Here is a 57,671-nt window from a genome sequence, read left to right on the forward strand (position 1 = left end):
CTTGCCTATCTGACCGATGCCTTCACCAGGATCGTCAACGGCCATCCAAACAGCAACATCGATGAGCTGCTTCCGTGGGCTTATTGCCGTCACGACCTCAAAGCCGTGGCCTGAGAACGACGCTTACACTCCGTCGCGCGGCGATCAGGATGGATCGCCGGACTTCAACAAAACTTTTGCGCGCGACATTGTGCGCCGCAATCATCTCTCCGTCGCGACACTGACCCGCCATCCAGATTGCCGCGCCTTCCCATATCGACGCGCTACAGCTACTCGCTGTTCGCGATCAGTCAAATTAGGTCCTCACCCTCTTCAACCAATGGCACATGGGCCTAAGCGCATTCGATGTTCGCCTAGGGCAGAGGACCTGACCGCTTAGGTGATCAGTACTTCGACCAGATAAGGTCCGGGCGTCGCCAGTCCGCGCGCCACCTCGATATTGAAGTCATCCATCGTGGTCACCCGGGCCGCCGCCACACCCATACTTTTTGCCAATCCGGTAAAATCGATGTCGGGCCGGCTGAGATCGAGCATATCCAAAGCCTTGCGCCCGACATTTTGCGCGCCCACCTTGGCCAGTTCATCTCTGAGGCAAGCGTATGATCTGTTATTGAACAGCACCGTCGTAATGTTGAGGCCCTCACGCACCTGGGTCCACAGTGATTGAATGGCGTACATCGCGCTGCCATCCGCCTGCAGGTTGAGCACAGGTCTATTCGGGCAGGCAATCGCAGCGCCCGTGGCCATGGGCATGCCAAGTCCAATCGATCCGCCCATGTTCTGGAGCCAAGTATGGGGCCGCGAATTCCAGGTTGCAGCGAAAAAGCCACCGCCAGTCGAGATCGATTCATCGACCACGATCGCATTTTCGGGAATCAACGCGCCGAGTGACTGCGAGAGGCTGGGGCCCGTAATTGCCCCAATGGCTAACGACGGCGGCACCAGCTTCGCGGCCTGACTCGGAACTGATTGAGCATCCAATTCGTCCGCAAGTTTCTCGAGCGCATCCAACGCGTCTTCCTCACCACGCGCAAGCGTCAAAAAGTCGGTCTCCTCAGAAGCCATCAAGCTTGGCTTGTCGGGGTAGGCAAAGAAGGCCACCGGGATGCGGCTACCCACCAGGATAAGATGCTTAAGTCCCGCAAGTGCCGCACGCGCCTGGTCGACTGGGTACGGAAGGCGATCGACCGGAACGCGGCCAGCGCCACGCTCAATCCGGCCAACAAATGTTTGCGCCATGATTTTCGCACCGGTCTTGGCACATATGCGCCCTGCCAGATCAAGGCCGCGCTCCCGAAGCGCAAGTCCACCCAACAGGACCATCGCGGGCTCGCCGGAACGGAGTGCCTTGGCAACATCCTTGATGCGATCCTGCGAAACCCGTACTCTTTTGGGTGCTTCGGCCACAGCAGCGGGGCCACCGCCTTCATTCCAGGCGGTATCGGCCGGAAGAATGAGGGTTGCGACCTGACCGGGTGGGGTACGCGCCGCCGCGATGGCCGCGGCGCCATCGGCCGCAACACGCGTTGAATCGGGGGAGGTACGGACCCAGCCAGAAAATGGCTTCGCTGCCCCTTCAATATCTGACGTGAGCGGTGCATCATAGTTGAGATGGTATGTTGCGTGATCTCCCACGATATTGACGATTGGGCTGGACGCCTTGGTGGCGTTATGCAGATTGGCAAGGCCATTCGCCAAGCCTGGGCCAAGGTGTAAAAGAGTGGCGGCCGGCTTTTCGGCCATACGCGCATAACCGTCCGCAGCACCAGTAGCGATTCCCTCGAAGAGCACGAGCACGCAGCGCATACCATCGACGCGGTCGAGGGCCGCTACAAAATGCATCTCGGAGGTGCCTGGATTTGCAAAGCAGGTGTCCACGCCTGCGGCAACGAGCGTACGAACCAGACTTTCAGCGCCGTTCATTGGATAAGTTCCTCGTGTTACTTACATCGCACCGCCGCGAAGCACATCGTTAGATCGCGGGCAGAGCGATAAAAAAGAGACGGCTGCGAAAGCCCCGCGCTTACGCATCTGGATTGCGAGGCGGGCGCCAGATTGCAAACCAGGACCAAAGTTCGATACGACTAATCGGGCAAGTTAATCTGTCAGGATTGTTGCGTCGTTCGCAACCCAAGAGGCTACGCAGGGATCGCCCACCTCCATGGAATGGTCCGATACGTTCAGCACCTTCGATCGCAGTTGCAACCCCGTTTCGCTCCGGAATTCCAGGACCGTCGCATCACCAACGAACGTCATGCCGCTGATGCGTCCCTGAATTCCGCGGGATGGACCAGCGCTCGCATCCAGATGCAAATGTTCCGGGCGCACGCACAGAGTCGCATCCCTATCCGCATGCTGCCACGGCGGAGAGGGCAGGCTTTCACCCGCAGGACCGTGCACGATGCCGGACTTGAGCTTAACAGGGATGAGATTGACCTCACCAACGAAACCCGCCACGAACAAATCGGCCGGCCTACGATAAATGTCCTTCGGCGCCGAGACTTGGCGGATCCGCCCCTCGTGCATCACCGCGACACGGTCGGACATAGCAAGCGCCTCATCCTGGTCGTGCGTGACGTAGATCATCGTCTTGCCGACCTCTTTGTGTAACGTCTTGATCTCGTTCCTGAGATGCTCGCGCAGCTTCTTGTCCAGCGCGCCCAAGGGTTCGTCGAGCAGAAGAACGGGCGGATCGAAAACCAGTGCCCGCGCTATCGCCACTCGCTGCTGCTGACCGCCGGACATTTGGTGTGGGTAGCGGGAGGCCAACGTACCGAGATGCACCTGATCGAGGATGCGATGCACCCTAGTTTCGATCTCCGCCTTTGCCATACGCCGCATCCGAAGCGGATACGCAACGTTCTCCGCGACTGTCATGTGCGGAAAAAGTGCATAGTTCTGGAATATCACGCCAAGTTCTCGACGATGAGGCGGCAAACGCGTGATATCCTTGTCGCCCAACAGAACCCGACCGCTGTCCGGCATCTCGAAGCCGGCGATCATCATCAGGGTCGTTGTCTTTCCCGATCCGCTGGGCCCCAACAAGGAGATGAACTCTCCAGGTGATACGGAAAGACTGACATCGTCAACGGCCATCGCACTACCGTAACGCTTCTGCAAGTTATACAGCGTAATGCCTGCGGTTTTCACGTCAGTTCCGTTCGCGGTCGCTTTCATCAACATTTCAGCTCCCTAGGGAATTCGTCGTTGGTTTTCCTTGACCTTCCGACCCAGTCAGGGCGGTCAGGTATTTTTTTGCCGTCTCAGCAGGGTACCGACGACGATCACGATGGTCGCAAGCAGCATCTGCAGCGTGGCTACGGCAGCAATGGTGGGACTGATGTCCTGCCGAATTCCTTCCCACATGCGCATTGGCAAGGTCGTGATCTTTCCGATGCCAAGGAACAGCACGTAGACAACGTCGTCGAACGAGGCCAGGAATGCAAAGAAACTAGCAACGATGAGCGCTGGCAGGACCAGCGGCGCGACGATTGTGCGCATGGTGGCCCAAGGCCCGGCACCAAGGCTGCGGGCCGCACGTTCGTAGCTCGGGTTAAGGTCGCGCAGATTGGCAACCACAATCACCACCACGTAGGGAATGGCGTGGACCGCGTGACCGAGTGCCAGGCCGAACTCGGTGCCCTGCAGACCCCACCGCGCCAGCAAAAAATAGGTCGCGACGGCCACGATAACGGTCGGCATAATAATCGGTGACAGCAAGAGCGCGATCATAGTTCCACGACCTGGCATGGCGCCGCGCGACAGACCGAAGGCAAGCATGGCGCCCAGCGCAGTTGCCATCGCAACGGCCATCAACGCAATGCGGATGCTAGTGAAGGTCGCGCGCACCCACAGCGGATCGAAAAGAAAGGCTTCGTAGTTGCGCAGCGAGTAACCCGGCAAGGGAAAGACAAAGTAGGACGAGGCGCTGAACGACAAATACGCAACGATCAGTACCGGCACCAGGAGAAGTACAGCCAGAAAGCTTGCCAGAATCGGGACACCAAGACCTCTCATCGAAGGAAACCAGCGATCAAGAGCGTTTGTCGCGGAGCCGATCCGCATCAACATTTTGGCACCCATCTGGCGGCGAGTAACGCTTGAACCAAGCTTGCCGTCTGAGAATCCCAGCAGCTGCTCAATGGGGAAGAAGCGCGAGCCAATCCACAATAAGCTCAGGACGGCGAGCAGGAGGACCACGGAAAGCGCAGCGCCGAAATTCCAATTGAGCTGCTCCAGGATCTGCGAGCTGATCGCCATGGTGATCATGACGTCTGACAGCCCCCCCATCAACGCGGGTGTGATGTAGAAACCGAGACAATAGATGAAGACAAGCAGAACCCCCGCAATGAGGCCCGGCAGGCTCAGCGGTAGAAAGATGGTGAGGAAGGCGGCGAGCGGGCTCGCTCCATTCGCCCTCGCAGCGCGCATAAGTTTCGGGTCAATGCTAGACATGACCGTGTACATCGGCAGGATCATCATCGGCATGACAATGTGGGTCATGCCGAGGATCACACCAAATCGGTTGTAAAGCAGCGGGATGGGTTGGGATACCCAGCCGAGCTCCAGCAGGAACTGGTTAACGACGCCATTGCGCCCAAGAAGAACAATCCAGGCGAAGGTCCGTGCCAAAGTGCTGGTGAAATAGGGCAGCACGACCGCAATGAGCAAAAAGGTGCGCAATATCGTTCCGCCCGTCGTGAGCGCGTAGGCGATGGGATAGCTAAGCACGAAGGCGAGCGCAGTCACTGTCACGCTGATCTCCAGCGTGTTACGCATCACGGTCAGATAGACAGGGGTGTCGCCGATGCGCGCAAAATTCGCGAGAGTCCAATTTGGCATCCCGAACGCAAGCAACAGAAGCCCCGCGAGCGGCACGACAAAGAGCACCACGAGGAAGACGCTTCCAGGCAGCAATAGCCAGGCCCATGGCGTGGGCCACGGTAGCGAGGATTGCGCTCGACCTTTGATTGCCATTGAACTCATTGTGCCCGCCATGCCAGCCAGCGCTCCTGGAGATGGTCTACATTGGTCTTGCCGTCAGGGCGCTTGGCGGCGAGCCAAGCATCATCCTGAGCCACCAGCTGGGATGCATTGTCCTCAGTAATACTGAGAAGCGGAACGAGATCCGCCGGCAAATGCTGGAGCTGATTCACATTTGGGCCCGTAAGGTTTGTGCCCATCGTGAATGCCGCGGCACTTTGAGCCCGGTTCAGGTACGCAACCAGCTTTTGTGCATTTCCGCTGTTAGGACCACCTTTGAGCACGGTCCAATAGACATAGACCAGATTTCCACCGCTCCACACCATGCGAATAGGCGCTCCCTGGCGAATGGCCGACACCGCACGACCATCGTAGCAGCTCGTCATCACGAACTCCCGATTGATCAACGCTTGAACAGGCTCGCCTCCCGCCGTCCACCATTTCGCGACATTCGGCTTGATTTCCGAGAGCTTCTTAAGAGCCCTTTCGACCTTGTCATCGGTCAGTGGCCAACGATCCGAGTTTGGCACGCCGTCAGCCGCGAGTGCCAAGACCATATGCCTAGCGACACTGCTGAGGCCGCGCGGCCCGGGGAAAGCCTTGACGTTCCAAAAATCGGCCCAGTTTTGCGGCCCCCCCTTCGGGAAGGATCGTTCATCATAAGCGAGCAACGTCGTCGAACGGAATGCAACGACCGCGTCACTGAGGCGGGCGCTTTGCGGTGTGCCCTTGAGTGCTTCATCATCCCACAAACCGTAGTCAATGGACTGAAACAAACCAGCATCATGCATCGTGGGGTAGTTTTGCCCGTCAATCAACGCGACATCCCAATCGACGCGCCCGGCGCGGGTCATCGCCCTCACTTGAGGTTCGGCAATGTCAGCGGTCACGTCGACCACAGCAATGCCCGTCGCCTTTGTGAAGGGCTCATAAACGTACTTTCTCGCGGCCTGGGTGTACGATCCGCCGTAGCTGAAGACGACAACTTCCCCGCTGCCAGCAAGCTTTTCCTGCGCCCAGGCTGCAGTAGCCCTCGCAACGAACGGCAGGCTCAGTAAAGCCGCAGCCGACTCGAGAAATGAGCGCCGGCTCAGGCCACGATGTAAACCGACAATACGATCCTTCTTTATCATGGCACCTCCTCCCTTAGTTGACACACCCCTACATCGTTTGCTGAAACAATTTACACCGTCCAAGGCCATATTGACGCGCAAAAACGGCAAGGAGGCGACGAATCGCGGGGAAAAACCGCAACTAGCAGCTTACCTCTCTCTACGATTTCACCATCCAATTAGGAGGCTATCTTAGTACTGCACCAAGGACCCTACATGCACTCCACGTCCGTCTCTTAACCAAGACGTTCGCGATGCTGCTGGTAGGCGGCGACCGCGTTATCAGACGACGCCGGCACAGCCGCAAACCACGGTCACGCGATGATCCCCCCAAAAAACCGGCAAGCACGATCATCATGATGCCCAAGCTGCCCGGGCGTGCCATTGAGCGGTTCGGCAGCCCCCTCCTTCGCGACGTCAGCCCCTCTTCTTCCGGCTGCAACAAACCTGACGAAGATCAGCGAATTGGAGAGACAGCCGATTTCAGATCGGGAATACAAGAATTGGTTTAAATTGCCGATTCCTTCGTAAGCTCGTCCATCACTTGCTTCGTCGCGCGATAGGCGAGTTCGACGATCTCATCTATCTCATGTTCGGAAACGACGAGAGGTGGAGCGAAACCTAGAATGTCTCCATGCGGCATTGCTCGCGCGATAAGCCCCCTGTCGCGAGCCGCCTTGGAGATGCGGGCGCCCACCTTGAGCTGCGGGTCAAAGCGTCGTTTCGTCTGGCGATCAGCGACGAACTCTACGGCACCGAGTAAGCCTACGCCTCTTACTTCCCCGACAATCTCCAGCTGCGCAAACCGCTCCTTGAGCCGCGTCAAGAAATGCGCGCCCACGATTCTCGCCCGTTCGCCTAGTTGCTCCTTCTCCACGATATCGAGGACCGCGTTAGCTGCTGCGGCCGCGATCGGATGGCCTGAATAAGTATAGCCGTGGGAGAATGCACCAACACGATCCGCGGCTTCTTCCATGACTGCATAGACCCTCTCGCCAACGATTGCCGCCGAGAGTGGCATGTAACCGGAGGTCAGACCCTTGGCCACTGTTACAAGGTCGGGCTCCATTCCATAAAGAGTGCTGCCGAACTCAGCGCCGGTGCGACCGAATCCACAAATCACTTCATCTGCGATCAAAAGAACGTCGTAGCGTCGCAGCACCGCTTGAATTTCACGCCAGTAACCCTGGGGCGGCGGCGTGATTCCTCCTGTACCCAACACCGGCTCAGCAATAAAGGCGCCGATCGTTTCTGGCCCCTCACGCACGATCATTTCTTCTAGTTCAGCCGCACGTCGACGAGAGAAGGCCTCTTCCGTCTCACCTAGCTCGGCACCCCAGTAGTGGTGGGGCGCGCCTGTGTGCAAGATGCCCGGAAAGGGCAGGTCCATGTGATCATGGTAGAACGACATACCGGTCATCGAGCCGGAAACGACAGAGCAACCATGGTAGCCGCGTTCGCGGGAGATAATCTTCTTCTTCTTGGCCTGACCGCGCAAGTTGTTGTAATACCAGACAAGCTTAGCTTGGGTCTCGTTCGCGTCTGATCCGGATAGCCCGTAAAAGACTTTGCTTGGTTTACCAGGCGCCATTCGCACGAGGCGATCCGAGAGGATAGCCAGCTCGTCAGTCGTGTGGGCAGCATATGTATGGTAGTAGGCCAATTTGTAGGCCTGCCGCGCAATCGCCTCGGCCACCTCGGTCCGGCCGTACCCAATATTGACGCAGTAAAGCCCAGCAAAGCCATCGATGTAGCTATGTCCCTTGGCGTCTGCGATGCGAATACCCTTCCCGCCGGTGACGATTGTCGGATCACCAATTTTGCCGGTGGCAAAATCCTTAAGTTGGGTGAAGGGGTGCAGAACAGTCGCGCGATCTTTTTCGGCGATCGTCTTGTTATCGTTCATACCATTTCTCCTAATCCGCCAAGTCGCCGAAGCAGACGTATTTCAGTTCCATGTATTCCTGAATGCCATGTCGCGAACCTTCGCGACCGAGGCCGGATTGCTTCCAACCTCCAAACGGAATTGGCGGTCCAGTGAATGAGGCCGTATTGATGCCAACCATTCCGTACTCGATGTTCTCAGAAAGTCGTAGCGCTCGTCGCAAGCTGTCGGTGTAGACATAGGCGGCCAAGCCCATTTCACTGGAGTTGGCTCGGGCCAGAACTTCCTCCTCGGAGTCGAACGGAAGTACTGCGGCCACCGGGCCGAATGTCTCCTCGCTCGAAATGAGCATGTCGTCAGTGACATCGCTCAGCAATGTTGGACAGACGAAGTTCTGTCCGAACACGCGGTCTTGCTTCCCAGAAACAACCCGCGCCCCTTTTGCCACCGCGTCACTAATCTGAGCCTTGCACTTATCGGCCACGGACGACTTCGTCATCGGTCCGATATCAGTCGCAGAATCCAACCCATGACCAACTTTGAGCCCGGTGATTGCCGCCGCAAAATTTTCGACAAAGGCACTATAAATGCCTCTTTGTACATAGATGCGATTGGCCGCCAAGCAGTCCTGCCCTGACGTGGCGAACTTTGCGGCCATAGCACCCTTAACGGCCTTATCGAGATCGACATCGTCAAAGATAATGAAAGGGGCATGCCCTCCGAGCTCGAGAGAGACCTTTTTTACCGTCTGCGCCGCCCCCTCCAGTAGCAAACGACCAACTTCTGTAGACCCCGTGAACGAAAGGGCTCGCACCCTTTCATCCCGCAACAGCGGTTTTGAGAGTTCGATTGGATTGCCGACGAGCACTTGAAACACGCCGCCTGGAACTCCAGCCTCTTCAGCCAACCTCGCCAGGGCAAGTGCTGAGAGCGGCGTCTCGGGCGCAGGCTTCACGATGACCGGGCAGCCAGCCGCCATGGCGGCTCCGGCCTTTCGCGTAATCATGGCGACAGGAAAATTCCAAGGAGTGATTGCCGCCGCAACACCAACGGGCTGCATCCTTACCTGAAGCACGCTTCCAGGCTTATGGCTTGGGATCGTCTCACCATAGGCGCGCTCGCCCTCTGCGGCAAACCACTGGAGAAATCCCGCACCATATCCAATTTCGTACCTTGCTTCCGCGAGCGGCTTGCCCTGCTCGCAAGTTAGGAGGACGGCAAGCTCCTCCGCATGGGCGAGCATTAATGAGGCCCAAGTCCTGAGAATCGCACCCCGCTTCTCTGGCAGCAGCTCTCGCCATTGAGCAAAAGATCGTTGCGCTGCGTCGATCGCAAGATTTACATCTTCGGCGCCGCAACGAGCAACTTCGGCGATCACTTCGCCAGTTGCGGGATCGACGACAACGTCTCTTTGGTTACCCCCAATCCAGCGCCCATCGATCAGAGCCGCCCCCGCGACAAAATCTCGACGGCGCAGATTTTCGAGATGCCCCTTAGCTAGCCCGACTAGAGGCGGCCTTTTGGGTCGGGCAGCTTGGGAAACCATTTCGAAGTCCTTGGCGGTCATCTTGTTGAAATTCTGTTGGCAATCAGGATACTAATGTCAGAGAGAGATTTGCGTCGCTTTTAACCGTCGCCTGGACGGTTTCCTGCAGGACCTTGCCATTTTGGAGCGGAATTCACCTGGAGCCCGACTTATGCAATACGACCGAACAGACGCCCGCATCCTGGAGATTGTGCAGAAGAACAATCGCCTGACATCTGAGATCATCGGCGAACTTGCTGGGCTTTCTGCTACTGCGTGCCAACGACGTTTGAAGAGGCTCCGATGTGACGGCATCATCGAGGCTGACGTCTCGATTGTTTCGGCAAAGGCCGTGGGGAGGCCTATTCAGATGCTCGTGCTCGTAAGTCTCGAGCGTGAGCGCGCAGACATCATCGACAGGTTCAAGAAGGCGATTAAGTCGTCGGCTGAGGTCGTCAACGGATTCTACGTCACTGGGGACGCTGACTTCGTGCTTTATATTACGGCGCGGACAATGGAAGACTACGAGCAATTCACCCGACGTTTTTTCTACGAGAACCCTGACATCAAAGGGTTCAAGACAATGGTCGTCATGGATCGCGTAAAGGCTGGTTTTGCGATCCCGGTAGAGGCCCCTCACGAGGATTGAAGTTGCTGCCTTTGCACCGTTGTTCTGAGGCTTCGCGCTTTTTTTCATCGCTCATCCGGGCATAACGCGAGAAACGAGCACAAGTGTCCTTGTAATATCTGGTCATGCTGATTCTCTCTAAGGTAGAGGCGCATCGTTGCTCCAACAAACGGGATCGCAGCCGAGTGAACCGATGCCGCGGACGTTTGAGAGCAAACGCCAAAGCACGTTATGGCCGTGATGACCTGATCGAACATGACTGCGTCGCGGGAGCAATGCTAAAGCTGTCAGAGAACTCGGAACAATCTCCAATCAGAGCGCGACACATTATTCCTAGACCTGGATATTATGCTTGCGGGTTGCGACAGATGCAGCAAACTTAAAACGAAATGGGCGCGCAACACGAGTTCCGGATCTTTGAGGGCGGGCCAGAGCCGCTCGTCCAATCTGACTTCAGCGTTCCGCGATAAATACTGAGCTCGGGCAGGTTGCCGCACACGGTCTGTGAATCCAAAAATGACCACTCCTTCCGATCTCCAGACTTCCATCGCCGATGGAATTACCGCGCCCCTGCGCTACCCCACTTTCCGGCGGATTTGGCTGGCGAGCCTGCTGTCGAACCTCGGTATACTTATCCAAGGCGTCGGCGCGGCTTGGGCCATGACAGAGATGACGTCGTCAGCCGATAAAGTCGCGCTGGTGCAAACAGCCTTGTTGCTTCCTGTCATGTTGATCGCTATGCCGGCCGGCGCTATCGCCGACATGTATGATCGTCGGATTGTGACACTGGTTGCGCTCTCGATCGCGCTCTGCGGTGCGACAGCGCTGACTGCGCTCGATTGGTCGGGCCTTACCACACCGAATCTGCTGCTGGTGCTTTGCTTTGTGGTCGGCGGCGGCATGGCATTGATGGGACCAGCCTGGAGTTCCTCGGTTAGCGAGCAGGTTCCGGCGAAGATGCTGCCATCGGCGGTTGCCCTGAATGGCATTAGCTACAACATCGCGCGTAGCTTCGGGCCGGCGGTCGGAGGAATTGTTGTTGCGACAGCAGGCGCGGGAGCGGCCTTTGCAATCAACGCATTTCTCTATCTACCTCTGACAGTGGCGCTGTTTCTCTGGAAACGTGTCGCGGAGCCGGCGCGGCTGCCGCGGGAAAACCTGAGCCGCGCCATTGTCTCAGGCGTGCGCTACATCGCCAATTCGCCTTCGATCAAGATCGTGATAGCTCGCACCATGATAACCGGCCTCGTCGGAAGCGGACTCCAAGCGCTAATGCCGATCGTCGCTCGCGACCTGTTGCACGGGGGCGCTCAAACTTACGGCGTCATGCTAGGTGCGTTCGGGTTGGGCGCAGTGGTTGGGGCTCTTAACATTAGCGAGATGCGCAGGCGTATGAGCGGCGAGGCTGCGGTTCGTGCTTGCACACTGTCGATGAGCGGCGCGATCGCGGCGGTCGCGCTCAGTCAGAATGCGATATTGACAGCCGCCGCGCTGGTTTTGGCAGGCGCCGTATGGACGATAGTGTGGACGCTGTTCAACATTGGCGTGCAGCTCTCCGCCCCGCGCTGGGTTGCGGGCCGCTCGCTAGCGGCTTGGCAAGCTTCGTTCTGCGGGGGCCTTGCAATTGGCAGTTGGGGCTGGGGCCGTCTCACCGATGCTGTCGGCGTCCATATCACGCTGCTGATCTCGGCCGCACTGATGCTGCTTTTACCGCTTCTTGGGCGCTGGCTGTGCATGCCGCCTATCACCGAACGCGGAGAGGACGCCGAGATGCTTGCCGATCCCAAGGTGCGACTTCCATTAACCTACCGCAGTGGCCCACTGGTGGTTGAGCTCGAATATCGCGTGGCCTCGGAAAATGCGCGAGCCTTCCACAACGTCATGCAGGATGTGCAGCTCTACCGGCAACGCAACGGCGCCTATGGTTGGTCGATTGCCCGTGATATAGCCGACCCCGAGCTATGGACCGAGCGCTATCATTGCCCGACATGGCTCGATTATTTGCGCCAACGCAACCGCTGGACTCAGTCGGAGCGTGCGTTAGATGAGCAAGCGACAGCTTTCCACATTGGGCCGGAGCCCGTTCGTATCCGACGCATGCTGGAGCGCCCGTTTGGATCGGTACGGTGGAAGGATGATGTGCCCGATCGCGCCGCGAGTGCGCTATAGCTGCTGATTGGTGGCGCGGCGCAGGCACTAGCAGTCCCTTCCAACGCAGCCGCACTCAGGAGCCACGGGCGTGATGACGACCATTGCGCTTCGCTAACCCTTCGCCGTCACCAAGCTGGGTGGCGGACTTCCACCTCCAAGCTGCCCTTCTTCGGCTCACTCGGGCCGGGAAACGAGAACGGCACCAATGACGACGTCCACCGCAATACCTCCTCTTCAACGGAGTCTATCGTCGAGAACCTGGTACGAACTCGCCTTCGAACATTTCGTTCAGTTCGAGAACACTGGGAATCGAACTGTCGAGATCGTGACCTCAGCGCCCAAGCCTGCCGAAAACCGTGCAGCAGAGTGCCGACAACGGTTCCGCCGACCACTACGATGCGAGCGGATGGCACGACCGGCACGCCGCCATCAGCAGCTCCCCTCCGCTAACGGACCGCTTCAGCGCCGCCCCCGATGATTCGATCGCAAGACTTCCCACGACTTCGCTCATAGGGGAGAGGAAGGCCAACGTTCGTGTCGGTCACAGTTTAATAGGCAATTGCGGTGCAGCCAGATTTGATGAGATTGAGGCCGGTACGAGCGAGGAAGGATGCCCGGTTATACGTGACGACGATAAGCCATTGCGTCCGCTTCGTTGTTGCCTGGCCTCCCAATGCAACTGAGGACGCGAGCGTACTCGAACGGCGACGTCCAACCAAGCGAAAGACCAACGCTCAACGTGCACGGCGGGTCCATTTATATGAGCAAAGACTTATGCCTCGATCACGCCTGACGATTGCACATCAGCGCAATGACCCTCCTTGTCGCTGGAATGCGTAAATCGGATTCATCCCGCAATAGGCTAAGGTACCGGAGGCAGTGGCCATACACTGGTCATAGGTTGAGAACTCGCAATTGCCCGGATATCCCCAGCTACGTCCCTGGAGGCAATAAAGGTCCTGCCGAGCCGGCGGGATGTACGAACGGACCCGCGGAGCGGCGGTCGAGGGCGACCCAAAGCCGATGAGGATGGGAAGTGCGAGCACACCGATAAAGAGGAGGTTGCGCATGAGACGTCTAGCCTCCGTTATGTTTTGAGAGGATAGAAGATCTAAAATTGATGTTCTGATCCTGGTCAATGGTAAAAACGCTTCGAAGACAGTTTGGCCGATCGCCATCGAAGGAAACCCCAGTGAAAGGCGCCCCGAGTTAGAGCAGAATTTCTGCTATTTCCCAGAAAGGATTGGCATTTCCAAGCGCGACGGCCGCGTTTGCTGCAGAAAACTGTGGGGCAACACTCAATCCGAGATCGAGAACTCTCGCGCTCCGCATAGGTATCGGTTCGAACGGGCGCCAATCTACTGCGCGCTTATCAAGACCGAAGGGGGCGATCTCGGGCCGAGTTTGTGCCACCGAGCGCGCATCGCTTGAGGTGAGCGACTTAAGGAGCTTGGCAGGACCCAGGAAGATTCAGCGAGCTTGAGCTCGCCTGGGAACGTGATCGGCCTGATCCGGCGCAGCAGGGATAGCGAGCGACGCGTGATCCGCTTTCATTCTCCGGAGAGCCTGATCCACGCGCCGACAGCTGCCCTAATTTATCAATTCCTGAACTGCACCACTGATGTGAGACACGATATCAGGGACAGGAGCCGAGCGCCTGGGGCGGCTGGGCGGGGTGATGGGTTACGGCCGCGATGCTGCTGCGCAGCGACCCCGCATCGCGGTAAATTTGCTTCGAACTCGGCAGGCGGCCGGTAGGCCAGAGCCGAGCGCAGCCGTTGGCGATAGTACACGTCCTCGATGGAGGTGGCGATTGCATTTCTGGCATGCTGCGCATCGCGGTTAATCTGGCCGTTGACCTCTCCTGTTTGAGGGTCTTCATGAAGCTCTCCGCCTTGGCATTGTCATAGGGATTGCCGACCCGGCTCATGCTCGGGGCAATGTCGTGCCGCTGAAGTAGGTCCGCGTAGTCGCCGCAGTCGTGCTGGATACCGCGATCGGAGTGGTGGATCAGGCTGCCGGGCGTCGGCTGGCGCGCCGCCAGTGCCATCGAGAGCGCGGCGAAGGCCAGGTCCAGCCGACCACACGCCGGCTGAAGGCGTCGAGCATGATGGCGAGATAGGCGAACTCCTCCTGCAGCGGATGGAGGTGATGTCCGCCACCCAGAGCTGGTCGAGTCCATCAGGCACCATGCCGCGGGCCAGATTCGGCACCACGCGCCAGGGGTGGCGCGAGTCTGTCGTCACAAGCACGAACGGCCGCTGCCGCAAGCACAGCAGATTGTCCTCACGCATCAGGCGCAGCACGCGTTTGCCATTCACCGCAAAGCCCTCACGCCGCAGTTGCGCGGAGATCCGGCGATACCCGTAATGCCGATGCGTCAGCGCCAGCCGCTGGATTGCGTCTCGCACGCCGGTTTCTTCGGCACGCGGGGCGGACGCCGTCCCAATGCCGGCAATAGCCGGCCCGACTGACGCCAGCCTGCACGCACATCCGCTCGACCGTCAGCTCGCCTTGCCGCGGGGGGATCGTCATCGCCTGGATGACCGCGTAGACCCCGTCACGCCAGGCCTGGTGCTCGGCCGGCGTGCTTCCTTGACCCGCCGCAAGGCTTGCCGAACAAAATCCCGTTCAATCTGCTGCTGGACGATCTTGCGCCCGAGTTCGGCAATGCGCTCGGCGCACCAGGGTCGACAGCCGTAACATCGCGTGCCCGCTCCTTCACGCTTGGCGCAACGGCATCGCTTTTGGGGCGCCCGGTCGGCCGCGGCGCCTGCTCCCCGCCGGCGCGAAAAAGATCGCGCCATGCATAGAGGTCCTTACGCAGCACATTCAGCTCCTGGGAAAGAGCACTTATGCGCTCACCCACCAGAATGCGACGGACCGCCTCGAGCTTGAACTCTCGGCTGGAAACACGGGGATGATTTTGTTGGGCATGCGTTCTCCGTTAGAGAACTGTCCCTAGTTTCCCGTGTCTCACTTTTGGGGTGCACTCCATTGGCGGCGCGTAACTCGCACCCGCGATTTGGGACAACCACTCTTCGCTTCGAAGTACACCGTGCTTTAAGCTGACATCTGGCATGCCAGCTCTATTCGAACGTGCCGCGCTCAGAGGCTCCCTTGAGCTTGCCAAGGGCCAAACCATCGAGGCATGTGGCGAAGACGCCCGGAGGCGGTAAAGGTGTTGCTCGTAGGCGTTCGATTTTCTCGAGAGCAACGTGATCGAGCTGTGAGAGCGGGGGGGCGCCAACTGAGAGCCCTGACGCGCCAACGCAGTCGCAAGGCGTGAACGGGTCTCATCCATTACGTCGCGCCAGCGCTCGCCGTAGCCGCCAACGGCTCATCGCGATCACCTTCCCGTCACTTGTTGAAAACATACCCGAATCTGGATAGTCTCAGGTTATTCCTGCGCTGCGAGGCGTTTTCGCGGTGAAATTCACCTCAAGGTTGGGGTCCGGTTATGCAGTACGATCGGATAGATGCCCGCATCCTCGAGATCGTGCAAAAAAACAACCGAGTAACTTCCGAGGAGGTCGGCGAACTGGCCGGCCTTTCTGCCACCGCGTGTCAGCGCCGATTGAAGAGGCTTCGTTCTGAAGGCATCATCGAGGCCGACATCTCGATCGTTTCGCCGAAGGCGGTAGGCAGACGTATTCAAATGCTTGTGCTTGTGAGCCTGGAGCGCGAGCGCGCAGATATAATCGACAAATTCAAGAAGGCCGTTAAATCATCAGTTGAAGTCGTCAACGGCTTCTACGTCACGGGCGATGCGGACTTTGTCCTTTATGTTACCGCCCGCACCATGGAGGATTATGAGGAGTTCACCAGGAAATTTTTCTATGTGAACCCCGACATAAAGGGATTCAAGACGATGGTCGTGCTAGATCGGATAAAGGCGGGCTTTGCCGTACCGATCGAGTCTCCCTCCGAGGACTGATAGAGGATTCAGATTTTAGCAAAGCGAGCCGCCCCACGATCGTGGTTACTACCGCGATTACCCAGATAGACTTCCGCTTAATGTGAGGTCCGCTAGATCGCCGAGCCACATGTTTCTCTGCCGCTCATTGACGAGACGCTGACTAATCTCAATTGATCTGTAAATTCCCGAAGCGGACTCTGCCAAGGGGTACACGCGAATACACCGAGCGGTGTGCTCGATGTTCCCCGACAAACAGCACACAAGTTCAAACAATCTCGCGAGAAATGCTTCAAAGTCGCAGTTGCCGCGAGCTTGGCGAGATTTTCGCATAAAAACTGCGGGATACACCGGCTAACGCCGCCAACCCTCAGGCAAAAATGAGTAAGCGATGTTCGCTTGCACGAGTTGACGACGTTTCGTGCAGGATTGGGGTTGCCAGCGAGTTCATCCACTCACAGCACTCCTATTCAGCGCCCTTCTGGGCGTTTCCTCCCTGACTTGGCCGCGCGGTGTCTCGCGCGGCCTTTTTCCCCTACCGACGGAAGTCCGGGTTGCTCAGATTCGATAGCCGCCAGGAGTAACGGGATGACCCCGACCGCCGCCGCAAAAGCTAAGCAAGGTCCCTCGATGCTGCGCGACCGTCTGAAGGACCCGGCGCTCCTACGGGAGGCCTGCTACATTGACGGCGCCTGGGTTGGCCCGCCCAGCTTTTCGGTGAACAATCCGGCGACCGGCATGGAGCTCGCCAAGGTGCCGCAGCTCTCCACCGACGACTGCACGAGAGCCGTGGAAGCTGCTGAACGCGCGTTCCCCACATGGGCTAACCACACAGCCAAGCAACGCTCCAACATTCTGCGCAAATGGTACGAACTGATCGTCGCCAATCGCGAGGATCTCGCGCTAATCCTGACCTCGGAGCAGGGCAAGCCGCTCTCCGAGGCGCTTGGCGAGGTCGATATCGGTGGCGCCTATGTCGAGTTCTTTGCCGAAGAGGCGCGCCGCATCTATGGCGAAACGATTCCCTCGCCGCGCCCGGATGCGAGATTGCTTGCGATCAAACAGCCCATTGGCGTGTGCGGCGCCATCACGCCGTGGAATTTCCCGAACTCGATGATCACCCGCAAGGTCTCGCCGGCGCTCGCCGCAGGCTGCACGGTGGTGCTAAAGCCGGCCAGCGAAACGCCACTCTCGGCGCTGGCGCTTGTCGCGCTCGCTGAGAAGGCCGGCGTGCCCAAGGGTGTCTTCAACGTCATCACCGGAGATTCGCGGTCGATCGGCAAGGTCTTGTGCGAACACCCGGCCGTGCGCTTCTTCGGCTTCACCGGGTCGACCGAGGTCGGAAAAATTCTCTATCGCCAAGCCTCGGTCGGCGTGAAGAAGCTCGGCCTCGAACTCGGCGGAAACGCGCCTTTCGTGGTGTTTGACGACGCCGACATCGAGGCAGCAGTCGAAGGCGCCATGGTCTCGAAATACCGCAACATGGGCCAGACCTGCGTCTGCGCCAACCGGCTCTACGCGCAGGCGGGAATCTACGACGAATTTTTGCAGAAGCTGTCCAAGAAGGTTGCGTCGATGAAGATCGGCGACGGGACAGAACAAGGCGTGGTGCAGGGGCCGCTGATCAACATGGAGGCGGTCGACAAGATCGAGCGGCATATCGCGGACGCTGTTAAGCGCGGCGCCAAGGTCGTGACCGGCGGCAAGCGACATGCGCTGGGACGCTCGTTCTTCGAGCCGACCGTGCTCGCCGACGTCACGCCGGACTCGCTGGTGTCACAGGAGGAGACATTCGGTCCGTTGGCGCCGGTGATCCGCTTCAAGGACGAGGCCGACGTGATCGCAATGTGCAACGCTTCGCCCTTCGGTCTCGCCTCCTATTTCTACTCCCGGGATCTGGGCCGCGCCTGGCGCGTGGCAGAGGCACTGGAGTCGGGCATGGTCGGCATCAACACCGGCCTGATCACGACCGAAGTCGCGCCCTTCGGCGGCGTCAAGGAAAGCGGCCTTGGTCGCGAAGGTTCCCGCCACGGCATGGAAGAATATGTCGAGATCAAATACGTGATGATGGCGGGACTTTGACCGAAGGCATGATCTATCGGCGGTCGCGCCCGAGCCTTGCGATAACCTGTTTGGGCTTTCGGTGTCCCAGTTCCGGACGACCTCCTATAGATCCGATCCCGGAAGCCTTACCTACTTCGTCCTGGTGAACGGGGTCCGCTTTGTTGGCCATACCACTATGATCTTGGCGTGGTCTCTCACGATTTTCTCCTCCTGTCCCCGCTGTCATAAGTATCGTCAGTAGCGGCAATATGAGATCGCAGATCAGTCGAGTTGACGCGGCTAAGTAGCCATGCAAAGTGTAGCCGCAGTCCGCAAAGGGCTTTCATAGGTTCAAGGTTCGCGTAATTGACCAGGTCCAGGTACTCTAGATGATCGACGGCTGCCAAATGCTGCTTTGCGATCGGGAGCAACTGGCCTACATCTCGCTTTCCTGAGTGACACTCTTCAGCTGCAGCGAATGGGCAGCGGCTAACGGCGAGAGCCAGCTGATGCTGTTGCGTTTCGATTTCGTAAACGGCGCTCACCCAATCGATCGTTGCTGAGTACATCATGAGGCGGGTACACTTGTGGAAAGCTGCGCATCGACGCGATCGGGCGCAGAAATTCGTCAGGACGCCGCTCGATTTAAGCGGCCAGAATTGTTCGCGAATCGGTAACTTTCTCACGCAGAAGAAGCGCTTCGTGACGGCGCAATAGTTCGCGATGGCGCCGTTTGGCCAACCAAGAATGCCAAGCCAGCCAAGAGGCATTCCATCGAACAGTCCGAGGCGGCCCAACATTTCGCGACTAAACAAGGAGCCGGCCATGCGGCCCGTCAATTTTGACTTTCTTGCCGATAAGCTGCGCAACTGGGGGCGATGGGGCGAAGCCGATCAGCGCGGCACGCTTAACCACATCGGGCCAGAAACACTGAAGACCGCAGCCGCCCAGGTGCGCGATGGCAAGCTCTTTAATCTCGGTTTGCGGTTCGACCGGAACGGGCCTCAGCTGGGACGCAAGCGGTTCAACCCGATGGTCTACGCGACCGACCTTTTCACCGCGATGAGTCCCGCCGCGCCGGACGTCTGCTACTCCGATGACGTCATCCACATGCCCTTGCAATGTTCAACGCAATGGGACGCGCTCGGCCATGTTCACTATGATGGCCATCTTTACAATGGCTGCAACGCGAGCGAATGCCTCACCGAAAACGGCGCGCTCAAGATGGGTATCAACCATCTGGCGGCCCCCGGCATTGTTTCGCGCGGGGTGCTCCTAGACATCGCACGGCTAAAGGGGGTCGAGCGGCTGCCGCTCGACTACGCGATCACGGTCGACGATCTGAACGCCGCCTGCCAGAAGGAGAGCGTGAGCGTCGGAGCCGGTGACATCCTTTTGGTGCGCACTGGCCATATGCTGTGGTTCACCGCAGACGGAGATCGCGACAGCTTTATGGGAATGCAGCCAGGCCTAAGCTATACCTGCGCCGAGTGGGCTCACGACAAATCGCTGGCCGCCGTGGCCGCCGACAACATGGCTGTCGAGATCCTGGATCCAGAGGGGCTGGCATCGGAGATGCCCCTCGCCTTCCACATGCTGGCGCTGCGAGACATGGGCATGCCGCTGGGCGAGATGTTCAATCTAGAGGCGCTGGCTACCGACTGCGCCGCCGACGGACGGTACAGCTTCCTGCTTGCAGCTCCGCCTCTGGAGGTTACCGGCGGCTTTGGCTCGCCCGTGAACCCGCACGCGCTGAAATAGGCTGGCCTTAAGAGTTGTGGGTGGGCGCGGGCTTTCGAAGATGCAGCGCTTTAGAACGCGTTCAAACCACGACTTTAATTGCGCCTTTGCAGGAAGCGCTCATGGCTCATCGTTCGCGTGGATCATGCTGCAAACTTTGCAGGGCCGCGATGCAAAAACAAGTAAGTAATGGAGTGAGTATTTTACGGGAAAAATAGCCGTGAGAGAAGGTAAGCATGGGCAATGGGCACCGGTACCGTGGAATGTAACGTTGCCGATCTGCGAAAGACTTTCACCTGAATTTACGTCCAAGACGCAGAACTTCGGCAAGCATGGACGATCAACACAAAAATTCGGCCGCGAAACCCGCATAAGCTGCGTTTCGATAGCTTGCCTTCCCTTTTGACAGACGTGGGACGCCGGCCGGACAAATACTTTCGCAACAGGCGAGGTTAGCAAGAACGCCACATGTCCGATATGCCCAGGCTCTCGCGTCGCGCTTTCGCTATCATCTTCTGTCTTTCTATAACTACCGCGATTGGCAACACTGGCTTGCAGTCAGTGCTTCCGTCGATCGGCCGCTCGATTGGAATCGCGGATTCGAGGGTGGCGGCCATTTTCTCGCTCTCCTCCCTATTGTGGGCTGTGACCTCACCGTTCTGGGCTCGTCAATCTGATCTGCGTGGTCGTAAGCCCCTCATGATCATCGGCCTTGCTGGCTTTGCGGTTTCCATGGTGCTCTGCGGCCTGGTGGTAAGCGCCGGCCTGGCCCACCTGACAACTCCCACGATCGTCTTCGGATGTTTCCTCGTCTGTCGTGCGATCTATGGGCTCTTCGGCTCGGCCACCAGCCCGGCGAGCCAAACCTATATCGCGGAGCGCACCTGCCCTGCCGAGCGCACGCGGTGGATGTCCAGCACCGCTGGGGCTTCCAGCCTTGGCACCGTGGTTGGCCCAGTGCTGGCGCCACTTTTCATTATCGAAAGCTTTGGATACGCAGGGCCGCTGTACGCGTTTGCCCTGATCGCCACGACAATGCTGATTATTGTCGCCCGCTATCTAGATGAGGCGCCGATCTTGGCGACGAAGCCACCGCTTCGGAGTGATAAGACGGCGCGTGGACCGCGGTGGCTCCGCTCCAACTTTGTTCCCTTCATCGCTTACGGCTTCCTGCTCTTCGCTTGCCAGAATGCGCTGGCACAGACGTTGGGTTTTCTTATCATCGACAAAACGAGCAAAGCGCTACCTGAGCTCCCATCGGAGGACTTGCTGCGCATAGCGCAAGGCCACATCGAGATTGCGATGGTCTGCGGGGCTCTCGCCAGTTTGGTTGCGCTCTGGGGCCTCATCCCAATTTTCCGCATGACGCCGAAGGCCCTATTGCGATGGGGTGCCGGACTGGCCTCGCTTGGCAGCGTCTTGGTCGCCCACTCGCCAGATTATGCCATCGCCATCGTGGGCTATGCCGTGGCGAGCCTCGGCTTCTCCTTGGCCCGACCGGGCTTCATCGTCGGCGCGTCCCTTTCCGTTCCGATGAAAGAGCAGGCGCGTGTTGCCGGAGCTATTGGGGCGATCAGTGGTGTTAATGTGCTTTTCGCGCCGTTCGCGGTGAGCCTTTATGAGGTTTTCCCTCCCGGTCCGTTTCTCCTCGAATCCATTGTGCTCGCCGGCCTGCTTGCCTATGCTTGTCTCAGTCCAACGGTACGCAACGTGGGGGGCCGGGTCAGCGCCGAGGAGATCAACGACAAACCTGCGACCTAGCACCGCACCTTGGGTACAAGGCACTTGAACGCGCCGTCCCCACGCGTATGCTTCGATCAGGCGGTCTTCGTCGCACGCGTACCGCTGTCAACGAGTGATTCGCATCCCATCAGATTCACCGTCGACCGGATGACTTCGCGCACGGCCCACCCCGGGGCCGCATCATTTTCCACACCGAAGCCGACCTTGAGCTTCACCGCGCGAAATCCTTCAGCGACGTAGCCCGTCGCCGCCACCTCGGCGAGATGGCCGATGGGGCGTCCAGTCTGCGCTGCTGCAGGCCTGTCGCGTAAGCGACGAGTTTGGTCTGCGGTGCGTTCCCGAGCAGCTTTTGCACAGGGATCGTTGAAATGCTTACCCTTGATGTCCCAAAACGCAGTATCGACGCCACTCAAGCCTTGGATGACAATACCCTTGGGGCCGTGGTCGCTCCGGCGCGCATAGATCATCTGGCAGAGAAGCGGGTCATTCGCCGACGAGCTATGGCGCAACGCTTTAGGCCAGTGCGCCCGTCCTCCGGGCCGGGCCGTAGCATCCGCCCCAACCGACGATACTCAAATAGGTCTCGATCCGATTTAGCATCGCTAGTGCGCGTGTCATACCAAGGTCGGGAAGAGGCGTAGGGCTGCGACAGCAACGCTTGAACGAGGTGGGTACGGACGCCTGTGATCTGTGCTCTGTTCTTGTACCCAGTTTTACGCCAGGTTCGACGTGCCGTTCGGTATAATACATCGGGATCGAAACTCAGGCGGCTAGCAAAGCGCTAGGACTATGTCAGGGCATGCCGCTCTCTTTCGCCGGCAGCGTGCGGATAATCGGATTGGGCCAATGCAGCTTCTGCTCGCTCGCTTTGCTTGGTTACGGATTACGCCTTCAAGGGCAGTTAATTCACCCTCCCCTTTTCGGGCGAACGCGGCGTTTCGAGCTGCCGAGCGGGACGTTGAACACGTCGGCCTCGTCCGTGATGCCGCCCTCCACGAGCATGTTCTGAGCTCGGCGATCGTGATCGAGGGCCGATCGATATTCGTGCCGCCGTCGTCCTCCAGACAAGTATCAGCTCCGAAGAGCAATCCTGTTCGCTAGCACTTGGAAACGCATGACGAGAAGCGTGGCGTGGACGGCGGCCCCGATTGATAAGCCGAGCCAGATACCGACGGCGTCGAGGCCCATCTTCAAGCCAAGCACATAACTAAGTGAAAATCCGATCAGCCAATATGCGATGCCGGCCAACAGAAGCGGCACTCGCGTGTCCTTCAGTCCGCGCAAGCTGCCCCAAGCGATGGTGTATATTGCTTCAGTGACGAACAAGCTTGCGCCAACTAAAAGAAGGTGTGCAGAAAGTTCAATCGTCGCGTCGGCGTCGTCGACCGACACGCCCAAAAAGAATTTGGCGACCTCAAAGCGACCGCCAATTATTGCAAGCGTAAGGATCGTCACGATGACTATACCAAACAGCATCGCGGCCAGGCTCGCCCGCTTGATACCGGGAAGGTCGTGACGGCCGACCGCATGTGCAACGCGCACGGTCGTCGCCATGCTAATGCCGAAAGGGATCATGAACAAGATTGCCGCGACCTGGGATGCGACCTGGTGGGCGGCAAGAGCGTTAGTGCTGATCACGCCCATCAGGACCGCCGCGGCAAAGGAGATTCCGCACTCCATTAGAAGAACCATCGAAATTGGTGTTCCGATCGTAACCAACTGCCGCATCAACGGCCAATCAAAGCGCCAGAAATGCGCAAGAACGTGGTAGTCCCGGAATGGGGAACGCATTGTGGCGAACCACAGACTGGCCAGAAACATCGCAGAGTTCACCAGCGTCGTCGCAAGCCCCGCCCCGAACAGCTCGAGCCGCGGCAGGCCGAACTCCCCATACATCAGGAGGCACACTAATAGGGCGTTCACGGGTATGACCCCAAGCGTGATCCACAAGACCGGCTTGGGCCGGTTGACCGCAGCCATGAAATCACGGATGGCCAGAAAACACAGCACCGGTGCCACGCCCCAAGCAAGTCCAACCAAGTATTGCTGCGCGAGCCGCGCCGCGTCCGGGGCCTGCCCAAGAGCCAGCAGTATTTGCTCGCTGCACAGCTGAATCGCCATGATAGGAGCGGATAGCAAGAGCGCCATCCACAGCCCCATGCGTAGCGAGCGCCGCACCACAGTTAGATTGTTCGCCCCAAACGCCTGCGCAGCAAAAGTTGCGCTTGCCGCCAGCAGGCCCATTCCGAAGGTGATGCTAACAGAATAGACCTTTCCGGCCAGCGCTGCTGCGGCGACCGCCTCAACGCCCATGCGGCCTATGAAGGCAAGATCGGTCGTCATCATTGCGACCTGGCCAAGCTGCGTCAACACCATTGGCAACGCGAGCTTCGCAATTTCGATGAACTCGACGGCGAACTCATGAGGAGCTGCCCGACTCGCCACTCCATGTCGCGAAGCCGACACTGTCTTGTCCATGAAAATCATGCCGTTCAGTTTGGTACAGCGAGGGAACTACTTTTTTGCTTTGCCGAGAGGATTCTCTTCTCTTTGGCATTTCAACGGACACGCGCGCCGAGCCTTGTGCAGCTACGTTTCCCAAACGGCGAAGCGTCCCATCGACCTTGATCTGCTGTTGAGCCTGATTGTGGCGGCCTGCTCGTCCACTGATGCGAACAGCCGCATCGGCTTCGCTAGGGCTTCGGCTACCGCATCAACCTTTCGGGCGCGTTAAGGAGAAACGAGGCGATATACGGTCGGCCCGCACGCCAGATCGGTCGATCACCCGCACGCCGCAATGAGCCGCGTCGGGAACCGCCCCCGGGCACCGGAGCAGAATTCGGCGGGAGACGGATATTTGTGGTGAGGATACGGCACGCATACGTAAACTGAGAGATAGTCTCACGAGTCACTGCTGGAACGCCTTGAACGAGGATGCCTGATGAAATCTGCTTTTCAAGGGTCATGCCAACTACGAGGGCTTGCCTTTAAGGGGCAATTTCTCAGGGCGCGCGTCGCCGATCCGACAGCATGTTGCAAAACCAACGATCCGTCGTCAGTCGCGCCTGGAGCGGGCATTTAGGGGCGTCACATTGAGAAGCGCAACTAGACCGTCGCCGGCGCCGGCGTGTCGCCGACTACCGCCAAGACCTGGCTCGCCGTCGTTCTCGCCCGCAATTGCGATCCTCACGTTTAGCGCTTGTGCGAAACGATGACTTGGGAATGGAAGCGCCTGCGCCAAGCTGACAAGCCCGGCGATCAACACGCTGCCTGACCTTCCACGCAACGCCAAAGAGCTCACGCCGCGCGCATGCGCCAATGAGGCGGTCTTCACCGTATGACGTACAGTTCGCCAACGCGGCGGCGCTTCCGCTCTCTCAACATCGTCAATGACAAAGGAATGCCCGGGTGCCATCCGGATAGCTCGATCTCGAGATGGCGCGTTGCCTCCAAACGTATCGAATGACGTAGCACGCTATCGCGTCCGCCATTGGACCGAGTTCACCTGCAATGCCATGGCCACTTCACTGCGCCGCGGGAAGCCGGTGGAGACCGGCTTGATGCAAAGCGTCGATGGCCGGATCCGCCACCAGCTGCTCAACGAGGCCCTGCTCTTCGATCTCGACGTCGCCCGCGCCGCCAACTGGGTTATCGCCTACAATCTTCAACGGCCTCACTTGTCGCCAAAGTATCTAACGCCCGCAGCCTATGCCACCTAACTCACCGCAACGGACGATCGACCACGCAACCCCGACCAGCTCCACCAAGCGGTTATTACTCTACCCCCGCACGTGGCCTACAAATGATTTGAAGCCCCGCAACACTGGCGACACACTCCAGTTCTGGATGGTCCACAGTTCGGTCTCGCTGCAAAAAACTCGAGACTCTAACTGCCGCTGAATGAAGGCGGTATCGTCGGAATCCGCACGAAAAGCAAAATGTCAGCGGTCAGCCATGAGGGTAGTCCTGTTTAGCTCCAGGGAGGAAGCGTCGCGCTGCTCCGATCGGCTCGACCTCGCTCTCGAGGAACACTGGCGCTTCGCAGGCGCCTCTCTAAACGACAGGACCCATAAGAGGTGAACTGGCGATGATTAGTGCTCCGCCTCAGGCAAAGGCATATAACTTCATGAGGACACCGCGAACGGGGTTATGGCGGTCGATGGTGAGGCGGGACCATCAGCGCTCAAGTCATCAAAAAACAGCAGTTCGCCACGAGGCATGGGCGTTATCCTTGCCGGTAACGAGTTTCCGGTAGATTTCAATCAATCGTTGCGTGATTGCCCCGGGTTGACCGCTCCCAACTACCATACGGTCTATAGATGTCACCGGCGTGATTTCGGCTGCCGTGCCACAATAGAATACTTCTTCCGCCAGGATCAGTTCGGTCCGATCGACATCTCGCTCGACAGTTTCTAGCCCAAGGTATTCACGTGCCAGCTCGATTACGGTTTGGCGCGTGATCGACTCTAATATATCGTTGGATCCGCTTGGCGTGATCAACTGACCATGACGAGCGATGAACACGCACATTGCGGCGGCCTCGGCCAGCTTTCCCCTGGAATTGAGAAGGAAAGGTACATCGTAGCCATCGCGTTGGCTCTGCATGGTAGCCAAGCGGGAATTATGGTAGTTTGCATTGCATTTGATGCGCGCAGGCATAACGTTATCAGGAATGCGTATCCAAGAACTAATCTGAGCCGAAACGCCTTCGATGCTTTGCTTACCACGCCGTCGGGGCAGCGCCGTGATTGCGGTCCCTACAGGTCCTGTTGCTTCCAGCTCGCCAGATCCGTCAATAAACGCCATCATTCGGATATGAACGTCCGTACGAAGCGCATTTGCCCGGCACAGATGAACGAGCGCTTCGGCCAATTCCCCTCTGGGCGGCCCCTGATCGAATCGCATTGCTTTTTGCGAGAAGGCATACCGGTCGAGGTGCTCTGCAACGCGAAAGAGGTACAGTTGCTGTGCCTCTTCGTTCCAATAGCCGCCTATTCCCTCGAAGACACCTGTACCATACTTTGCCACGGGTGCGAATACATGCACCTTGGCGTCATTCCAAGGGATAATTTGGCCGTTGAGATATACATATCTTGTCGCCGACATTTAAGTTCACTCTATATGCAGGATAGCCGCCAAGCTAGAGACCTCGCTCAAGGATGAACAGGTCTACTAATCGGTTTGAGCTCTCTTGATTTGAGGAGGCGATGAACAAAAATAGAGAGCGTGCTGCGAGCTACAATGAGGGGCTGCTCGTCATTGGAGCACCCCAAACACGCAGCAGTGATGGCGGCGTGTATCGAAGGACTGGTAAGACTGTGGTTGGCGTCGCATGCCGATCTATCCCGCACCCTTGAGCAGTCCGACAAATTCATGAGCCGACAGATGGCATGCTTCTATGATCTGCATCAATTTCTAACTTGGGTAGTTGACAGCACCCAAAAGCTTTGAAGGGACCGCTGTCGTATGGGTCTATCATTCTTTGCGGACCGACGGATTGCCAGCGATCTGCATCGATGCGCGCCACGCTGAAGCGGCGCTCGATATCACGGAGAACTAGCGAACGACGCCGCTAGTCTAGCGCAGCTCGCAGAAGTTTTTGCGTTGGCCTCTCTACGAGCGCGACTGCGGTTATTCTGACGTGCAGCTCAACCCAGAAGACCCTGCGGACGTGGGACGATAGCTCCGAGTGAGGATAGGCCTTAAAAGATCCCCCGTGGCTGTGGCACAAACACTGGCGAACCAAGCGATGGAATCGAGCGTACTCCCGCATCAGCGCTTCGCCTCCGGGAAGCAGCGGATTCATGACCGCCTCCAAGCATGACATCATCGCCGGCCGACTCACGAACCCGCGCCGCGAGCAGGGTCCGCATGACGACTCCGACTTTGAGAGCGAGCGGACGCAGAAGTTTTCGCATGACTTGCTCTGGGGCAGCGATAGAGCGAATTATATCCTTACGAGCAGCCGCTAACCTCCGCGCCCTTCGGCTACCGATGCTCTTGACATGAACAGGCTTGAACCATCCTGTTCTCTGCGCGGTTCACCGGGCGTGTCCCGATCGGTCCTCACCGGCATGGGTCAAAGTGCCGCCTTACCCTGGCAGGCTTCTCACTGACGGCCTACAGCCCAAGTTCAATAGATTTGTGGTCAGCCATTCTTTGGCCGGTCCTGCCTCCAAGCCCATCCACTCAACTCGACTAGCCCATGGTCCGAGGTACCGCACAATCGAGGGCGCGTCCGTCAACGTCGCTCTCTCCCAGACAATCTTTCCGGTCTCGTCCAGCTCACATATCGCAACGGAATTCAGCGAAACATTAAAGGCGACGTAGATCCTCCTTAAATGGAATTGGTCATGATCGTCCGAAAACGTCGGGCACAAGACCAAACCTCAATTAAAAGGCTCTCTGATTCCCGTCAGTCGAGGACGTGCCCCCGACCTGGCCGGCACCGGATTTGGCCCGGTGTCGCCACAACGTCGCTGTTATGATATCCAGTCTTCGCTTACGCGAGTTGAAATAGCTGGCGGGGGATTGTCGTGATTGGATCGAACCCATCGTCAGTGACGCGGATCGTATCTTCGATCATCATCCCGCCCCATCCTAGTTCATAGAAGGGCGTTTCAACGCAAAGACACATACCGTCAGCCAGAACGGCCTCGGACGCCTCGTTGATGAGCGGATATTCATATCCACTGAGGCCAATGCCATGCCCGCAGTGATGTCGCCGATATGAGGGGATGCCCGCGCTGCGGGTAGTATTGACGGCTGCCAGGTGAACGCCGCGCACCTTTGCTCCGCACCGCACTGCGGCAAGTTCCGCTTCAAGCCCCTCAGCAATGGCCTTGTAGCGCGCTGTGATAAGCCTCGAAGCGTCCCCCACAACAAAAGTACGCGCCATGTCAGATTTGTACCCATCGACTACGCAGCCGGCATCAAGGCGGATCATGTCTCCAGCTTGGATCTTACGTCCTGTCGGGTATGCGTCCGCAAGTGCGGAGCGCGGGCCCGTCGTCACACTGATGAACTCGGGGACGCCGCCGCCGCGAACCATTTCGCTCGCAACCAGGCCGGCGAGTTCCCATTCGCTCATGCCGACTTTGAACTCCCGCCGGATCGCGTCGATGCCGGCTTCAACGAGCTGAGTGGCTCTTCTAAGACGAACCAGTTCTCCCGGAAGCTTTGTCAACCGGCTACGAACAACCGCATCGCTGATGTCGACGATCGGCCTTGTTGCGCCGAGGAGCGTTTTTAGGTCAGTGCCACCACGACCGTCGACACCGAGATTGAGATCTTTTGGCGCAACAGCATTTACCGCGGCCATAACAGCTTCCGCGAAGGTTCCGAAGCCTGGCGCGTCGTATTCTACGGGAGGGCCATCGGCAGACCGCTCGAAGTAAAACAGGCCATAGCGGAAAATGAGTGTAGGATCGCCCAGACACTCTAATGCCGGACCGGCGTCAGCCGCGCTGACGACTAGAGCAGTTCTGTCGCGGGTCGCCACGGCAGCCGAAAGATACGACGAGTACGTATCGTTCATGCTGTAATAGCCGCTGAGATAATTTTTGGTGGGCAGATCACAAGAGATAACGGCACCGATGTCCTCACCAAGCAGAGCAAACAGCTTGCTCCGACGCGCGCTCGCCAAATTCCTCAGACTTTCGATGGAATCCATATTGATCTTCTTTCCAAGAACTTTCAGGGTCTATCCGGGTGCCCGCACGTCAGTCACGATTTCCCCGCCTCTCAAGCATCTTGGCACTCCGGGCGGTCGTCACGACAATTCCCGTTGATGCCAGATTTCCCGAGCAGCAGCCCAGCGCTGGCTAAATCGATCAATTGCAAGACTTGGAATCTGCTCAAAACCTCTGCGTGGCCTCACCCCACATTGTCCAAGGGAGATTTGGAGACGTCGGTTAGCCGCGAAAGGTTCGCGGGCAGCCTGTCAGCCGCGTTGACGGTTTGGAGCAAGTGCCAGAGAGTGGCGAGGTTGCTTGTTACAACGGGGCGACCGAGCCGCTCCTCAAGCGGAGCGACGCCACGCAGCCAACCAAAGTCTGTGCAACTAATGAAAACACCATCGGCATCATTCGGTACTTGCGCAGCGACCCAATCGTTAATGGGCTCCCAGCAGTTATCCTCAAGAGTCGTCCTTAGATCAAATCCAAAAGCGTGCATCGCAATATCGAAACCGTTCCCCTGAAGAAATTTCACGAGACGGCTGGAGAGCCATTCATCGTAGGGAGTAAAGACTGCAATCTTCCGGACGCCAAGCGCGCGAAGCGACGACAGCACTGCTCCGGATGTTGTGACGGCAGGCAGGCCGGACGCCTCTTCCATCACCTTCACAACGCTTTCATCGTAGCCTGCTCCTTCGACAAAACTGCCACCCGTACAACCGAGGGCGATGCCCTTCATCCGGCGGGGATGACTAAGCAGCCGCGCAGCCTCACGCGAGCTTTCCTTCATCGCCGTAAGCTGCTCGATAGTGTCTTCAGAGTTGAGCACTCGGCTGAAATGGAAGCTGACGCCGTCCAAGCCTAGACCCGTGTAGTCACGCTCCAATACCGTGTTACTCGACGGCACGATGATCCCGAGGCCAAATGACTGCTGGGGCATCAAAATCTCCTTTGTACTTCACTGGCGGAAGTTCAACTAACCTGCCGTAGCTCGGGAGCTTGCAGCGATGACTTCCGTGCGCGCCAGCGGATCCCAAACGGTGAGCTGACTAAGCGCTCATGTCGCCGCTCAGCCTCGACAACACTGGCGCCGGCGCCACACGTTTTTCAGGATCCGAAGTTGACAGTGCCATCTGCGCCGCCCCAGATAAGACAGTAACTATCGTCACTCTCGCGCATTTGCTGGCAAAGATCGTCTCACGTTTGAGCATCACTAGCGAGGCGGCAATCACCGTAGCCTAAAATCAACATGTCATCGCTCCGCTAATTGCATGCTCAGAATATTATGAGGGCTGAATGGACCGCAGTCGACAGCACCTGTACCCAGAAAGCCCGAGCTCAGACATAGCTGTCTTGCTGCTACATTGCGGACGTCGACTGCGACCATGAGACGGTCGATTGATGGGCGGCTTTCCAAAATCCATTGAGCGGCCAGTCTAGTCGCTAGCTTCCCGTATCCGTTGCCTTGATACGACCGACCTATGCGAAGGTTGTGCAACGTAATGGCACTTGGAGGAGCCCACGCTGGCAGCGCAGCTTTTTCACACAGAACAAAAAAGCCAACGACTTCCTTTCTCACCACCACCAAGAACGCGCGCTCTAGAGAACTTGAACTATTCTGTAATTTCTCAAACACCACAGCCGGCGGGTCCACGAACTCTTCTTGTTCAGGGTCAAGTTCCAAATGGGCAACCGCCGTGGCGTCAAAGCGAGTTAACGCTTTTAGCGCCGCCCCACGCCCTTCGTCAGAAGAAACGGTAGCCGAGCATTCTCTCTTCGAGTTGGAGGCGCTTGACTGATCTATGAAGCCAGTGAGTACCTCGGCTAGCGTCCGCCTGCACCAGCGAAATGATGACCATCCCGTCAACTCCATGGCAGGCGCTTCAATCATTGTCGGTTCCTCGCGTATTTCCGTGGGCCATCCAGGGACTGATGAGAGCCAATTCTCATCATAGACCGATTCGACGTACCGATGCCCTTCGTCGGGAAAGACCGCCACTACATTCTTGCCTGGATTCGTGCGTGACCACCAATTGGCGACTTTATACGCTGCACCGCTCGTCGGCCCCATGAATAGCCCATGGGCCTGGTGCAATCGGTGAGTACCCTGAAACATTTCGGCGGGGGTTAGCCAGTGAACCTCGTCGAACTGTCTGTGGTCGACATTGAAAGGTATGATTCCGCCTCCCAATCCACTCACCATCACTTTTCCGGCAGGTTGCCCGAACAATATTGAATTGGGAGTATCAACACTAATTGCGTGCAGCTCAGGGAAAATAGCTCTTAGAAATTTGGTCGTGCCGCACATGGATCCGCCTGATCCAACTGGACCAATCAGACAGTCAATTTTTCCCACTCTTTCGACTAACATTTCCGCAAACTTCCCGTAGGCCAGCGGATTATCGTTGTTGGAGTATTGCGCGGGCCAAAAGCTGTCCGGTATTTCCTTCAGATATTCGGCTAGCCTGTCCAACCGTCTTTGCTGAATCCCACGGCCGCCTGGCCCTGCCTCGTCGACGATCTCTATATGTGCGCCAAGCTCTTCGAGGCGCTTACGAAGATGACGATCAAGCGACCAATCGCTCACCAACACAAGTTTATAGCCGTACTGTACAGCCAGCATGGCCAATGCGAGACCGAAAGTGCCGGAAGACGACTCGCAGATAGTCCCTCCTGGTTTTAGGAATCCGTGCTCAACAGCCCGTTCCAGCATGAAGCGTGCGGGGAGCAGCTTCATAAGAAAGAAGCTGGCGCCAAACAAACCGTCATTCAGCTTAACCATTCGAGGGAGTTCAAAATCCTCCAGATTCCGCATCGCGATTCGGTTAAACATTCGCTCTTCCTAGTTCGCTTTCATGTGAGACGATCGATGGCTTGAAACCATCGCTTCTCAGATCATATGTTGCTCGCTCCATGTTTTCGGCGGTCTTTCTGTCCGTTGGATCAAACATTAAACCAACAACTGTCCCGCTGTGGGCGACCTGAATACCGACTGCACCGTAGCGAACGCCGATTGCTTGGATATCGTGCAGGCGTGGCTTCCTAAGGAACTTCTCGTTGATCCGAGCACTCGCCGTAGAAACTAGGCCAAGCAAGCCAAGATCGGAAGCGCTGATCGCTCGACGAAGTAGACCCCGGAGCGGTCGAAACGTTTCGATCTCGGCAGGACTATACTGAGCAGGCTCCAATGCGAGCGTATCAACTGTCTGATCGGGCGCTGTATCCACGCTGATGTAGTCTATCGGTGGAAGCGAGTTACTGAAGGACTCGATGACGACCCCTTCGCGATGTGCGAAGAGTACAGCCTGCTGCGAAAACAATGTAGAATCGCACGCTGTCTCGGCATTCACAGCAACCTGCATTATGCTGCCAGAGGATGGCTGGACATCTAAATAATCAAGAACAGCCAAGATGCTGGCCAAGACATCGGCAGTGGATGAGCCCATGCCGCGACCCACGGGAATATTGCTTTCAATCGCCAGATGTCCGCCGGTCCTGATCCGAGCAAATCTTTTGAGTGCTAGCTCGGCGGCGCGTTCTGCCTTGTGACAATGGCGTGGAGTGATACAAATCTTCTCTCCACTGGTCGCCCTGAACGTTGCCTTTGACTTGAGCCGACGGCAGGGAAGCGAGATCAATCCCCGATGTAGGTATCCATTCTTGTCCTCGAAAACACCCTGCAGAAGCTCGCCATGATGTCCGGTGGCCTCACCATTTCCCTCTGTTTCGTACATGGCCAAGCCCTCTTAGTTGAGCGAAGCTCGAGTCGCTGGTGATTAACGATCTTTGTTCGATTCTCAACAGCGTGGAGTGACAATTCGTCTGGCTAAGGAGGGATTCTCAAAAATCATGCCAATGGCGTAAATGGAGCCTCACTACGGACATTCCAAGTAATGTTCAGTCACTTAGAAGGCGCCAGCATGAAAGTGAATGGCAATATTGCTGGATACGACAAAGCGGGCGCGTGTTCGTTGCTGAACATGCGCTGAAGCGTATCCTGGTTCTCGATCGACATCTCGACAAGTAGGCATTCTGATATCGGGTACGCCGGCACTGAGAGATATTGTGGATCTGCGGCGCAGCTCGACTGGAAGCCCTCGCTGCCCTTTGGCATTTCCTTAGACGCCCGTCGTGGCGCAAACAGCAAGCGCATCTGCCCACGCCAATTTGCTTACGGACACGGCGCCACGAAAGGCGCCATGCGGAAGTCGCATCGCCTCGGAACGGAGCTTGTTGAGAGTCGAGTGGGATTAAAAGACAGGAGCTAGGGGCGAACACTTTCTCCGAGATGTGTGATCGCTGCGTCCACGCCACCTTGGCCATGGGGGATTTGCAGCGCTTTGAGGCCGATCTCGACCACGCCTAGAGTTCCCAAAATCGTGGGCGCGTTGACATGGCCCATATGGGCGATGCGAAAAGCCCTTCCCTGGAGGTTGCTGATGCCGATACCGAGGACCACTCCGCACTTATTGTTGCAGTAATGATGAAGATTCGTCGGGTCGTAACCATTGCCAATAAGCACGGTTGTGACCACGTTTGATTGCTCGGACGCCTCGCTGATGTTAAAGTTGAGCACGTGCTCTTTACTCCATACCGCGACCGCTCTTCGTACGGCTCCGGCGAGCAGTCGATGGCGACGGAAGACGTTCTCCAATCCCTCATCTAACAGCATGTCGATGGCTTGGCGGAGTGCGAAGAGCAGATGCACCGGAGGAGTACCGGCGTAGCGGTGGTAGTGCTCGATGCCGTCACGCTCGGTCCAGTCCCAATAGGGCGTGCGCATGTTGGCCACTTGATGAACGGCTCTCGCGCGCTCGCCAACGGCAACGAAGCCGAGCCCCGGTGGTGTCATCAGCCCCTTCTGCGAGCCGGACATCGCGACATCGATGCCCCATTTGTCCATCTCGAACGGCATGCAGCCGAGGGACGCCACAGCGTCAACGATGTAAAGCGCGGGGTGGCCAGCTGCACGAATCGCATTTCCAATCTTCTCGATGTCGTTGACAACACCAGAGGCGGTGTCGACTTGTGTGACGAGAATCGCTTTGATGGTGTGATTCTTGTCGGCGCGCAACAGAGCCTCGACCTCACTGGCGCGCACTGCGCGGGTCCAATCTCCTTTGAGCACCTCCACCTCGGCGCCCATAGCACGCGCAGCATTACCCCACCCGATTGCAAAACTGCCACTCTCTAGGACCAGCACCTTGTCGCCGCGCGAGAGCACGTTGGAGAGCACGGCTTCCCAGGCGCCATGTCCGTTGGCTATATAGATGTAGGATTTTCCCTTTGTCGCAAACAAACTCGACAAGTCGCGCAACAGCCCTTCGGTCAAATCGACCATTGGCTTGGAATAGATATCGAGCGCCGGCCGGTGCATGGCGCGTAACACTTCGTCGGGTATGGTCGTCGGCCCCGGAAGGGCAAGAAACTCGCGACCGGCGCGAACAGTCATAAGAATGCCTCTTGGTTCGACAACTACTTGTAATCGGAACATGGGTTTGAAACTTGCGAACCACGGCGAAAAACCGCAGGAATTCAGCAATGAAGAACGAAGTTGCGCAGGATTTCAAATGTAAACGCCTCGAGACCTTCGTAAGGTCTCGCGCTATTGAGGAAATCGACTCCGGTAGGCATACCGCGCGACGAAGCACGCTATTGGACCCAGACTCTGTCGAACCCGCTCATCCTTGCGCTGTTGCGCGGCGAGAAAATTGCACGGGTCTGCCGCGTCGGAAAGGTGTTAAGAAAGTCGGTTTTGACATCTCCAAAGATCGAAGAGCTTCCGGCGCCATGAGGAGAACCTGTACGTGGTTTTTAACGATGCCCATCTCCTCGAGGCTGTTCAGACGCATCGGGACGATTTTCCTTAACTCCGGTCAATCTCGCGACGCCCCATCGCGTCCAATTGTGCCGAACTCGTTAAAATGGCGGGAATCCCAGAGATCACAAGAAAATAGCGAAAGTAAAAGGTTGGTCATGCCCGTGCCGCAGGCACTTGCATGCGTCGTAAACCGCGGCCAATCGACAAAATTCAAGCATTAATCCAAAAGGGCATGGACGAGAGCGCCACGGTAGTCACTCCGGCGTGCACAAAAGTCGCCATCGCCCGCAGATTATCTTGATCCCGCGCGTCACCAACTCCTTTGTCGGCTTCCGCAAGTTGATGGCCCAAAGCGAACAACGCTGGCGCAGTCAGTTGGCATTGGCACCCGACAGAACCGACTTCGACCACCGATCTTGCCGGACGGAACGCCTCTCGTCTCAAATTCTTTCACTTCGTTACACAGGAGCGGCTGATCCGAAGCGCCTCTGCAATCAAGTGTCTCCCCTGCGTCAGTCAGTGTCAGAGCGCGTTCACGAGTGTCTTACGAATAGGGTCGCATCATCCATGCTGACGCTGATTCTCCAGCATGGAGTTCGAAGTGGAATTCGGTGACATGCCCTAGCTTCCAAAGTGCCAAAAATCACTCCAACGCGCCCGACTCACTCACCCGATGAAGGTGGTAGTCAGCATCGCCAAACGTGTGCTCGATCATGGTGAGCCGCTTAAAATAGTGGCCGATCTTTGCCGCCATGGTCATTCCGATCCCGCCATGAAGCTGGATCGACTGCTGACCGATGAATTTTCCGCTCCTGCCGATCTGCACTTTAGCCGCGGCGACGGCTTTTTCACGCTCGGCAGCATTATCGATATCTGCGGCCATGGTGGCGTACATCGACATCGAGCGCGCCTGTTCGAGCGCCACAAACATGTCGGCGGCGCGGTGCTGCAGACTCTGGAACGAGCCGATTGGCACTCCGAACTGCTTTCGCGTCTTCATATAATCGACTGTCACCTTCAGCGATTCGTCCATCAGGCCGACCGCTTCCGCGCAAAGGGCGGTGCGGGCCTCGTCAACCACCCGCTCGATCAGCGGCAACGCATTCTCGGGATCGCCGACCGCAGCTGCGCTGCCCACCTCGACCCTTGTGAAGCTGATGTCGGCGGCATGCAGCCCGTCTTGGGTCGGGTAGCTCCTTTTGGAGATGCCTCGCGCGTCGGTAGGCACGAGAAGCACCGCGATACCGCCTCTGTCGCGTTGAGCGCCTTTGGTGCGCACGGTGACGATCAACGTGTCGGCGTTCTCGCCATTGAGCACAACGAATTTTTCGCCGTCGATGACCCATCCGTCGCCGCTCTTCTTCGCGGAGGTAGTCACGTCATTCAGATCATAGCGAGAGTTCTTTTCAAGTTGCGCGAATCCAAAGGTCTTTCTGCCGTCAATGATCCCAGGCAGATGAGCTGCCTTCTGCACGTTCGAACCGCCACGGCGCAGGAAGCCGCCGCCGATTACAACGGTCGCAAGATAAGGCTCGACCACAAGCGCTCGGCCGAACGCTTCCATCACGATCATAGTCTCCACGCCGCCGCCAGCAAACCCGCCATCGGCTTCGACAAAAGGAAGTCCGAGCAGACCCTGCTCAGCAAAGCGGCTCCAGACCACTCTGCTCCAGCCGCCCTTCTCCTTCAAATATTTCCTGCGCTGGTCGAAACCGTAGACATCGGTCAAGAGTCCATCGACGCTTTCCTTGAGGAGCCGCTGCTCCTCGGACAAATTGAAGTCCATATCTTAAGCTTCTCCAGGCGACAGATGTGGACCTCATGCCGGTCCCATTTGCCGGTGTAAAAAAAGGCGTTAGAGCCCAAGCACCGCCTTGGCAATGATGTTGCGCTGGATTTCGTCGGAACCACCATAGATTGAGACTTTGCGGTTGTTGAAGTAGCTCGGCGCTATCTGCGCGGTCCAGTCCATCGCTTCATCCGGCGAATCGGGATGTTCGTTGTAGGGCGCAGCGAATGGCCCGATCATCTCCATCATGAGTTCAGTCGCGGTCTGCTGGCTTTGTGAGCCCTTAATCTTAAGCATGGAGGACGCAGGATTTGACTTCCCCTTACCGTGCTTGCCTTCGTCGGCGACAATGCGCAGTTGCGTTAGCTCGAGTGCCTTCAGCTCGATCTCAGAGATGGCGAGCTTCTCCCGGAACATGGGATCCTCGATTATAGGCCGGCCGCCACTTTCGATGTTTGCGGCCAGCTCCCTAATGCGCCGGATGCGCTCCTTCGAGACGCCAACCCGCGCAATGCCGGTGCGTTCGTTGCCGAGCAGAAACTTTGCGTAGTCCCAGCCTTTGTTCTCCTCTCCGATTAGGTTTTCGTAGGGCACCTCGACGTCATCGAAGAAGACCTCGTTGACCTCATGTCCGCCATCGATGGTCTGAATCGGACGCACGGTCACGCCCTTGGAATCCAAGCAGAACACGATAAAGGAAATGCCCATCTGCTTCTTAGCGCTAGAATCTGTGCGGCAGAGGCAGAAGATCATGTCGGCATGCTGCGCGAGCGTCGTCCAGGTCTTCTGGCCATTGATGATCCACTTGTCGCCCCTGCGTTCGGCCTTGGTCGTGAGCGAGGCGAGATCCGAGCCAGCGCCGGGTTCCGAAAAACCCTGGCACCACCAATCATCCACGTTTGCGATGCGCGGTAGGTAATATTGTTTTTGCGACTCATTACCGAAGGTATAGATGACAGGGCCCACCATGCCGACGCCAGAGGCGAGCGGCGTCGGCGCCGGATACATCTGCAGCTCCTCCCTGAAGATGTAATGCTGAACCGAGCTCCAGCCTGTGCCGCCGTATTCCTTCGGCCAAGGACTAACGTTCCACCCCTTCTTGTTGAGGATGCGCCACCATGTCACCATTTCCTCCTTCGAGACATGGCGACCTTCGATCATCTTGCGCTGCACCTGCGGCGATACATTATCGCGCAGAAACTGCCGGACTTGATGTCGGAAGGCTTGCTCTTCCTCGGTGAATACAAGATCCATCGAATTCTCCTGCAACCGAATAAAGTGGGGCCGCGTTAGGATAGCGACGCCTTCTCCACTCAGGCCAATTGGAGGCGGCCTCGAGGAGAGGTGGAGCTGAACGCGAAGTCTATCGAGAGGGCTGACGAGGGCAAAGCATCCGCCTGTTACCCACGCCCTTGCGTCGCGACACCAAAGATTCCACTTCCTGGTCCCCGCGAACCCGTCAGACGATGGTGCCCTATGTCCGCGTTCGACTTCTCGTTTTTTCAGTTTGTCGCAAACTGTGATGACTAGAGGCGTCTTACTTCCCGTCAAGCGAGCCTGAGAAGATTGCTTAGCTATTCCCGCATTCTTTCTCCGCCAGGAATCGGCATCCTGAATCTTGGGAGCGAGAACATCGCCCATCCTGTACTCCCAAATGCATTCAGCCGCCCCTTGTCAGTGTTGCCACCGCTCTGCCCCAAGGTCTGTAGCAACGGTCGTGCCAGTTAAAATGATCTGTAATTCGCGAACAATCACCGGCGTTATGGACGGAACAGACATCGTACGCTGTGCGAGATCCGACAAGCATTAACAGCCGACCGTCGTTTTCATAGCCCCGCGGCCGGCTGATCCACATTTTGCTAGCGTTCATTGCATCTTAGCTCGATGCGAATAGATGTGGGCTAACGTTCGACTGCCGTCCGAGTCCTGTGGGCCTGCGAACGGTCGAATACAGAAGCCTCGGGTTTGCGCTAGCAAGACGCGCAGTTGAGGCGCTTTCGAAACGACGGCTCACGAGCGAGGAGATCCAGTACGACTTCCGGTGCTCGCGCAGTTCTCGATGCTCCCATCGTCGACCTGCCAGCTCGTTCGACGCGCAGCGTACCGGAATAGCCGGTCCTAAGCAGACCATCGACGTCAGCATCTAGCTCGACGGTTCTGCGTCGATCAGCCTGCCCTTGATCAATGCTGCTCCGGACCGGGGATGAACGTGAGCGAGGACGGGAGAAGCATCGCTCGCCGTCTGCCCGGATCATGAGATGCGTAGCGGGGTCGCGAGAGTTGAGTGACTAGCGCCCGGCCAATCAGCAATGCTGCGAACGCGCGCTGCGGCTGATCACCGCCTAGTAAATCGGGCCAGCGCCTTGCGATCGATCTCGATGCCCAATCCCGACCCGTTAGGGACGGGGACGATGCCGCGAGTGTGCTCGATGGGCTCGGTGACAATCGCCTGCCGGAGCGGGTTTTCGGTTCGGTCGAACTCCAGCAACGGCGCCACTGATATGGGCGAGGACCGCGTGTGCGGCGGCAGAACGGCGAGCAGATGCAGCGACGCGGCAATTGCAATCCCGGTGCCCCAAACATGCGGAGTACAACGGACGCCGAACACCTCTGCCATATCGGCAATCTTCTTGCATTCTGACAACCCGCCAGCCGCGCAAATGTCGGGCTGCGCGATATCAAGCGCGCGCGAGACGAACAGGTTGCGGAACCCGAAGCGGGTGAACTCACATTCTCCGCCTGCGATCGGGATCGAGATTGCCGCCTTTACCGCGCAATAGCCGGCAAGATCCTCTGGCGGGACCGGCTCCTCAAACCAGCTGATATCGTACTTCTCGATCATGCGGCCCAGGCGGATCGCGGCGACGCTGTCAAAGGCGTGGTTCGCGTCCACCATGAGCGACACAGTGGGCCCGATCGCCTCGCGCACGACGCGTGTCGCGACCACATCTTCCTCCACACCGAAGCCGACCTTGAGCTTCACCGCCGAGAATCCCTCCGCGACGTAGCGCGCTGCCTCCTCGGCCAGATACCGGGTCGGATCTTCAGCTTGGCGTCGCTGGAGGCCAGTCGCGTAGGCGACGATGTGAGTCCGTAGCGCGCCGCCGAGCAGCTGATGCACCGGAACGCCAAAATGCTTGCCCTTGATGTCCCAGAGCGCGATGTCGATACCGCTCAAGCCCTCTATCACGACACCTTTCTGGCCGTGATCGCGCAGGCGCGCATAGATCATTTGCCAGAGATACTCTGTGCGCAGCGGATCCCCGCCAATTAGCCATGGCGCGACGCTCTCGACCACGGCGGCCGTTATCCCCGCCGGTCCATAGCATTCGCCCCACCCGACAACACCCTGGTCGGTCTCGATTTCGACCAGCATCGCTGTACGCGTATCGTACCAGCCACGCGCGGAGGCGAGAGGCTCCGATAGCGCGGCTTGAAGGACATGAGTGCGAACGTTCGTGATCTTCATCGGCTTTGTCTTGTTACAGTGCTGCTACGTCTCTCACTCGGGGTAGTCGCTTGATAGGCAACGGCGCTAGGCGCGTCTAAACGCATTAAGCTTTTGCTTAAGGAGTATTCGCAGATAGGAAACGACGATCGGTGCATTGAAGATCATTTTAGAGCTGTCAGAAACGGGACACAGATACGGGCCGTTCGTGCACGAAGAGCACCGGTAGCTACCACGGTGGGGCAATGATTGTCGTCCAGGCAGCAGCCATGCGAGCCGCGCAGCACGGTCTCTCGCTGTGCATCCCCGAATAGCACAAATCGTGGTCGCATGGCTGCAATCCGCTTTCAGGCGCGCGGCGCTCGTGGGCATGATCATCGCCGAGGTTGCGAGTACTGGACGCCTTGCGAGCCTCAGCCGATATCCCTGGCTTCATTGAGACGCATACCCGTATTGCGCAACGACCGGTCCAACTGCCATCGCTGCTACAACAAAAATCGAGGACATGGCAAAGAGCGATCGCATGCTACTGCCAATTTTGACTATGCCTTCGAAGAGGTTGGAGCGCGAAAGGTCATACTCTCGAAACGACTTGCACAAGGCCACGTCGCCGCTTTTTATCGAGGCCTCTCCTCTAAATGTTGTGCCGTGATCGTTGAGACGCGATCAGACTTGTAAGTTGGAGACGTGGGGACCTTTTTTTACGTGGTCAGTACGATCGCGTGTCGTGTCTTTTGTGGAGGCGGCATAATCATATACCTGCAGCAGATGTGGGATGTACAGCGGATCAAATAGGCGATTCATGGGTGCACTTTGTCCAGTTGCGTCTTGGTCTTGGTCCAGTTGCGTCTTGCGACCTAGCGTAAGTCGCAACAGTATCGCTGTACATCGTTGATAAGGAATCTCGACACTACCTACTCTGGTGAGGACTATCAATCGACAGAAGGACTATTGCTATTCTGGCGCGGACTGCGGCGCTGAGATCCAGCTGAGGTTCAACGAGCTAAATTGAAGACCTGCGATGTTCGAGCCGTGTAGGCCAGCCTCCGCTTGGCAGGGCCATCGCGGCCGAACATCATCGAATGTCTGTAGAGCTGCGTTGCATGCATGACCGCTGCGGCCGCACGCCGGTGAGATCTGGTTCCTGCCTGCCGCTTCCGCGCAGCAAGCACATAAATAGCGGCGACCATGCTGGATCGGCTCAACGAAGAGATCTGGGTCTTCGCGCGGGCTGTGACCGTGGGTGCTTCATTGTGGTCGGGAGACGAATAGTGGCCGCGGAACGTCTCCCACTTGCCAACGGATGTCCGTGGGGTCGCGCGCAAATGATCCCCCCGTAATCAGCGTCATCGTTAATCTGTTGAAGAGTCGCTGTCGCTAGTGTGATTCCCGCCCGAATATGGTCCTCCGCGAGAATCTACAATCGCTTTGCTTTGTACTCCCGGACGCGAAACACGTTTCCGAGAGATTGCCGGCCTGGCGCGGTACGGACGCGCGAATAATCGATTTCACGCACGTCAAAAGCGCATCTCTCGACAGGGAGCGGACAAAGCGGGTTCAGAAACAAGTCTTTGGCCGCTCGCACACGCAACATCAAGGTCCACGCCCTCGCAGATGCTGAGGATGGCTATCCTGCTGACGGGCGTTGAGGGCGCGTGGTTGCCGGTCGCTGAACGTTTTGCTCACGTGGAAACCGAACATCGCTCGCGCACCGAGCCCTCCTGAGAAGCGGACGTTACCAGCATGCCACCACGCTTGAAGATCAAGCCACGCGTAAGGCCGCGTTCACCTTGCGCGCTCGGCGACCCTTTGGCGTAAAGTAGCCATTCGTCAGCCCCAAAACGGGCGTTGGAACCATATTGCGTCGTCGAGGCTCGCCGAGATCATGTGCCCCTCGAACAGCGGCCATAGCGCACCGTCACAGCATCGAACAGCGACAGATCTGAGGCATAGGCGAGCGCGCACATATTTAACGCCGGATCGTCGGGCAGCTTTGTTGCGGCCTTGAGTCAGATATGAAAGAGGCCGCCGCCGATCTTCTAACCGACATAAAGACCGACCTCGACCGGACGCAGTTCAATCGGGCGATCGAGGTCATAGTTGCGGCGGATGAATTCCGGGTATGTTGGGAAACATCGGCCGCTTGGATAGTTCCTCGGCGATGAGCCTTTCCGGCGGCGGAACGTAGGGGATCGAATTTTTAGTGATCGACGGCGCCCTGCTCGCCTGCATGAAATGACACCACGATGGAGAGGTCGCCTTACCGTGCTGGGTCGCTGTGACGCTCCGCGTCGAGTAGCTCTTGCCATCGCGCAGCCGTTGAACTTGGTAGATGATCGAAACCTGCGGGTCACCCGTTTGAATGATGCAGCGAATGCGGTAGCCTGTCGTCCGGCGTGCGACATGCCGCGACCATCGCTTGTCCCATCACCTAGCCGCCGAACACCCGTTGCGAGCGAGTTTTTAGATGTTTGCCGCGAAACAGGTTCACCTGGATCGGTTCAAGGGTCGAAGATGGCGAGCAGGCCGATCGAGGTTTTAGACATTGACGCGCTCTCGCTTTTCTTCGGCATCACCACGGTCTGGCGACCCAGTCGACGAAGGGCGTCCTTTCGAGACACCCCGGGAGGGATTTTTGTTTATCGTCCATCTTTTTCGCCGCTAAGCCCCCAAACTGCTACGGTACCTTGGCTAATTGATTATCGAAATCGAGGAGGCCCATTTGAGCTCCTGTGCCGGGCCTATCGCGTCCTGCATTTCCAACGATACTTAGCCTTCCCCACCAATCACCATGCCACCAGACACGTATACTTGAAGAGATGCGAGATCGATGTCCTCATGCCACACCGAAAACAGAGTTACGCCTGCTGTTGGACTTTCAACATAGACCTCAACCTGACACAGCCGAACACCACAATGCACCTTGAAGAGGCTTACCCCCTCCTGCCGGAGGATCGAGGGCACAGGGTTCTTCGAAAACTTACATCACGTTTATACGCGCATGGAAAATGTTCAGCGTCCCTCGCGGACCGAACCTTCCTGGACGACAGACGCGACCAACGTGCCGTCTGGCTTGAAGATTAAGCCGCGCACGAGACCGCGTCCGCCTTGCGCGCTCGGCGACTCTTTGGCGTAAAGTAGCCACTCGTCGGCCCGAAAGGGGCGGTGGAACCACATTGCGTGGTCGAGACTTGCAATCATAATCCGGCTGTCGAACAGTGGGCGCTCATAGCGCGCCGTCACCGCATCGAGCAGCGAGTAATCGGAGACATAGGCCAGCGCGCACATATGAAGCGGTGGATCGTCGCGCAATTTCCCTGCGGCCTTCATCCAGGTATGAACGCGACCGTCATCAATTTTCTGCCCCACGTAACGACCGATCTCGACAGGGCGCAACTCTATCGCGTAGTAGCGCCGGATGAATTCCGTCGTTTCACAATACAGCGGCTGCTTGGGCAATTCCTCCTGTACGAGCTTTTCCGGCAGCGGCACGCGGGGCATCTTGTCCTGGTGGTCAAAGGCGCTCTCCTCCCCGGCATGGAACGACGCGATGATGGAGAAGATTGCATTGCCATGCTGGATTGCGGTGACGCGGCGCGTCGAATAGCTCTTGCCCTCACGCACCCGTTCGACCTGGTAAATGATCGGCACCTGGGGGTCGCCGGGCCGGATGAAATGGCCGTGCAGCGAGTTCGGTAGCCGACCTTCGACTGTACGGCATGCCCCGACCATCGCTTGCCCGATTACCTGGCCGCCAAACACCCGTTGAGCGTTGGTGTTCGGATTCTTGCCACGAAATAGGTTGCTTTCGATCTGTTCCACGTCGAAGATAGCGAGCAGGTCGATCGGGCTTTGGGACATTGACGTGGTTTCTGTTTCTTCGGCGTCGTTCCCGGGCATGGCACAGCCACGAACCTAACAATTTCGAGATTTTGGGGCGTTTCTTCGAATCGCATGCCGCAACCGCAATGTGCGGAACGGCACGCGGCTGCTGTCTATGGCATCGATTTGGATAGATCGAGCCCTTCTCATGAACTCCAGGACGCGGGCATTTCGCAACAATGCTCTATGGCTGCTGCAGCAATCGGCGTGCCAAAGACGTTGGGCATGCTGAGGAGATGCAAATCCATCTACTCGTGTCGCGCCCATATTTTAGCCTTGCGTCGCGCTCCAAACACAGAGAGCTGAAACCGGACACGGCTGAACACGACAACGACGCGCGAACGAAAACCGCCGCCTCCCGTGCGAACTTTTGGCGATGACCCTCGTCCCCGCTGTCATACACAGAAATAGGCAGACAGCGGCCGCTGATTTCGTAATCGCCTTCTACCCCTGCGTCTCCGAGGCATGCCCGTGGCAGCTTTGAGGTCGATCGTTGCAATGGATCGCCTCCGTGCCGCTCCCCGCTGGACGAACTGCGGCCCATCTGACCAGCGCTATAGCTGTTCATCCTTCGCGCCAAGAGTGCGCGCTAGCTGGCCAACCGCCCGGTTTGCATCTGGCAACGGCCGCGCAGCGCGGCCACCAAGGTCAGGGTTGGGACAACAGGCTACACGCTAGCTCTATCCTCAATGGCAGGCACGGCTGTTCTCCTAGCGAGGCTCACCGCCTTAGTTCGGTCTCAAGCAGTACACTCGCAGCACGCGCGCCGTAAGTAGTAGATTACCGCTCACATCTCAGTTTCCACGGCTGATAGGCCTCCAAGCGCGGCCGGATCGTTCAGATGCATCAACAGGCGGCAGCAGAGGGCGGCTCTTTTGAGATTTGCGCCCTCCGCGCCCTTTGATCGTGCTTGAAGCAAGCAACACTGGCGCCCCAAGCGCCGCCGCGCGATACCGGCAGGGTCGATTCCTTCGGTGTCTAAGGCCACACGGGTGCCCCGCCAATTCATTAGCATCTACCTAGACAGCTCAGCTCAGCAGCGTCTGCCCATTGATGGCGACGTAACTTGGCGCTCTCGAGCATGAGCTTGGAAGGAAATCGTTCCAGAGATTGACCATAATGAGCTCACCAGAAAACACCGGCAGAAAAGCGGACGCGATGCCGATGAAAGGCGGAGGGATCGTAGTCGGCATAGGTCTGCAACACGGCCCTGCACGTCAGCCTATAGGTGCACATGCATGGAGAATGGGCTTGGTAAAGCCCGCTCGGCGGTTGGATTCCGATCGATGTGTAAGGGATTTCGATCGCCCGATAAAGGATAGATCAGCGCTTAGTCGGGTGAGATCGGGATATCGATTGATCTGTCCGGTGCTCGGCCGGGTATCTGATGCGGCTTGGGCATCCCCTCCGATGGCCCGCCACAGCCGCCCTCGCCCCTCGCAAATGTCGAAGAAAGGATCGTGACGATCTTGTCACACGAGCCATCTCTAACGACAACTTCGTTCTGAATGATCGCGCCTTCTCCTTGCCCGTTGAGGTCGATGCCACCGGGTCGCGCTCCCCTGACACAGACCGAGGCAAAACTCGGAACCACCTTTAGCGGCTTCGGTGTTGCAAATGCCTCGTTGACAAACTGCAGCTACTTCTCGTTATCGCAGCCCTTGCCGTTGCCAAGCCTATAAAGAATCGCTTCGCGATCACGCCACGAATAGGGAACGGCTTCGGTCTCTCGCGGTGAACGCATGCTGTCGAGCCGGATCAGGTGTTGCCAACTCCATCAGCGGTTCGTTGGAATAATCTCGCCGAACCGGTCCCGCCGATCAGAGGTCGGATGGCAATGGCCTGCAGCTTCTGCACGCCCGCGTGATAGGCGAGCCACCGATGGCATTGAGACCGATAAGTCGATGCTGTCGCGCTTCTTTTCCGCTGATCAATCAGCGTCAAAAACATGCCAGGTTCGCCAGTGATTAGGATTGCCGCCGAAGTTTCTGAGCGCGCTGGGATTCGTGTTTGGGCCGCAGAAGAGGCTCGGCCGCGCGCGATTTTCCTCGACACACCTGGCCCGCGATGGCAATGAGCTGCTGTTAGGCCTTGAACCTCGTGCACACGCCTTCGTGCCATACGCCAAACGGCTTGGAAAACCACGACGTTCCTTGCGCGCCTGAACCGCGAGGGATCGAATGCCCTTTGCGCGCGACGGCCGGATGCCAAGTATTTCTTTGCCGATGTCCAGCACATTCTCGTTCCCATGCTGCGCAATGCTAATCCTCGACAATTGTGGAAACATAAGAACGAAGAGGCGGCTCGCCTCATAACCGCCGACGCGCGCCTCCTGTTCTTGCCGCTATAGGCCGATCTCAATCCACCAAAAATGGCCTTCGTGAAGCTCAAGCAATATTGTGACAGGCCCTAGACGCCGACGCCCTTTGGATCTTGATGGCCGCGTCACTTCTGACGAATGCGCCAACTAAGCTCTGCCGATATAGTCCCTATTTGATCGCACCCCTTGCGTGGAAGCGGGAACGTCACTCGGAACGACCATCTGGATAGCGCCTCCCAAAGACACTCAAGTTGACACACCATGCAGCCGTGACCTGAAGGCCTCCGATGGCCGGATTTCGATGCACCGCTTAGGTCCGCAATTGGCCGGGCTAACTCGTCGCCGAGGCCCTACCGCTGGCCTGCCGTTCGAACAGCCGTCGATAGATGCCGCCGGCCCGAGCCAGGGAGTCGTGAGTGCCCTGCTCGACGATCTCACCACGATCGAACACCAAAATGCGATCGAGGTTGCGTACTGCCGAGAGCCGGTGCGCGATCACGATCGAAGTGCGCCCCCTCATTAATCGCTCCATCGCCTGCTGAATCAGCGCCTCCGATTCCGAATCGAGGCTCGAGGTCGCCTCGTCCAAAACCAATACCGGCGCGTCAGCGAGGAACGCCCGCGCCAACGCGACCCGCTGCCGCTCACCCCCCGACAGCTTTACACCGCGCTCGCCGACCAGCGTACCATAACCCTTCGGCAGCCGCAGGATGAAGTCGTGCGCATTGGCGAGCCGCGCTGCCTGCTCGATCGCCGTCACGTTGGCCCCGGGCCGACCGTAGGCGATATTCTCCGCCAGCGAGCGGTGGAACAGGATCGGCTCCTGCTGCACGATCGCGATCTGACTGCGCAACGATTGCTGTGTCGCTTTGGCAATATCTTGACTGTCAATCAGGATCCTCCCGCCCGAGAGATCATAGAGGCGCTGCACCAACTTGACAAACGTGGTCTTGCCCGAGCCAGATCGGCCGACCAGCCCAACGCGTTCGCCCGCTCGGATGTCGATCGACAAGCCGTCATAAAGCGGCGCGCGGTCCCCACCGTAGCTAAAGGTCACGTCCTCGAATGTTATCCTTCCACCCTGGATATCGATCGGCTTGGCGCCCGGACTATCGATTATGTCGATCGGCTCACCGCTAATCGTAACAAGCTCCACCATGTCGTTCACCGAACGCTGCAGATTGTTGATGTGCATGCCGACCTCACGCAAATAGGCGTGAATGAGGTAATAGCTGGTCAGCACATAGGTGACGTCGCCCGGGGAAGCGCGCCCCGCTATCCACAGCAGGATAGCGCCGCCGATTACCGAACCGCGCAAGCACAAGATCATCAAATATTGCAACAAACCGCTTGCGTTGCTACGCAGCCACGTGCGCGATACGCGTGCCTGCCACCGGTTGATGACACTGTCGAGCCGCGCATCCTCGCGCGCCTCCGCGCCGAATGATTTCACCACGGCATTGCAGGTGAGCGCATCCGCCAGCGTGGCGCCGATCTTGGTATCCCAAGCATTGGATACCCGTGCACTTGGCGCGATATAGCTGATCGTCATCGCTATGGTGATCGCCACATAGATTACCGCGCCGACCGCGATCACGCCGCCGAACGCGGGCCAGCGCAGGCCCAGCAGGATCATCGCCCCCACAAGCACGGCGAGCGAAGGCGACAATGCCATCAGAACGGTATTATTGAGCAGGTCGAGCGCCCACATGCCACGCGTGATCTTGCGCACGGTCGAGCCGGCGAAGGAATTGGCGTGCCAATCGGTCGAGGAGCGCTGCACCCGCATGAAGGCTTCGCGCACCACATCGGACATCGTCTTGAGCGTGAATGGTACAATCGCCTGCTGGCCAGTAAGCCGCAGGATGAGCGAGACGAGCCCCAGCGCGACGATGCCGCCGAACGCAACAAGCGCCGCATGCCGTGCGGCCAGATCGGACGGACCCGCCGTTAATGCATCGACCAGATGGCCCGAATAGACCGGCACGAACAGCTCGGCGACGGATGCACCTAAGAAGCTGGCGAAGACGATGGTGAGGCGGACGGGCTGCTTCAGCCAGCGCTCGAACACGAAGGGGATCACCTGGCGGAAAGTGGCGGGTCCTTTGCCGTCGGAAACGATCATGGCGCAATCCGGTCGCACTCACAGCGCGGGCCGTCTCCGTCTAAATTGACGCATGGCAGCACAAGGCACGACAGGAGTGTCATTGGAAACGGTGCGTTGTTGGGTGCTTCGGGAGAGCGGGACGTCGGCCCCGATCAAGGCAGGGAGTCAATGGCCCGACCGAAAATCCTGCAAGAACAGCTGAACTAAGCGCGCGATCGTTGAATAAGACATGATCGCGGAAATTCTCGCCGGCTCGAGTGACGCCGCCTCGGCGGGCTCGTTTGTAGCCGATCTGGTCATCTTGCAAGAACACAGGGGTATCGACGAAGTCGTGGTAGATTGATGGACCGTAGTCACCGAAGGATTTCTGGTCATCGTCACCGCCGAAGAGCCCGCCAATAGATTCTCCTGTCAAGCTCCACAGCCCCTGCAGGATCTTCACTTCCGGCGCAAGATCCGCTGAATTGGCAGTACTGCTTGCAACGAGCGTAACCGTCGCGGAACGCCAAAGAGGAGCTTCAGATCGCATCATAAACTTTCATAACGTGCGTATTCCCGATTGCACACAGGTCCTTCGATGAACCAAGCGCGACATCCCTGCTACAGGCTTGTCGCGTCAGCGCACGCATACGACACCCCGTTTTGCGGCCGCAGGATTCGGGAGCCCGAAAGCGATTCGCGTTGCTTCTGTTCTTCCTCCACGACGTGGAGTTCGAAAACTGTTTGGTGACGTCAAGATACGCCGCGAGTTTCCTTTCAGATGGAAGGCGTTGTGCACGCGCTGGTTTTCTGGCGGCAACAAATTTGCTGGGTCTGGCCGTTTCACCGTCTCCTGCTCCAGCATCCATGCAACAGTGCAGCCGAACTGGCGTTGTGGTATGCCGCAGCGAACGACACTTGCGTCCGATAGTTCGAATATCCACGAGTCGAACACCGCCTAAAAAGAGCACCGATCGTCTTGCGTCGCTATCGCTGCCTTTGGGTAGCAACAACCGTGCCAGCACCTTGCACACGTGTGAAGCTGTTGTTTGGGATAAGAAAAGCCGTAGATCAGCAGGTGACGCTTGGTTGTTTTAAACGCAACGGCCGTCATACCTTCGTCAGAAACTGAACAGGAGCAGCGATCGTTTGCGCTGGGAAAAACGCCTTGCGGCGAGCGTCGTGCGCGGCTGAGCTGACCCTAGCGGCAGACCCAATGGAAGCAAGGCGCGCATCAAATTCCACGAGTGGCACGTCGATTGCTAGTCTGGAAGACACGCAACAGTGGGCCGTTCCGGGGTTGTCAATAAAGATAGATCGGCCCAAATGCGCGGAGAAGATTTAAAGCTCCCGACGAATATCAATAAGGGTTGCTGAGAACATCGCCCGGTAGGCAACGAGAACACTGCAGCTTTCTAACAAGGGGCCATGCCATGATGATTGATCGAGTGAGGGGAGATGACCGACAACTTCATCGACGCACTATGCAAGGCGCTCCGCAAGGGTTCGGTGCTGGCTGGCGCGGACATTGACCCTCGCTACTACCATGATTTGACCGGTAGACCGGTCGCCCAGCCGCGAGCCGTCGTCCGTCCTAGGACGACGGAAGATGTCTCGGCGTTGCTTTGGTTCTGTCACCGCGAAAAAGTGCCGGTGACGACGCAGGGCGGCATGACCGGGCTGGTGCGCGGCGCCCTGCCCAATCCGAATGAAATCGTGCTGTCGATGGAACTTATGAATGCGGTCGAGGAGGTGGACACCTCGTCAGGCGCAGCCGTGGCGCAGGCCGGCACCCCGCTACAAAAGATACAGGAACGGGTCGAGCAGGAAGGTTACATGTTCCCGCTCGATCTCGGCGCGCGCGGTAGCTGTACTATCGGCGGCAACATCTCGACAAATGCGGGCGGCAATCGCGTGATTCGGTACGGCATGACGCGTGACTTGATCCTCGGCCTCGAAGTCGTTACGGCCGATGGCATGGTGCTGCAGGGCTTACGCAAATACATCAAGAACAATACTGGCATCGACCTGAAGCAGCTTTTCATCGGCAGCGAGGGGGTTCTCGGCGTGGTGACGCGAGCAGCCTTGCGCATCTTTCCTGCTCCTCGGGAGCGGCAAGTGGCGCTTTGCGCCCTTCCCTCCTTTGCACGAGTCATCTCGATCTTGGGCATGGCGCGAAAACTTCTGGGCGGAGAACTGACGGCATTTGAGGTGATGTGGAACGAGTACTATCGCCTCGCGCTCGAGCGTGTGAATGGTATGGTTCGGCCGCTGCCGGTCCATTATCCCTTCTATGTCTTGATCGAGGCCTCTGGTGACGATGCCGATCGTATCCATGCCAATCTCGACAAGCTGCTCGATATGTCAATGCGCGCGAACATGATCCTTGACGCGACGCTCTCGACGTCTAATGCATCTGCAGAAGCGATATGGCGTATCCGCGATTGCAGCTTAGAACTTGCCCGGACCTTTCCTTATGCCGCACGTATCGCTCTCGACGTCAGTATCGCCATCGACCGGATGGATCAGTATGTGAAGACAATTGTCGCCCGTATTAAGGAGATCGACCCCGGCGCTTTCACGATCGTCTTCGGTCACGCCGGCGATGGTAACCTGCATATCGAGCTACATCACGAGCACACGCCCGACAGGACGCACGAATTGGAGAGGCTTGCTTACCAGATCACCGGCGAATTCGGCGGATCGATCTCAGCGGAACACGGCATCGGCATAGTTAAGCGACCATATCTGAAGATGAGTAGGACATCGGAGGAAATCGAAGCGATGCGTACGCTCAAGCGAGCGCTCGATCCGAACAACATCCTGAACCCAGGACGAATTTTCACGATGTGAGAGGATGCGGGGGCGGCGCGGCCATCTCGGTCGGAACGGTCGAACGCGCGTAAGGCCTTTCTGCAAGTGGAGGCCCAACACCGTGTCATTGCCCTGCTCCCTCGTGGTGTACAGGTTGCACCGGCACCCATGAGATCGCCGAGATGCACGCGCTCGAGCTGGTCGCGTTACCGAATGCGAAACGAAGCCCACCTCTCACCATTTGGCTCGGAAAGAGTAGCCTAATCGATGGCGGCAATGCGCGAACAATTCAGGAATTGAAACTGCTAACCGTGCCTTTCGCCCTAGTGGCACGCTTTCGCGATGCGCGGCTGCTCGCGACGGGCTACAGAAAATTCCCAATTGTTGTTTGCAATGCCGTGCAATTGCGACTGGCGAGCACCGGCCCAATCAAGATCATCGACTGATCCTGCAAGCACTGCGATCGCGCGACGTGAATCAGGCTTGTAACCTGCTCGCGCGCCACATTCAACCGATCGAGCGGCCAACCTCCTGACGGGAATGAGACTGGTGAGTTCCCTTGCACGCCTCGAGGCCATCTTAGGCGTCGAACAACCTCTTGCGACGCAAGGCGCAAGGTGCTGGCACCGACCACGGCGATAGGCAGAGGCCGTTCAAGTAGAGCTTCGATCCAGCCGCCCACGGGTCGAGAGCACACCTTTGTTTAACCGACGACGTTACGCCGCTTCGATGACAAGGGGCGCCCGATAGGAATGCGCTCGGTTTCGTTATGTGACCGAACCGATCCTCCCCGGCGGTAGACTTCTGCTTAGCCGTCGGGCCATGCCAGGCCTCATCCGGCACTAAACGTGGTCGGATCCGCCAGGGTCGCAGCGAGAGCCGGAGCCGCTATGGACCAATGCCCGGAATGGAGCAAAGAACCTTCGCATTCGGATTGATCCTGAGGATCCGAGCCAGCTCTCCCTCGGTGGCATCCACCTTCGGTCCCGGTTCCCTCAGTTGGTTCACAAGAAAGCCAGTGCCATACGGGCATTGGCTGTTAGCCTCAGCCGATCGTAATCCAGCAAGGCCCCCGCCCCTCCACCCTTGCCGCCCCTGTCCAACCAAGAATGCGAACTCAGCAAAATGAGCTCGGATAGCGCAAGGCGTCATGGTTCTCTGTCGTACCAGCAGCCCTCTCGCTAATGACGCATCACGACGATTGGTTTGAGGGGGAGGCTAATACTGCGCGGCCAGCGTCACGGGGACTGCCGGACTCACTCCGGCGGACGCTGCATGAATCGCCATCGGTCCAAACGGCAAACCCGTAACGAGGCCGGCCGATGTACGGGACCGGGCTCATGAACAACAAATGCCATACCGGGTGGCTAGCTGATCGAGAAGCCCCTGCGCTAGTCAAGGACCCGCGGATCACCAGGCGGGCTCTTACGCCTCAACCTGCACCAAAATGGATGAGGCGCGACCCAGCTTCGCACCATCAATGATAAGCTTCCCAAACTAGCCGGCCCTGGCCGCCTGCGGCTTTGACCTAGTGCGCACCGCGCTTAGGGGACCAGCGACGGGCATGTCACCCTGATAGCAGTCCGCCTCTCCACGCAATGTCGACCGCTGGATCCTTCGATCGCGTAGCGCTCGGTCGCACCGTTGTCCCAGATTACAACGTCGCCCGACTTACAGCTCCAGCTCACAGTATTTTCTTCCGCCGTGAGGTAGGATCGAAGCCGATCGAACAGCTTCTGGCTGGCATATTTCTCCAGGCCAGCGAAGTTCTGCACAGAATGTCCGAGCACCAGCAAGCGCTCGCCCGTCTCGGGATGGATGCGCACAACTGGACACGCAGTCTCGCAGATTGTTCCGGTAAGGACATCATCAAATTGCTGCGTATCCGTCTCGACCGCGTGCCTGGCCACGGTGCAATCATAGGCGCTGCAGTGCCCCGCCCAGAGGTTGTCGGCAAGGATCCGCAGCGGCTCCGGAGGATCACGATATGCGGCCGCAGTGCTTGACCGGATACATGTCATCGCCATCAGGCGGGATCACGACGCCGTCGCAGTACCGAGATTTTAGGATATCGGTCACCAAAGCTAACATCCGTGTGCATCTGGTCGGCACTGCCGCTGCCGCTACCCAGCGCATGCCCGGGGTCAATGTTCCCTCTATCGTACGCGGTATCAGGAGCCGAGGCGAACGGCAAAGCGCTTCTGTTCGGCATCGAGATGTCCCGAATCACGGAAGAAAATGACTTTGTGCTCTAGAAGCAATGGCTAATGGCACCGATGACCTCGTCGGACAATCCATCCGATAGCCTGATGTTCTTGATCTCGGCACCAGGCCGGGCCGCGGACTTGACGATGTCAGATCGCGGAATGACATTATTCATGATCATGCTTTCACTATCGTGATGCTAAAAGAAAGCTGCGCGATACTTGAGAAAATCATCCGAGCAGAATCGTCAAACCCTTACGAAGATAGCGCCTCTCTCTTGCAGCACCCGATGCAAAAGAGTGGGAGATCGAACGCAAAGATCTCATCCAATGCGCGATCCTGCCATGCCAGCAGAAGATTGGCTGCACAGAATCGATGTATGCCATTTATCGCCTGAGAGCTCATGGACTGTCATCCCTGCCTCTGCCTTTGTCGAGCAATGCGCGGCACCGAAAGCGCATGAGGCGCCGTCCCAGCTCAACAAGTCGAATGGTCCGGCTGCGCAGGTCATCTGTTTTCCATCCCCGCTTAGCAATACGATGGCTTCCAAATAGGCCTTGCGCGATTTGGCGATAGCTATTTCCTTCCTGCCATCCATCCAGTGCGCGCAGCGCGAGGATCAGCCGCCGCTGCTTCAAAGCCGGCAAAGCAAGAGGAGGCGTGCCGAGCGGCCGACGCTCAAGCGCTCGCCAAAGTCGACGCGCGGCCTGCACGCGAAGCTCGAAATTAGCGTCGAGTGGCAGATCGAGGGCGACAGCATATCCGCTCGCCGGAAGCTCGCTCAGGAAAAGGCGATGCTTCGTGCCGCCGAGCGGCACGATGGCATGCCATCCGTCCGGCGCGCGACGAAGCTCACTGGCCGGCAGATTTGCGAAATCGACCTGATAGCTCTTTGGCGCCCTACAGTTGACCGCCCGCACAGCCACTACGGTCGGCAGCACCTCGGGCGCCCAGAAGACTGCTTGCTTGTCGAAAGTCTTTTCCGGATCAGCTGGAAAACGAGAGCCCCCACTTCCGCCGGAACTGGCCCGCCGCTGCGCTTGAACGTTCGCGGCGAGGTAACCGCCTATAATCCTCTTGGTAGTCGCGATCTCGGCGCAGCCACTCCCAGGCCAGGTCGGCCGCTTCTGCGCTCTTGAGGCCGCTGTAAGCCTCCTCAGATCTCCAGTCAGTATTGGGCATCTCTCCATTTCCCGCATGATCTTCACACGCGGTGAACTGCAGCCGATGATTGTGGCGCTTTACGGTTGCATGCGTACCGTGCGCCCGCCTTGCATGCACTTAATCGATACCACGATCATCTTTTGCGGTTGCTAGAAATTCTGTCGATCCTGCTACCCGCCCTGTTCATTCCTTGGGCCAACCACCTCGGAGCAGATCACGATAGCCGTGGCTCGCTAGCCACTTGGCCCGAGCCAGATGACTTTCGAAGGTGCGTCGCGCGCGGTCCGGTTCAAGGGTCGTGTCAAGCCCCAGCACAATGCGCGCGATTTCGCGCCAATCTGCCTTGTCAGCGTCGGCATCGAGAAGTCGCATATAGGTGATCGCGTGTTCCTTGTCATATGACGTGAGCTCGTGCGCGCTCGGCGCCAATTCTGCGATCTTCGGATTGGCCGGCACTCCCTGAAGCTCCTACCAAGTTGAAAAAGCTATCGAAATCGAAGCAACGATAACGAACTTGGGGCGATTTTGGTACCGCTCGAATCGTCGCGGCCCCAAGCTGCTTTTCGGCCAACGTCGTAACGGCGACCGCATATCGGCTTACAATGACTTGGCGACTCCATTCTGGGCGCTCTTCCATCGGCGCTGGATCCACTCGCGGTCCATACCGCGACTGATCGCATATTTGCCACACAGCTTAGGCCGTCCTTGCTCTTCACCCTCCCGGAACGGAATGGACGCCCGTCGTTCCCCCCTTGGTGAAAGGCCGCGCCTAAAGGCAGCCAAGTGGAAAGAATTCGCTCACTTTTCGAGCTCCAGCTGACGGCCACCTTATTTGGTTGCGGTGCCCGGAAAAAGCCGTAGTACCTCTGGGGCCATTTTGCTCTCCCCCCAGTAGCGAACGCTCGCGAAGTGAGCGCGCCTGTGATGGGGTCCACTGCGTCTCACGGTGCCCTGCTTCCTGAAAGCAACAGTGCTACGAGAGCCAAATTTTCGGGTGTGAGCTTATAGTAATAGTGTGGCTATAACCAGTGGTTTGATAATCATCGGAATGGCTGCCTTTGCGCATGAACGCTCGTGCGCTTGTGGCCTGGAATGTGCGCCGGATCCGCGTAGAGAGCGGCATTCCGCAAGAGCAATTGGCCTACGATGCGGGGATCGACCGCTCATACATGGGGCGCATTGAGCAGACGACCATTGATCTTTTGGACCGTATCGCCGCGACTTTGGGTATTCACTTGTCCGAATTGTTCGCTGAGCCGGCCAAGAGTGCGATGCCCCCCAAGCCGATGATGTCTAGAGGACGCAAGCCGGCCCGCCAGTGCCGGAATAGGAAATAACTATTCCAGAGAGCCATGATTGTAGCTAACCACGGGCGCAGACGAGCCGGAGCGGCCTCACGTGGCCGCTTCGAACCTGCGACCGCGATTCAGACCTCCGGCTCCAGCTATGCTGCATCAGCACGGTTCCGCTTCAACAGCGCTCAGCGCGCTCTGCCTCCAAGTAGCCAAAGCATGGCCTACGCCGCTCGCGTAAACTGATTGTGTGGCCGCTTGAGCCCGAGGTTTTCTCTAAGAGTTCGCCCGGAGGTTCCCGACCTAAACTTACCGCGTCGACGCAATTCAGGAACGACGAGTTCCACAAAATCTTTGAGCCCGCTCGGAACGATCGCGGGAATGAGGTTGAATCCATCGGCCGCATATTGATCGAAGGCATTGATCATGATGTCGGCTATCTCATCAGGCGTCCCGACCGCCATTAGATGTCCGCGCGAATTCGATATCAAGCGGATCAACTGTCTCCAGGTCATTCCTTGGCGCGCTGCTAGCTCGAGGAGCACCTTCTGGCGGCTCTGAATGAAATTCGTCTCCGGCAAAGTGGCCGGAACTAACGAGTCCAGATTGATCGCACGGAGGTCGGTGACGAACCCCAGCCACCGATCTGCCGTCTCCGTCATGACGTCTGTATGTGTATAGGACTGCAGTTTCTTAAGCTTATCGGAGGCCTCCTGCTTGGTCCTCCCAACAATCGGGACAATGCCCGGCATCACCAACACCTGATCGTCTTCGCGCCCCAGCCCGCGAGCCTTCTCCTTTAGATCTGCGTAGTACTGCTTACCGCCTTGAAGCAAAGGCTGGGCTGTGAACACAACTTCGGCAAATTCTGCAGCGAATCTGACTCCGGCCTCGGATGAGCCAGCCTGGACGAGTACAGGGTAGCCTTGGGGCGGCCGTGCGATATTTAGTGGGCCTCTGACCGAGAAATAGGTTCCACGGTGATTGAGGACGTGCAGCTTCGTCGTATCGGCGAAGATCCCACTTTGCTTGTCACGAACGAAGGCGTCGTCTTCCCACGTATCCCAAAGCCCCTTCATGACGCCCGCGAACTCTCTAGCTCGCTCATATCGCGCATCATGCTCTGGAATTTCCTCATCACCAAAGTTCGCCCCTTCGAACTTATTTCCGGAGGTAACGATATTCCAAGCGGCACGCCCGTGCGACAGGTGGTCAAGGGAAGCAATCATACGTGCGAGATGATAAGGCTGGTGATACGTCGTGGTTGCCGTTGCAACGAAGCCGATATTTTTCGTTTGTGATGAAAGAGCCGACAACAGCGTGATCGGCTCAAACGTATCGTTTCGCCCTGCCCGCGCTATGTTTGCATCATCACGTTCGACGACACTTGGGCTATCTGGAAGAAACACGAAGTGAAATGCCGCGCCTTCGGCAAGTGCCGTAAGGTG

39 protein-coding genes and 4 pseudogenes (1 of these 43 running past the window's edge) are annotated in these 57,671 nt (G+C 57.9%); 13 read left to right on the forward strand and 30 right to left on the reverse strand.

Annotation, left to right across the window (positions count from 1 at the left end):
* Nucleotides 1-114 (forward strand): transposase domain-containing protein (locus I6F16_RS34325; protein ID WP_225174422.1); only part of this gene is annotated, 114 nt, incomplete at its 5' end.
* Between the two features lie 261 nt (nt 115-375).
* Here I6F16_RS34325 and I6F16_RS34330 read toward each other — a convergent pair.
* From I6F16_RS34330 to I6F16_RS34355, 6 genes are all read right to left on the reverse strand, one after another.
* Nucleotides 376-1,923 (reverse strand): acetolactate synthase large subunit, encoded by a 1,548-nt coding sequence (locus I6F16_RS34330; RefSeq protein WP_225174382.1) that lies wholly within the window; start codon nt 1,921-1,923, stop codon nt 376-378.
* A gap of 174 nt (nt 1,924-2,097) precedes the next feature.
* A complete protein-coding gene (locus I6F16_RS34335) occupies nt 2,098-3,183 on the reverse strand; it encodes an ABC transporter ATP-binding protein (RefSeq protein WP_225174383.1) in 1,086 nt (361 codons plus the stop codon).
* A 60-nt stretch (nt 3,184-3,243) separates the two neighbouring features.
* Entirely contained in the window at nt 3,244-4,998 is a 1,755-nt protein-coding gene (locus I6F16_RS34340) for an ABC transporter permease subunit (RefSeq protein ID WP_225174384.1), read from the reverse strand.
* On the reverse strand, nt 4,983-6,116 hold the full coding sequence (locus I6F16_RS34345) for an ABC transporter substrate-binding protein (RefSeq protein WP_225174385.1): 1,134 nt from the start codon (nt 6,114-6,116) through the stop codon (nt 4,983-4,985). Before I6F16_RS34345 ends, I6F16_RS34340 begins: the two co-directional genes overlap by 16 nt.
* Before the next feature lie 487 nt (nt 6,117-6,603).
* Entirely contained in the window at nt 6,604-8,001 is a 1,398-nt protein-coding gene (locus I6F16_RS34350) for an aminotransferase (RefSeq protein ID WP_225174386.1), read from the reverse strand.
* Between the two features lie 10 nt (nt 8,002-8,011).
* On the reverse strand, nt 8,012-9,526 hold the full coding sequence (locus I6F16_RS34355) for an NAD-dependent succinate-semialdehyde dehydrogenase (RefSeq protein WP_225174423.1): 1,515 nt from the start codon (nt 9,524-9,526) through the stop codon (nt 8,012-8,014).
* Nucleotides 9,527-9,677: 151 nt separating this feature from the next.
* Between I6F16_RS34355 and I6F16_RS34360 the strand changes: the two genes are divergently transcribed.
* Both I6F16_RS34360 and I6F16_RS34365 read left to right on the forward strand, forming a co-directional pair.
* Nucleotides 9,678-10,154 (forward strand): Lrp/AsnC family transcriptional regulator, encoded by a 477-nt coding sequence (locus I6F16_RS34360; protein WP_057025758.1) that lies wholly within the window; start codon nt 9,678-9,680, stop codon nt 10,152-10,154.
* A 495-nt stretch (nt 10,155-10,649) separates the two neighbouring features.
* A complete protein-coding gene (locus I6F16_RS34365) occupies nt 10,650-12,302 on the forward strand; it encodes an MFS transporter (RefSeq protein ID WP_225174387.1) in 1,653 nt (550 codons plus the stop codon).
* A gap of 171 nt (nt 12,303-12,473) precedes the next feature.
* Here the strand turns inward: I6F16_RS34365 and I6F16_RS38265 are convergent.
* A pseudogene (locus I6F16_RS38265) lies at nt 12,474-12,868 on the reverse strand (alanine dehydrogenase); the annotation flags it as partial.
* Between the two features lie 219 nt (nt 12,869-13,087).
* Complete coding sequence (locus I6F16_RS34370; protein WP_225174388.1) at nt 13,088-13,354, reverse strand: DUF3551 domain-containing protein; 267 nt, start codon at nt 13,352-13,354, stop codon at nt 13,088-13,090.
* A 454-nt stretch (nt 13,355-13,808) separates the two neighbouring features.
* Between I6F16_RS34370 and I6F16_RS34375 the strand changes: the two are divergent.
* A pseudogene (locus tag I6F16_RS34375) lies at nt 13,809-13,889 on the forward strand (CoA pyrophosphatase); the annotation flags it as partial.
* 299 nt (nt 13,890-14,188) lie between these two features.
* Here I6F16_RS34375 and I6F16_RS38100 read toward each other — a convergent pair.
* Nucleotides 14,189-14,695: an IS3 family transposase gene (locus tag I6F16_RS38100; protein WP_346656604.1), complete on the reverse strand. Its 507-nt coding sequence runs from the start codon at nt 14,693-14,695 to the stop codon at nt 14,189-14,191.
* Between the two features lie 1,049 nt (nt 14,696-15,744).
* On the opposite strand from I6F16_RS38100, the gene I6F16_RS34395 reads away from it, so the two are divergent.
* Nucleotides 15,745-16,221 (forward strand): Lrp/AsnC family transcriptional regulator, encoded by a 477-nt coding sequence (locus I6F16_RS34395; RefSeq protein WP_225174390.1) that lies wholly within the window; start codon nt 15,745-15,747, stop codon nt 16,219-16,221.
* A gap of 567 nt (nt 16,222-16,788) precedes the next feature.
* Nucleotides 16,789-18,282, forward strand: a complete 1,494-nt coding sequence (locus tag I6F16_RS34400) for an NAD-dependent succinate-semialdehyde dehydrogenase (RefSeq protein ID WP_225174391.1) — start codon at nt 16,789-16,791, stop codon at nt 18,280-18,282.
* A gap of 176 nt (nt 18,283-18,458) precedes the next feature.
* Here I6F16_RS34400 and I6F16_RS34405 read toward each other — a convergent pair whose 3' ends face one another.
* The gene (locus tag I6F16_RS34405; RefSeq protein WP_225174392.1) at nt 18,459-19,082 is read right to left on the reverse strand and encodes a hypothetical protein; all 624 of its coding nucleotides are present in this window, start codon (nt 19,080-19,082) and stop codon (nt 18,459-18,461) included.
* Here I6F16_RS34405 and I6F16_RS34410 point away from each other — a divergent pair.
* Nucleotides 19,069-20,004, forward strand: coding sequence for a cyclase family protein (locus I6F16_RS34410; RefSeq protein WP_225174393.1), 936 nt, complete (start codon nt 19,069-19,071; stop codon nt 20,002-20,004). The genes I6F16_RS34405 and I6F16_RS34410 overlap by 14 nt on opposite strands.
* 447 nt (nt 20,005-20,451) lie before the next feature.
* Nucleotides 20,452-21,744, forward strand: coding sequence for an MFS transporter (locus I6F16_RS34415; protein WP_225174394.1), 1,293 nt, complete (start codon nt 20,452-20,454; stop codon nt 21,742-21,744).
* Between the two features lie 56 nt (nt 21,745-21,800).
* On the opposite strand, the gene I6F16_RS34420 is transcribed toward I6F16_RS34415, so the two are convergent.
* Together I6F16_RS34420 and I6F16_RS34425 are read right to left on the reverse strand one after the other, a co-directional pair.
* Entirely contained in the window at nt 21,801-22,193 is a 393-nt protein-coding gene (locus I6F16_RS34420; RefSeq protein ID WP_225174395.1) for a hypothetical protein, read from the reverse strand.
* Between the two features lie 604 nt (nt 22,194-22,797).
* Nucleotides 22,798-24,204 (reverse strand): MATE family efflux transporter, encoded by a 1,407-nt coding sequence (locus tag I6F16_RS34425; RefSeq protein ID WP_225174396.1) that lies wholly within the window; start codon nt 24,202-24,204, stop codon nt 22,798-22,800.
* Nucleotides 24,205-25,241: 1,037 nt separating this feature from the next.
* Here I6F16_RS34425 and I6F16_RS34430 point away from each other — a divergent pair.
* Nucleotides 25,242-25,445: a transposase gene (locus I6F16_RS34430; RefSeq protein WP_225174397.1), complete on the forward strand. Its 204-nt coding sequence runs from the start codon at nt 25,242-25,244 to the stop codon at nt 25,443-25,445.
* Nucleotides 25,446-25,917: 472 nt separating this feature from the next.
* Here I6F16_RS34430 and ilvE read toward each other — a convergent pair whose 3' ends face one another.
* Entirely contained in the window at nt 25,918-26,832 is a 915-nt protein-coding gene (gene ilvE / locus I6F16_RS34435) for a branched-chain-amino-acid transaminase (RefSeq protein WP_225174398.1), read from the reverse strand.
* Between the two features lie 358 nt (nt 26,833-27,190).
* On the opposite strand from ilvE, the pseudogene I6F16_RS34440 reads away from it, so the two are divergent.
* Nucleotides 27,191-27,324: pseudogene (locus I6F16_RS34440) on the forward strand (IS110 family transposase); the annotation flags it as partial.
* Nucleotides 27,325-28,228: 904 nt separating this feature from the next.
* Here the strand turns inward: I6F16_RS34440 and I6F16_RS34445 are convergent.
* The 12 genes and pseudogenes from I6F16_RS34445 to I6F16_RS34510 form a co-directional block, all read right to left on the reverse strand.
* The gene (locus tag I6F16_RS34445) at nt 28,229-29,398 is read right to left on the reverse strand and encodes a Xaa-Pro peptidase family protein (RefSeq protein WP_225174399.1); all 1,170 of its coding nucleotides are present in this window, start codon (nt 29,396-29,398) and stop codon (nt 28,229-28,231) included.
* A gap of 203 nt (nt 29,399-29,601) precedes the next feature.
* Nucleotides 29,602-30,342, reverse strand: coding sequence for a hypothetical protein (locus I6F16_RS34450; protein WP_225174400.1), 741 nt, complete (start codon nt 30,340-30,342; stop codon nt 29,602-29,604).
* 312 nt (nt 30,343-30,654) lie between these two features.
* On the reverse strand, nt 30,655-32,235 hold the full coding sequence (locus I6F16_RS34455; RefSeq protein ID WP_225174401.1) for a pyridoxal-phosphate dependent enzyme: 1,581 nt from the start codon (nt 32,233-32,235) through the stop codon (nt 30,655-30,657).
* On the reverse strand, nt 32,228-33,136 hold the full coding sequence (locus I6F16_RS34460; protein ID WP_225174402.1) for a GHMP kinase: 909 nt from the start codon (nt 33,134-33,136) through the stop codon (nt 32,228-32,230). The genes I6F16_RS34455 and I6F16_RS34460 overlap by 8 nt, the downstream gene beginning before the upstream one ends.
* A 530-nt stretch (nt 33,137-33,666) precedes the next feature.
* The gene (locus tag I6F16_RS34465; RefSeq protein ID WP_225174403.1) at nt 33,667-34,854 is read right to left on the reverse strand and encodes an aminotransferase class V-fold PLP-dependent enzyme; all 1,188 of its coding nucleotides are present in this window, start codon (nt 34,852-34,854) and stop codon (nt 33,667-33,669) included.
* Nucleotides 34,855-35,866: 1,012 nt separating this feature from the next.
* Nucleotides 35,867-37,009, reverse strand: a complete 1,143-nt coding sequence (gene pimD, locus I6F16_RS34470) for a pimeloyl-CoA dehydrogenase small subunit (protein WP_225174404.1) — start codon at nt 37,007-37,009, stop codon at nt 35,867-35,869.
* Between the two features lie 69 nt (nt 37,010-37,078).
* Nucleotides 37,079-38,266, reverse strand: a complete 1,188-nt coding sequence (pimC, locus tag I6F16_RS34475; protein WP_225174405.1) for a pimeloyl-CoA dehydrogenase large subunit — start codon at nt 38,264-38,266, stop codon at nt 37,079-37,081.
* Between the two features lie 1,081 nt (nt 38,267-39,347).
* Nucleotides 39,348-40,481, reverse strand: a complete 1,134-nt coding sequence (locus I6F16_RS34480) for a mandelate racemase/muconate lactonizing enzyme family protein (protein WP_225174406.1) — start codon at nt 40,479-40,481, stop codon at nt 39,348-39,350.
* Between the two features lie 1,661 nt (nt 40,482-42,142).
* Nucleotides 42,143-43,006, reverse strand: a pseudogene (locus tag I6F16_RS38270) (acyl-CoA thioesterase II).
* Between the two features lie 466 nt (nt 43,007-43,472).
* Nucleotides 43,473-44,321 (reverse strand): acyl-CoA thioesterase II, encoded by an 849-nt coding sequence (locus tag I6F16_RS34500; protein ID WP_225174427.1) that lies wholly within the window; start codon nt 44,319-44,321, stop codon nt 43,473-43,475.
* A gap of 2,672 nt (nt 44,322-46,993) precedes the next feature.
* Complete coding sequence (locus tag I6F16_RS34505; RefSeq protein WP_225174407.1) at nt 46,994-48,787, reverse strand: ABC transporter ATP-binding protein; 1,794 nt, start codon at nt 48,785-48,787, stop codon at nt 46,994-46,996.
* A gap of 79 nt (nt 48,788-48,866) precedes the next feature.
* Nucleotides 48,867-49,301: a hypothetical protein gene (locus I6F16_RS34510; RefSeq protein WP_225174408.1), complete on the reverse strand. Its 435-nt coding sequence runs from the start codon at nt 49,299-49,301 to the stop codon at nt 48,867-48,869.
* A gap of 905 nt (nt 49,302-50,206) precedes the next feature.
* Between I6F16_RS34510 and I6F16_RS34515 the strand changes: the two genes are divergently transcribed.
* Nucleotides 50,207-51,601, forward strand: a complete 1,395-nt coding sequence (locus I6F16_RS34515) for an FAD-binding oxidoreductase (RefSeq protein ID WP_225174409.1) — start codon at nt 50,207-50,209, stop codon at nt 51,599-51,601.
* Between the two features lie 143 nt (nt 51,602-51,744).
* On the forward strand, nt 51,745-52,008 hold the full coding sequence (locus I6F16_RS34520; protein WP_225174410.1) for a hypothetical protein: 264 nt from the start codon (nt 51,745-51,747) through the stop codon (nt 52,006-52,008).
* A 1,098-nt stretch (nt 52,009-53,106) separates the two neighbouring features.
* On the opposite strand, the gene I6F16_RS34525 is transcribed toward I6F16_RS34520, so the two are convergent.
* From I6F16_RS34525 to I6F16_RS34540, 4 genes are all read right to left on the reverse strand, one after another.
* Nucleotides 53,107-53,589, reverse strand: a complete 483-nt coding sequence (locus tag I6F16_RS34525) for a TauD/TfdA family dioxygenase (protein WP_225174411.1) — start codon at nt 53,587-53,589, stop codon at nt 53,107-53,109.
* A 224-nt stretch (nt 53,590-53,813) separates the two neighbouring features.
* The gene (locus I6F16_RS38105; RefSeq protein ID WP_276573573.1) at nt 53,814-53,948 is read right to left on the reverse strand and encodes a hypothetical protein; all 135 of its coding nucleotides are present in this window, start codon (nt 53,946-53,948) and stop codon (nt 53,814-53,816) included.
* A gap of 220 nt (nt 53,949-54,168) precedes the next feature.
* Nucleotides 54,169-54,708 (reverse strand): DUF2285 domain-containing protein, encoded by a 540-nt coding sequence (locus I6F16_RS34530; RefSeq protein ID WP_225174412.1) that lies wholly within the window; start codon nt 54,706-54,708, stop codon nt 54,169-54,171.
* A gap of 406 nt (nt 54,709-55,114) precedes the next feature.
* A complete protein-coding gene (locus tag I6F16_RS34540; protein WP_225174414.1) occupies nt 55,115-55,387 on the reverse strand; it encodes a DUF2285 domain-containing protein in 273 nt (90 codons plus the stop codon).
* A 608-nt stretch (nt 55,388-55,995) separates the two neighbouring features.
* Between I6F16_RS34540 and I6F16_RS34545 the strand changes: the two genes are divergently transcribed.
* Nucleotides 55,996-56,268 carry a helix-turn-helix transcriptional regulator gene (locus tag I6F16_RS34545; protein ID WP_225174415.1) on the forward strand — a complete coding sequence of 91 codons (273 nt, stop codon included), beginning with the start codon at nt 55,996-55,998 and terminating at the stop codon, nt 56,266-56,268.
* Between the two features lie 179 nt (nt 56,269-56,447).
* Here I6F16_RS34545 and I6F16_RS34550 read toward each other — a convergent pair whose 3' ends face one another.
* Nucleotides 56,448-57,671, reverse strand: the 3' portion of a protein-coding gene (locus tag I6F16_RS34550) for an LLM class flavin-dependent oxidoreductase (RefSeq protein ID WP_225174416.1). 120 nt of this gene lie beyond the right edge of the window; only the last 1,224 of its 1,344 coding nucleotides appear in the window; its start codon lies off the right edge, out of view; its stop codon occupies nt 56,448-56,450.

Source organism: Bradyrhizobium sp. IC4060, assembly GCF_020193715.1.
Taxonomy (GTDB): Bacteria; Pseudomonadota; Alphaproteobacteria; order Rhizobiales; family Xanthobacteraceae; genus Bradyrhizobium; species Bradyrhizobium yuanmingense.

Excerpts from the sequence above, each read along its gene's own strand:
- I6F16_RS34345 (WP_225174385.1), bottom strand. The coding sequence starts at position 6,116 with ATGATAAAGAAGGATCGTATTGTCGGTTTACATCGTGGCCTGAGCCGG.
- I6F16_RS34430 (WP_225174397.1), top strand. The coding sequence starts at position 25,242 with ATGGCCACTTCACTGCGCCGCGGGAAGCCGGTGGAGACCGGCTTGATG.
- pimD (WP_225174404.1), bottom strand. The coding sequence starts at position 37,009 with ATGGACTTCAATTTGTCCGAGGAGCAGCGGCTCCTCAAGGAAAGCGTC.
- I6F16_RS34510 (WP_225174408.1), bottom strand. The coding sequence starts at position 49,301 with ATGATGCGATCTGAAGCTCCTCTTTGGCGTTCCGCGACGGTTACGCTC.
- I6F16_RS34370 (WP_225174388.1), bottom strand. The coding sequence starts at position 13,354 with ATGCGCAACCTCCTCTTTATCGGTGTGCTCGCACTTCCCATCCTCATC.
- I6F16_RS34480 (WP_225174406.1), bottom strand. The coding sequence starts at position 40,481 with ATGAAGATCACGAACGTTCGCACTCATGTCCTTCAAGCCGCGCTATCG.
- I6F16_RS34465 (WP_225174403.1), bottom strand. The coding sequence starts at position 34,854 with ATGACTGTTCGCGCCGGTCGCGAGTTTCTTGCCCTTCCGGGGCCGACG.
- I6F16_RS34455 (WP_225174401.1), bottom strand. The coding sequence starts at position 32,235 with ATGTTTAACCGAATCGCGATGCGGAATCTGGAGGATTTTGAACTCCCT.
- I6F16_RS34360 (WP_057025758.1), top strand. The coding sequence starts at position 9,678 with ATGCAATACGACCGAACAGACGCCCGCATCCTGGAGATTGTGCAGAAG.
- I6F16_RS34545 (WP_225174415.1), top strand. The coding sequence starts at position 55,996 with ATGAACGCTCGTGCGCTTGTGGCCTGGAATGTGCGCCGGATCCGCGTA.
- I6F16_RS34520 (WP_225174410.1), top strand. The coding sequence starts at position 51,745 with ATGCACGCGCTCGAGCTGGTCGCGTTACCGAATGCGAAACGAAGCCCA.
- I6F16_RS34335 (WP_225174383.1), bottom strand. The coding sequence starts at position 3,183 with ATGTTGATGAAAGCGACCGCGAACGGAACTGACGTGAAAACCGCAGGC.
- I6F16_RS34410 (WP_225174393.1), top strand. The coding sequence starts at position 19,069 with ATGCGGCCCGTCAATTTTGACTTTCTTGCCGATAAGCTGCGCAACTGG.
- I6F16_RS34355 (WP_225174423.1), bottom strand. The coding sequence starts at position 9,526 with ATGGTTTCCCAAGCTGCCCGACCCAAAAGGCCGCCTCTAGTCGGGCTA.
- I6F16_RS34515 (WP_225174409.1), top strand. The coding sequence starts at position 50,207 with ATGACCGACAACTTCATCGACGCACTATGCAAGGCGCTCCGCAAGGGT.
- I6F16_RS34340 (WP_225174384.1), bottom strand. The coding sequence starts at position 4,998 with ATGGCGGGCACAATGAGTTCAATGGCAATCAAAGGTCGAGCGCAATCC.
- I6F16_RS34400 (WP_225174391.1), top strand. The coding sequence starts at position 16,789 with ATGACCCCGACCGCCGCCGCAAAAGCTAAGCAAGGTCCCTCGATGCTG.
- ilvE (WP_225174398.1), bottom strand. The coding sequence starts at position 26,832 with ATGTCGGCGACAAGATATGTATATCTCAACGGCCAAATTATCCCTTGG.
- I6F16_RS34365 (WP_225174387.1), top strand. The coding sequence starts at position 10,650 with ATGACCACTCCTTCCGATCTCCAGACTTCCATCGCCGATGGAATTACC.
- I6F16_RS34350 (WP_225174386.1), bottom strand. The coding sequence starts at position 8,001 with ATGAACGATAACAAGACGATCGCCGAAAAAGATCGCGCGACTGTTCTG.
- I6F16_RS34525 (WP_225174411.1), bottom strand. The coding sequence starts at position 53,589 with ATGGCGATGACATGTATCCGGTCAAGCACTGCGGCCGCATATCGTGAT.
- I6F16_RS34445 (WP_225174399.1), bottom strand. The coding sequence starts at position 29,398 with ATGGATTCCATCGAAAGTCTGAGGAATTTGGCGAGCGCGCGTCGGAGC.
- I6F16_RS34395 (WP_225174390.1), top strand. The coding sequence starts at position 15,745 with ATGCAGTACGATCGGATAGATGCCCGCATCCTCGAGATCGTGCAAAAA.
- pimC (WP_225174405.1), bottom strand. The coding sequence starts at position 38,266 with ATGGATCTTGTATTCACCGAGGAAGAGCAAGCCTTCCGACATCAAGTC.
- I6F16_RS34460 (WP_225174402.1), bottom strand. The coding sequence starts at position 33,136 with ATGTACGAAACAGAGGGAAATGGTGAGGCCACCGGACATCATGGCGAG.
- I6F16_RS34415 (WP_225174394.1), top strand. The coding sequence starts at position 20,452 with ATGTCCGATATGCCCAGGCTCTCGCGTCGCGCTTTCGCTATCATCTTC.
- I6F16_RS34330 (WP_225174382.1), bottom strand. The coding sequence starts at position 1,923 with ATGAACGGCGCTGAAAGTCTGGTTCGTACGCTCGTTGCCGCAGGCGTG.
- I6F16_RS38105 (WP_276573573.1), bottom strand. The coding sequence starts at position 53,948 with ATGATCATGAATAATGTCATTCCGCGATCTGACATCGTCAAGTCCGCG.
- I6F16_RS34505 (WP_225174407.1), bottom strand. The coding sequence starts at position 48,787 with ATGATCGTTTCCGACGGCAAAGGACCCGCCACTTTCCGCCAGGTGATC.
- I6F16_RS34425 (WP_225174396.1), bottom strand. The coding sequence starts at position 24,204 with ATGGACAAGACAGTGTCGGCTTCGCGACATGGAGTGGCGAGTCGGGCA.
- I6F16_RS34450 (WP_225174400.1), bottom strand. The coding sequence starts at position 30,342 with ATGCCCCAGCAGTCATTTGGCCTCGGGATCATCGTGCCGTCGAGTAAC.
- I6F16_RS34500 (WP_225174427.1), bottom strand. The coding sequence starts at position 44,321 with ATGTCCCAAAGCCCGATCGACCTGCTCGCTATCTTCGACGTGGAACAG.
- I6F16_RS34420 (WP_225174395.1), bottom strand. The coding sequence starts at position 22,193 with ATGATCTATGCGCGCCGGAGCGACCACGGCCCCAAGGGTATTGTCATC.